The 57,671-nt window shown below is 61.3% G+C and carries 48 protein-coding genes (2 of these 48 cut by a window edge); 21 read left to right on the forward strand and 27 right to left on the reverse strand.

Annotation, left to right across the window (positions count from 1 at the left end):
• Both ACIQTS_RS07795 and ACIQTS_RS07800 read left to right on the forward strand, forming a co-directional pair.
• Positions 1-249, forward strand: partial view of a glucosamine-6-phosphate deaminase gene (locus tag ACIQTS_RS07795; protein WP_105657148.1) — the final stretch only. 558 nt of this gene lie to the left of the window's left edge; only the last 249 of its 807 coding nucleotides appear in the window; its start codon lies off the left edge, out of view; the stop codon is at positions 247-249.
• Between the two features lie 28 nt (positions 250-277).
• Complete coding sequence (locus ACIQTS_RS07800) at positions 278-727, forward strand: SRPBCC family protein (RefSeq protein WP_133833022.1); 450 nt, start codon at positions 278-280, stop codon at positions 725-727.
• Between the two features lie 9 nt (positions 728-736).
• Here ACIQTS_RS07800 and ACIQTS_RS07805 read toward each other — a convergent pair whose 3' ends face one another.
• Complete coding sequence (locus ACIQTS_RS07805) at positions 737-1,009, reverse strand: hypothetical protein (RefSeq protein ID WP_332594781.1); 273 nt, start codon at positions 1,007-1,009, stop codon at positions 737-739.
• 157 nt (positions 1,010-1,166) lie between these two features.
• On the opposite strand from ACIQTS_RS07805, the gene ACIQTS_RS07810 reads away from it, so the two are divergent.
• Complete coding sequence (locus tag ACIQTS_RS07810; protein WP_402472484.1) at positions 1,167-1,724, forward strand: hypothetical protein; 558 nt, start codon at positions 1,167-1,169, stop codon at positions 1,722-1,724.
• Here ACIQTS_RS07810 and ACIQTS_RS07815 read toward each other — a convergent pair.
• The 7 genes from ACIQTS_RS07815 to ACIQTS_RS07845 form a co-directional block, all read right to left on the reverse strand.
• Positions 1,721-2,509, reverse strand: a complete 789-nt coding sequence (locus ACIQTS_RS07815; RefSeq protein ID WP_332594782.1) for an inositol monophosphatase family protein — start codon at positions 2,507-2,509, stop codon at positions 1,721-1,723. The genes ACIQTS_RS07810 and ACIQTS_RS07815 overlap by 4 nt on opposite strands.
• A gap of 14 nt (positions 2,510-2,523) precedes the next feature.
• On the reverse strand, positions 2,524-4,800 hold the full coding sequence (ligA, locus tag ACIQTS_RS07820; RefSeq protein WP_402472487.1) for an NAD-dependent DNA ligase LigA: 2,277 nt from the start codon (positions 4,798-4,800) through the stop codon (positions 2,524-2,526).
• A gap of 47 nt (positions 4,801-4,847) precedes the next feature.
• Positions 4,848-5,804: a PP2C family serine/threonine-protein phosphatase gene (locus tag ACIQTS_RS07825; RefSeq protein ID WP_105657142.1), complete on the reverse strand. Its 957-nt coding sequence runs from the start codon at positions 5,802-5,804 to the stop codon at positions 4,848-4,850.
• Positions 5,804-7,015 carry an adenylate/guanylate cyclase domain-containing protein gene (locus ACIQTS_RS07830; protein WP_402472490.1) on the reverse strand — a complete coding sequence of 404 codons (1,212 nt, stop codon included), beginning with the start codon at positions 7,013-7,015 and terminating at the stop codon, positions 5,804-5,806. The genes ACIQTS_RS07825 and ACIQTS_RS07830 overlap by 1 nt, the downstream gene beginning before the upstream one ends.
• A complete protein-coding gene (locus ACIQTS_RS07835; RefSeq protein WP_400290211.1) occupies positions 7,012-7,560 on the reverse strand; it encodes a hypothetical protein in 549 nt (182 codons plus the stop codon). Before ACIQTS_RS07835 ends, ACIQTS_RS07830 begins: the two co-directional genes overlap by 4 nt.
• Positions 7,561-7,646: 86 nt before the next feature.
• Complete coding sequence (locus ACIQTS_RS07840; protein WP_402472493.1) at positions 7,647-8,513, reverse strand: biotin--[acetyl-CoA-carboxylase] ligase; 867 nt, start codon at positions 8,511-8,513, stop codon at positions 7,647-7,649.
• Between the two features lie 57 nt (positions 8,514-8,570).
• Positions 8,571-9,428, reverse strand: a complete 858-nt coding sequence (locus ACIQTS_RS07845) for an SDR family oxidoreductase (RefSeq protein WP_400290207.1) — start codon at positions 9,426-9,428, stop codon at positions 8,571-8,573.
• Between the two features lie 195 nt (positions 9,429-9,623).
• Here ACIQTS_RS07845 and ACIQTS_RS07850 point away from each other — a divergent pair, with 195 nt between their 5' ends.
• Positions 9,624-11,234 carry an acyl-CoA carboxylase subunit beta gene (locus ACIQTS_RS07850; RefSeq protein ID WP_402472495.1) on the forward strand — a complete coding sequence of 537 codons (1,611 nt, stop codon included), beginning with the start codon at positions 9,624-9,626 and terminating at the stop codon, positions 11,232-11,234.
• Between the two features lie 52 nt (positions 11,235-11,286).
• On the forward strand, positions 11,287-11,505 hold the full coding sequence (locus tag ACIQTS_RS07855; RefSeq protein ID WP_105657136.1) for an acyl-CoA carboxylase subunit epsilon: 219 nt from the start codon (positions 11,287-11,289) through the stop codon (positions 11,503-11,505).
• Positions 11,506-11,584: 79 nt separating this feature from the next.
• On the opposite strand, the gene ACIQTS_RS07860 is transcribed toward ACIQTS_RS07855, so the two are convergent.
• The 9 genes from ACIQTS_RS07860 to ACIQTS_RS07900 are packed head-to-tail and all read right to left on the reverse strand — an operon-like array spanning position 11,585 to position 28,478.
• Positions 11,585-12,286, reverse strand: a complete 702-nt coding sequence (locus ACIQTS_RS07860; protein ID WP_332487805.1) for a hypothetical protein — start codon at positions 12,284-12,286, stop codon at positions 11,585-11,587.
• 9 nt (positions 12,287-12,295) lie between these two features.
• Complete coding sequence (locus tag ACIQTS_RS07865; RefSeq protein WP_402472499.1) at positions 12,296-13,855, reverse strand: serine/threonine-protein kinase; 1,560 nt, start codon at positions 13,853-13,855, stop codon at positions 12,296-12,298.
• Positions 13,852-15,660: an FHA domain-containing protein gene (locus tag ACIQTS_RS07870; RefSeq protein ID WP_402472501.1), complete on the reverse strand. Its 1,809-nt coding sequence runs from the start codon at positions 15,658-15,660 to the stop codon at positions 13,852-13,854. The genes ACIQTS_RS07865 and ACIQTS_RS07870 overlap by 4 nt, the downstream gene beginning before the upstream one ends.
• A complete protein-coding gene (locus ACIQTS_RS07875) occupies positions 15,657-16,481 on the reverse strand; it encodes a PP2C family protein-serine/threonine phosphatase (RefSeq protein WP_400290202.1) in 825 nt (274 codons plus the stop codon). Before ACIQTS_RS07875 ends, ACIQTS_RS07870 begins: the two co-directional genes overlap by 4 nt.
• Complete coding sequence (locus ACIQTS_RS07880) at positions 16,478-17,563, reverse strand: RDD family protein (protein ID WP_402472503.1); 1,086 nt, start codon at positions 17,561-17,563, stop codon at positions 16,478-16,480. The genes ACIQTS_RS07875 and ACIQTS_RS07880 overlap by 4 nt, the downstream gene beginning before the upstream one ends.
• Positions 17,554-19,908, reverse strand: a complete 2,355-nt coding sequence (locus ACIQTS_RS07885; RefSeq protein WP_402472505.1) for a DUF4129 domain-containing transglutaminase family protein — start codon at positions 19,906-19,908, stop codon at positions 17,554-17,556. Before ACIQTS_RS07885 ends, ACIQTS_RS07880 begins: the two co-directional genes overlap by 10 nt.
• The gene (locus ACIQTS_RS07890; RefSeq protein ID WP_400290196.1) at positions 19,905-21,224 is read right to left on the reverse strand and encodes a DUF58 domain-containing protein; all 1,320 of its coding nucleotides are present in this window, start codon (positions 21,222-21,224) and stop codon (positions 19,905-19,907) included. Before ACIQTS_RS07890 ends, ACIQTS_RS07885 begins: the two co-directional genes overlap by 4 nt.
• A complete protein-coding gene (locus tag ACIQTS_RS07895) occupies positions 21,224-22,234 on the reverse strand; it encodes a MoxR family ATPase (RefSeq protein ID WP_332487818.1) in 1,011 nt (336 codons plus the stop codon). The genes ACIQTS_RS07890 and ACIQTS_RS07895 overlap by 1 nt, the downstream gene beginning before the upstream one ends.
• Positions 22,235-22,283: 49 nt before the next feature.
• Complete coding sequence (locus ACIQTS_RS07900; RefSeq protein ID WP_402472510.1) at positions 22,284-28,478, reverse strand: Ig-like domain-containing protein; 6,195 nt, start codon at positions 28,476-28,478, stop codon at positions 22,284-22,286.
• Between the two features lie 351 nt (positions 28,479-28,829).
• Between ACIQTS_RS07900 and ACIQTS_RS07905 the strand changes: the two genes are divergently transcribed.
• Positions 28,830-30,497 (forward strand): DUF885 domain-containing protein, encoded by a 1,668-nt coding sequence (locus ACIQTS_RS07905; protein ID WP_402472513.1) that lies wholly within the window; start codon positions 28,830-28,832, stop codon positions 30,495-30,497.
• Between the two features lie 53 nt (positions 30,498-30,550).
• Here ACIQTS_RS07905 and ACIQTS_RS07910 read toward each other — a convergent pair whose 3' ends face one another.
• Positions 30,551-30,940, reverse strand: a complete 390-nt coding sequence (locus ACIQTS_RS07910; RefSeq protein WP_332498381.1) for a VOC family protein — start codon at positions 30,938-30,940, stop codon at positions 30,551-30,553.
• A gap of 189 nt (positions 30,941-31,129) precedes the next feature.
• Here ACIQTS_RS07910 and ACIQTS_RS07915 point away from each other — a divergent pair, with 189 nt between their 5' ends.
• The 5 genes from ACIQTS_RS07915 to ACIQTS_RS07935 all read left to right on the forward strand — a co-directional run bounded on the left by ACIQTS_RS07915 (position 31,130) and on the right by ACIQTS_RS07935 (position 38,146).
• The gene (locus ACIQTS_RS07915; RefSeq protein WP_402472516.1) at positions 31,130-31,594 is read left to right on the forward strand and encodes a DUF2975 domain-containing protein; all 465 of its coding nucleotides are present in this window, start codon (positions 31,130-31,132) and stop codon (positions 31,592-31,594) included.
• Between the two features lie 246 nt (positions 31,595-31,840).
• Positions 31,841-33,217, forward strand: a complete 1,377-nt coding sequence (locus tag ACIQTS_RS07920; RefSeq protein WP_332727265.1) for a dicarboxylate/amino acid:cation symporter — start codon at positions 31,841-31,843, stop codon at positions 33,215-33,217.
• Positions 33,218-33,220: 3 nt separating this feature from the next.
• Complete coding sequence (locus ACIQTS_RS07925; protein ID WP_332727264.1) at positions 33,221-34,003, forward strand: TetR family transcriptional regulator; 783 nt, start codon at positions 33,221-33,223, stop codon at positions 34,001-34,003.
• A 4-nt stretch (positions 34,004-34,007) separates the two neighbouring features.
• Positions 34,008-37,508: an MMPL family transporter gene (locus ACIQTS_RS07930; protein ID WP_402472520.1), complete on the forward strand. Its 3,501-nt coding sequence runs from the start codon at positions 34,008-34,010 to the stop codon at positions 37,506-37,508.
• Entirely contained in the window at positions 37,505-38,146 is a 642-nt protein-coding gene (locus tag ACIQTS_RS07935; RefSeq protein WP_332728186.1) for a nucleoside triphosphate pyrophosphatase, read from the forward strand. The genes ACIQTS_RS07930 and ACIQTS_RS07935 overlap by 4 nt, the downstream gene beginning before the upstream one ends.
• 54 nt (positions 38,147-38,200) lie before the next feature.
• Here the strand turns inward: ACIQTS_RS07935 and ACIQTS_RS07940 are convergent, their stop codons facing one another.
• Positions 38,201-38,404, reverse strand: coding sequence for a hypothetical protein (locus ACIQTS_RS07940; RefSeq protein ID WP_332487832.1), 204 nt, complete (start codon positions 38,402-38,404; stop codon positions 38,201-38,203).
• Positions 38,405-38,429: 25 nt separating this feature from the next.
• On the opposite strand from ACIQTS_RS07940, the gene ACIQTS_RS07945 reads away from it, so the two are divergent.
• On the forward strand, positions 38,430-38,948 hold the full coding sequence (locus ACIQTS_RS07945) for a CGNR zinc finger domain-containing protein (protein ID WP_332498375.1): 519 nt from the start codon (positions 38,430-38,432) through the stop codon (positions 38,946-38,948).
• An 85-nt stretch (positions 38,949-39,033) separates the two neighbouring features.
• Entirely contained in the window at positions 39,034-39,600 is a 567-nt protein-coding gene (locus tag ACIQTS_RS07950; protein ID WP_332503066.1) for a GNAT family N-acetyltransferase, read from the forward strand.
• 54 nt (positions 39,601-39,654) lie between these two features.
• On the opposite strand, the gene ACIQTS_RS07955 is transcribed toward ACIQTS_RS07950, so the two are convergent.
• Positions 39,655-40,098, reverse strand: a complete 444-nt coding sequence (locus ACIQTS_RS07955) for a hypothetical protein (RefSeq protein WP_402472524.1) — start codon at positions 40,096-40,098, stop codon at positions 39,655-39,657.
• Between the two features lie 281 nt (positions 40,099-40,379).
• On the opposite strand from ACIQTS_RS07955, the gene ACIQTS_RS07960 reads away from it, so the two are divergent.
• Positions 40,380-42,161, forward strand: coding sequence for a biotin carboxylase N-terminal domain-containing protein (locus ACIQTS_RS07960; protein WP_332487860.1), 1,782 nt, complete (start codon positions 40,380-40,382; stop codon positions 42,159-42,161).
• A 71-nt stretch (positions 42,162-42,232) separates the two neighbouring features.
• On the opposite strand, the gene ACIQTS_RS07965 is transcribed toward ACIQTS_RS07960, so the two are convergent.
• From ACIQTS_RS07965 to ACIQTS_RS07980, 4 genes are all read right to left on the reverse strand, one after another.
• On the reverse strand, positions 42,233-42,688 hold the full coding sequence (locus ACIQTS_RS07965; protein ID WP_402472526.1) for a DUF6176 family protein: 456 nt from the start codon (positions 42,686-42,688) through the stop codon (positions 42,233-42,235).
• 214 nt (positions 42,689-42,902) lie between these two features.
• Positions 42,903-43,532 (reverse strand): NAD-dependent epimerase/dehydratase family protein, encoded by a 630-nt coding sequence (locus ACIQTS_RS07970; RefSeq protein WP_332487840.1) that lies wholly within the window; start codon positions 43,530-43,532, stop codon positions 42,903-42,905.
• A gap of 183 nt (positions 43,533-43,715) precedes the next feature.
• Positions 43,716-45,104 (reverse strand): MFS transporter, encoded by a 1,389-nt coding sequence (locus ACIQTS_RS07975; protein WP_332487842.1) that lies wholly within the window; start codon positions 45,102-45,104, stop codon positions 43,716-43,718.
• A gap of 335 nt (positions 45,105-45,439) precedes the next feature.
• Positions 45,440-46,849 carry an NAD(P)H-quinone dehydrogenase gene (locus ACIQTS_RS07980; protein WP_332487844.1) on the reverse strand — a complete coding sequence of 470 codons (1,410 nt, stop codon included), beginning with the start codon at positions 46,847-46,849 and terminating at the stop codon, positions 45,440-45,442.
• A 126-nt stretch (positions 46,850-46,975) separates the two neighbouring features.
• On the opposite strand from ACIQTS_RS07980, the gene ACIQTS_RS07985 reads away from it, so the two are divergent.
• From ACIQTS_RS07985 to ACIQTS_RS08005, 5 genes are all read left to right on the forward strand, one after another.
• A complete protein-coding gene (locus ACIQTS_RS07985; protein ID WP_402472747.1) occupies positions 46,976-47,776 on the forward strand; it encodes a purine-nucleoside phosphorylase in 801 nt (266 codons plus the stop codon).
• A 52-nt stretch (positions 47,777-47,828) separates the two neighbouring features.
• Positions 47,829-49,559: a phospho-sugar mutase gene (locus ACIQTS_RS07990; RefSeq protein WP_402472530.1), complete on the forward strand. Its 1,731-nt coding sequence runs from the start codon at positions 47,829-47,831 to the stop codon at positions 49,557-49,559.
• 59 nt (positions 49,560-49,618) lie between these two features.
• Positions 49,619-50,305, forward strand: a complete 687-nt coding sequence (gene deoC, locus ACIQTS_RS07995; protein ID WP_400290567.1) for a deoxyribose-phosphate aldolase — start codon at positions 49,619-49,621, stop codon at positions 50,303-50,305.
• Positions 50,306-50,340: 35 nt separating this feature from the next.
• The gene (locus tag ACIQTS_RS08000; RefSeq protein WP_105657110.1) at positions 50,341-50,598 is read left to right on the forward strand and encodes a hypothetical protein; all 258 of its coding nucleotides are present in this window, start codon (positions 50,341-50,343) and stop codon (positions 50,596-50,598) included.
• Between the two features lie 84 nt (positions 50,599-50,682).
• Positions 50,683-51,177: a tetratricopeptide repeat protein gene (locus tag ACIQTS_RS08005; RefSeq protein ID WP_332487848.1), complete on the forward strand. Its 495-nt coding sequence runs from the start codon at positions 50,683-50,685 to the stop codon at positions 51,175-51,177.
• Between the two features lie 60 nt (positions 51,178-51,237).
• Here the strand turns inward: ACIQTS_RS08005 and mfd are convergent, their stop codons facing one another.
• Positions 51,238-54,852, reverse strand: a complete 3,615-nt coding sequence (gene mfd / locus ACIQTS_RS08010) for a transcription-repair coupling factor (protein WP_402472534.1) — start codon at positions 54,850-54,852, stop codon at positions 51,238-51,240.
• A gap of 240 nt (positions 54,853-55,092) precedes the next feature.
• On the opposite strand from mfd, the gene ACIQTS_RS08015 reads away from it, so the two are divergent.
• A complete protein-coding gene (locus tag ACIQTS_RS08015) occupies positions 55,093-55,587 on the forward strand; it encodes a DUF2505 domain-containing protein (protein WP_105657107.1) in 495 nt (164 codons plus the stop codon).
• A gap of 170 nt (positions 55,588-55,757) precedes the next feature.
• Entirely contained in the window at positions 55,758-57,107 is a 1,350-nt protein-coding gene (nhaA, locus tag ACIQTS_RS08020; protein ID WP_332487852.1) for a Na+/H+ antiporter NhaA, read from the forward strand.
• Positions 57,108-57,187: 80 nt separating this feature from the next.
• On the opposite strand, the gene sufU is transcribed toward nhaA, so the two are convergent.
• Both sufU and ACIQTS_RS08030 read right to left on the reverse strand, forming a co-directional pair.
• Positions 57,188-57,640: a Fe-S cluster assembly sulfur transfer protein SufU gene (sufU, locus tag ACIQTS_RS08025; RefSeq protein ID WP_105657105.1), complete on the reverse strand. Its 453-nt coding sequence runs from the start codon at positions 57,638-57,640 to the stop codon at positions 57,188-57,190.
• Positions 57,641-57,671, reverse strand: the 3' end of a protein-coding gene (locus ACIQTS_RS08030; RefSeq protein WP_332504545.1) for a SufS family cysteine desulfurase. Its footprint extends 1,262 nt past the window's final position; the window shows 31 of its 1,293 coding nt (coding positions 1,263-1,293); its start codon lies beyond the right edge, outside the window — the gene reads right to left on this strand; it ends in the stop codon at positions 57,641-57,643.

Raw genomic sequence — 57,671 nt, forward strand, 5'->3', positions numbered from 1 at the left:
ACCCAGGGACTAGGTACTATTCTTGACGCCGGCCGCTTGGTCCTGGTGGCTGTAGGCGCGGGCAAGGCCCAAGCCATTGCCGCTGCCGTAGAAGGGCCGCTGTCAGCTTCCTGCCCGGCATCCGTCCTGCAGCTGCACCAGGATGCCGTGGTAGTAGTTGATGAAGCGGCAGCCAAGGGGCTGAAACTGCGTGAATACTACGATGACGCGGCTGAGGAACTGACCGTCGTAGACCTCGTGGTCAGCTAAACCGCCCAGCCAATGGCATACTGAAGCCATGGCCGTCTACTTTGAATGCGTTACGCTTTGCGGTGCTTCACGTGCCGACCTCTTCGAGAAATCGCTCAGCATCGACGCGCACGCCGGTTCAATGGCCGATTCGCAGGAAAAGGCCGTGGCGGGGGTTACCAGCGGCACTATCGGATTAGGCGAGCAGGTCACCTGGCGTGCCAAGCATTTCGGCATCCCCTTCCGGATGACCTCGAGGATTTCCGACCTGGATGCCCCGCACACGTTCACCGACCAGCAGGAGCGAGGGCCTTTCAAGTCCTTCCACCACGTCCATGAATTCTACGAGTCGGACCAGGGGACGTTGATGGTGGACAAGATCCGCTTCAGCGCTCCATTGGGTCCCTTGGGCTGGCTAGCCGAGCGGCTCGTGCTTGGCTGGTACCTGCCCAAGCTCATCCGGATCCGCAACGACTACCTGGTCAACGCGCAAGGCTAATCCTGCTCGCTAGCGGTCCTGTGGCTCGATGACCACAGCCCACTGGCGCACCGCGCAGGAGTCGGATTCCCCGCATTCTCCGGTCTGCGGCTGCGCCTGGACTATGACGGCCATCGGGCTGGGCAATTCATTGGGAACCACCGGAAGCACATGGCTGAACGAACCGTCGGTGTTAACCGGGATCTTCAGATCCGGGCCTTGATCCGATATGGCTTCGCCCCGCTCCAAGATGACGGAGTACACGGTTGCAGTGCGGATTGGAAGTTGGATCCGAGGGCTCATCGCCGTCGGCCTGCGAGGGGAATTATTGACGGCTCCACGTGTACAGTGGATTAGTCGCCACGACGGCAGTAAACCGCTACCCCTATCAAGGCCGATGACCCCGATGCAGCAGACCTCGACAGCCAGCTCACCTCTTTCGGTGCGAAAAATCGCCTTAGTGGTTTCGCACGTGCTCTCCCCCATTATCCTGGCTACCGTGTTGCTGCTGGCAACGCCATGGCGGGATTCCTCAGTGCGCTGGACCGAGTCGATTGTTGCAGCCCTGTTCACCACGATTATTCCGTGGCTGATCCTGGCCGGGGCGAAACTGCGCGGCAAGGTCACCGATATGCACGTGACCGTACGGCGTCAGCGGCATGGGATCTATGCCTATACCGCAGGATTGATCCTGTGCGGCCTGCTCGTGCTGCGGGTCATGGATGCCGCTTCCGGGATCTTCCTCGAAGTGCTCAGCATCCTGATTGGATTGGCGCTTGTTGCCGTGATCAATTTGTGGTGGAAGGTCTCGGTGCACCTGGCTGTGGGCACCTACGTTGTTTTGCAGGTGGCGGGACAGCAGGCCGAGCTGATGCCGCTAGTGGTGTTCTTCCTTGCGGTGCTTTCCTGGGCCCGGATCCGCAGCTACCAGCACACCGCCGCACAGGTGTGCGGCGGTGTAGCTGTGGGCATCGCCATCCATTACGCGCATCAGTGGATAGCAGCTTTGCTTCCCTAGGCGCTAGGCTCCGCGAGCTTGGCTGGATCCACCAATCCGGCGTACTGCCAGCCCGGGTTGCTGCTGGGCCGGCCTACCTGGCATCCGGCTTCCTCTGCAATCAGCGCGCCGGCAGCCCAGTCATACTCCTGGGTGCCATATTCGGCGTAGGCGTCCAAAGACCCCTCGGCTACCAGGCACAGGTCCAGCGCGGCCGAGCCGAGTCGGCGCACATTGACGTAGTCCTGGAGCATCTGCCCGAGCACTTGGGCTTGGAACTGGCGGCGCTGGGAATCATAGCCGAAGCCAGTTGCCAGGATCCTGGTCTCGGATTCGGCCGGCCCGGTGAGCTGTGTGAGCTTCCCGGATCGCAGATCAAGCTTCCATGCACCCAATCCCTTTCCGGCGAAGTATTCCACCTGCAATGCAGGGGCGACGATGGCCGCGGCTACCCAGGTCTCGCTGCCATCCTCATTGCGTTGGCAGACGCCCACCGAGGAGCAGTAATAGGCGATGTTGCGCACGAAGTTCGTGGTGCCATCCAGCGGATCAATGCTCCAGCGCAAGCCGCTCGGGTTCGCAGGCTTGGCACTTGGATATTCCTCGCCGGTCAGTTCGTCGTTGGGCCGGGAGGTCAGGATGGCCGCGCGAATTGCTTCCTCGGCGGCACGGTCGAAGTCGGTCACCCAGTCCCCGGCCGCCGATTTGTCGGTGAGGTTGAACTGCGATTCATCGCGGCGGTTGAGTACTTCGGCGCCGGCGGCGGCGGCCCGGCGGGCAACCATTACCAGCGGATCATGAGTCACTGCGCGGTCCATTTCTAGCCTTCCGTTGGTGCGGCGAGGGCTACCTCGCGCGCTGCGTCTGGGCCCTGTTCAAGCAGGACGCCGAATCCGGTTTCGTCCAGTACCGGAACACCCAGGGACTGGGCTTTGTCCAGCTTTGACCCTGCGGCTTCGCCGGCCACCAGGAAGTCAGTCTTCTTCGAAACGCTGCCGGTGGCCTTGCCGCCACGGACAATGATCGCTTCCTTGGCGGTATCGCGGGAATAGTGTTCCAAGGTACCGGTCACCACAATGGCCAAGCCTTCGAGGTTCTTGGTGATGTTCGCATCTTGCTCGTCTTCCATCTTCACCCCAGCGGCCTGCCAGGAGGAGACAATTTCACGGTGCCAATCCACCTTGAACCAGTCCACCAGCGCTTCGGCAATGATTGATCCGACGGAATCGATTTCGCTCAGTTCAGCCTCGGCGTTGCCCGAGTCAAGGACGTCGAGCAGGGCATCCATGGAACCGTAGCGGGTGGCAATGGCCCGCGAAGCGTTAGGGCCAACGTGGCGGATGGACAGTGCCACCAGCACGCGCCACAGCGGGTTGCCCTTGGCCTTTTCCAGCTCTTCGAGCAGCTTCATGGTGCTCTTGGTTGGCTCTGACGGCTTCTTGGCGGTGGCCTTGGAGTAGAAGTACGGGACGAGCTCGAAAATGCCGGTGCCTTCCCCCTTGGAACGCTTTTCCCGCCATACCTTCACCTCGCCAAGCTCGTCGAGCATGTCCTTGAGGTTGAACAGTTCGGCTTCGTTTTTCAGCGGGCCGGGGCCAGCAGGCAGAATGATGCCGCCCTGGGTGGCAGGGTCCTCGCCCGGACCGCTGGTCAGGGCCGCCGCTGCTTCGTAGCCCAGTGCCTCGATATCAAGGGCGCTGCGTCCGCCGAGGTAGGCCACGCGTTCGGTGAGCTGGGCCGGGCAGGATTCAGCGTTGAGGCAACGAATGTCCACATCGCCTTCCTTGGCCGGCGCCAGTGGCTGCCCGCAGGATGGGCATTCGACAGGCATGACGAAATCACGCAGGTCTTCGTTGCCCTCACGCAGTGGCAGCACCGGGCCAACAATTTCAGGGATGACGTCTCCCGCCTTGCGCAGGATAATGGTGTCGCCAATCTTGACGTTCTTCGCCTTGACGACTTCCTGGTTGTGCAGGGTCGCGCGGGCAACGGTGGAGCCAGCGACGAGGACCGGTTCCATCACGCCGAAAGGCGTCACGCGGCCGGTGCGCCCCACCTGGACCTGGATGTCCAGCAGCTTGGTGTGCACTTCTTCTGGCGGGTACTTGTAGGCGACAGCCCAGCGTGGAACACGCGAGGTGTAGCCCAGCTGTTCCTGGGTGGCCAGGTCATCGACCTTGATGACGATGCCATCGATGTCATGGATCAAGTCGTGGCGCTTCTCGCCGTGCTCGGCAATGTAGTCCTTGGCTTCCTGGCGGCTGCCGACAACGCGGCCGTAGGGCGAAACCGGAAGACCCCAGTTGCGCATCAGCTCGTAAGCCTGGGACTGTTCAGCAAGGTTGAAATCGCGGCTGCGGCCCAGTCCGTGCACGAACATGCGCAGCGGACGCTTGGCAGTCTGTTCCGGGTCCTTCTGGCGCAAGGACCCGGCGGCCGCGTTGCGCGGGTTGGCCAGGGGCGCCTTGCCCTGGGCAATCAACGCTTCATTGAACTTGTTGAAGTCATCGGTGGCAATGAAGACTTCGCCGCGGACTTCGAATTCTTCGGGCCAGCCGGTGCCGGACAACTCCTGCGGGATGTCGCCGATGGTCAGCGCATTGTGGGTAACGTCTTCACCGGTGGTGCCGTCGCCGCGGGTAGCTGCACGCACCAGCTTGCCCTGGCGGTAGGTCAGGTTCAGTGCCAGGCCATCGATTTTGACTTCGCACAGCCACTTGACCGGGGTTTGCGGGTGCAGGCGTTCGGCATTGATCTGGGCACGTTCGAGCCACGCTTCGAGTTCATCAAGTGAGAAAACGTCTTCCAGCGAGTACATGCGGCTTGCGTGGGTGACCGATGCGAAGGCGGCGGAAACTTCGCCGCCGACTTCCTGCGTGGGCGAATCCTGTCCAGCCAGGATGGGATAGGTTGCCTCGAGCAGCTGGAGCTCATGGAACAACGCATCGTATTGCGCGTCGGAGACCAGAGGAGCATCGTTTTGGTAGTACGCCTCGCGGTGGGCACGGATCTGCTCGACCAGCTGTTCATAGCGGGACTTGTCAGCTTCTGGCGGAACGTTGGTGGCCTCAACTGGTGTTACGTCTTTTTCACTCACGTATTCAATTGTGCCCCACCGGCGGACAGTTTAGCTGGCTTGGAGCCCTAGTTCCCAGGTGCGTCAATTTGCGCGGACTCGGCTGCCAGCACATCAAGGACAATCACCGCGATGTTGTCCCGGCCGCCAGCTTCCAGTGCGGCCCCGGTGAGAATCCGGGCCGCTTCGGTGCGGTCCTTGTAGTTCACCAGCAAGGTCTGCAAGATGTCTTCGGTCAGTTCGCCCGAGAGCCCGTCGCTGCACAGCATGTAGCGGTCGCCGATGCGCGGCTGCAAGACGGTGAGATCCGGCTGGCTTTCGGCGCCGGCGCCAAGCGCACGGGTAATCAGATTCCGGTGCGGATGATTGCGGGCTTCCAACTCGGTGATCTGCCCGGCATCCACCATTTCCTGCACGGCCGAGTGGTCACGGGTCAGCTGCTGCAGGGCGCCATCACGCAGCCGGTATCCGCGCGAGTCCCCCACATTGACCAGCAGCAGGCTCGGGATTTCATCGGCGACCACCGGGATCGGCTCGGTAGCTGGAGCCAAACTGGCGCGGTGGTTCTCCAGCATTTGCGGAGTGATCTTGGAGATGACATCAGTGTTCTGCGTCATCGCGAAACTTGAGGTCCAGGGCGGCACCGCGGCCAGTGGAGCGGTCACATTGTCCCGGCCTTTGCCCGGGGTCTTGATCTGCACCAATGCGCACAAGGTAGTGCCGCCACGTGATTCAAGCGCTTCGCGAATGCGGTCATCAGCCAGCTGCACCTGGCGCTGGACATCCGGCACGGATGGCAGTTTCCGAACCGACGTCTTATTGGCGAAGGTGCAGATTTCCTGCATCGTTTCCACCGCAAGCTGGCTGGCCACCTCGCCAGCTTCGTGACCGCCCATGCCGTCGGCTACCGCATACACGATGTCGTGCATCAGGATGCGGTCCTGGTTTTGCGTTCGTTTCCGGCCCACGTCCGTCAGCCCTGCCGCGGCGAGGATGAACGGTACCGGTGCTGGTTCTTTAGCCATTAGTCGATCACCAGTCCTACTCCCTCGCCTGCGGAGAGCTCATAGGGTTGAATGTCTCCAAAGCCGCGCACCGCGGTGATTTCCTGGGCGGTGAGCACAAAGCGTGCGTCATTGCGCAGGGTGTTTGCGGTAATCGCGTCGGTCAGCACGGTGCCCGGTTCCGCCAGCGAGGTCAGCCGAGCCGCCATGTTCACCGTAGGACCATAGATATCGCCCAGGCGTGAGAGCAGCCGGCCCCAGACCACCGCGCCGCGGGTTTGCGGGAAGAGCTCGTCCTTGGCCAGCTCGCGCGACAGGGACAGCGCAATCTCGGCGCCGGCCTGCGGGGTTTCGGCCACGTAGAGCACTTCATCGCCAATGGTCTTGACCAGGCGGCCACCGCCCACGGAAATGACTTCGGCGCATTTGGCTTCGAAGCGCTGCACCAGCTGGGCCAGGGTGCGCTCGTTCATGCGGCGCGACAGCGAAGTGTAGGAGACCAGGTCGGCAAAGCCCACCGCACGGGCCAGTGGCAGCGGGGTGCCGCCATCTTCGTCGCCACGGTCTTGGTTGTAGGCAGCCACTCCGGTTTCCACCCGCAATGCCATGCGGTGCACGGCAGAGTTCAGCTGGCGGCGCCATGAGTAGAGCAGCAGGTCTTCAATCGCTGGAATGATTTCGGGCAGCAGGCCGAAAAGCTGGCGGCGCGCCTGGCGGTCCGACATGTTCTGGTTGGCGATCATGTCCTCAACCAGTGCTTCGATCTGCCACACCACCATGCGGTCAGTCATCTGGCCAACCGAACGCATCAGGGAAATGGCTGTTTCTTCGGTCAGCTTGCCTTCGCGGACCATGCCCACCATGGTGCCCAGGGCTTCCTTGTCGGCCTGGGTGAAGAACACTTCATCATCGCTGAGTTCAGGGAAGCCGATGGCGCGCCAGAGCTTGCGCGCGGAGTGCAGGGAAACACCGGCCTCGGAAGCGACCTCGCGTCGGCGGAATTCGCGTTGGCCGCCGATGAGCCGCCTTTCCAGCGAAGCGACGGTGTCGCGGACAGCGTCGGGGGTGTGGGCCGGAATGCGCAAGGGGCCTTCCATGGCCTGCGCAAGTTCGAATATTGGATCCGACTCGGCCGGTGTGGCCACAGGGGGGTGCTGGCGGGCGCCGCGGACAGCCTCGGCGGCGGACTGCGGAGAGTCTGCTCGGGGTGTGTTGGTGTGCTCGGTGCTCATGCCCCCATGCCCTCACTGTTCGTCGTTTCGGTGTGTGCCGCATTCTGGTTGCTGCGCAGGTTCGCCATCGCCTCCATTGCCAGGGAACGGAAATACGGTACCGAGGGGACATGTGAGAGTCTCACGTATCCCTGGTTCAGCACGATATCCAAGGTTCCCGCACGCGTCATGGTGTTTTTCGCCTTGCTGTGCGCGACGAGGTCGCGAACTGTAAATAATCCTACAGATTGCAGCTTGCCATCGTTGTATGTGGGCCGGAACATGATCCGCTCGGTGGTCAAGACGATTTGGCTGCGTAGCCACCGTGCCCAGGGAATCACGCTCCAGATCAGCACCAGTGCGGCCCAGAGAACCACCGAAACGACCATCCACACATTCGCGTTGCCAGCTAGCCAGTCCGAGAGATCGTCCCGGGAGAGATAGCCCAACGAGAAGGTGCACAGGGCAGTCAATACGAGGAAGGCTCCCACGGGCTGGCGCAGCACTCGGGAATGTTCACGAGTTTTGATAATCACTCGTTCCCTTTCATGCAGCGGCAACTTCATCGTGTTGTTCCTCGCCCCTCCTGTTCTCGACTCCGTGTTTCGGTCATCATCTCCAATAATAGTCCCGGGCCAAGACCCAAGTCTGGTTAGGCATACTTTCCGTCGGCGCGCCGTACGTGGTGCATGTCCCCTGCCATCACGTGCTTTCGCTGCCCGGTTCCATATTCCAGGACCAACGAGCCGTCTGCGCCCAACTCGACCGCGTTGCCAACCAGCGTGGATCCATCGGGGAATTCCACACGCACTTCATGTCCCAGTGTGGCCAGCTTGCCGCTGACGAGCTGGCGCAAAGATTTTCCATTATTTCCCGGCAACGGCATCTGCGCAAAGCCGCCGACCCGGCGGAAACCCTGATCCAGTGCTGCGAATTGCTTCAGGTACTCAGCCAGAAGTTCGGTGCGGTCCAAGTTCTGGGCGCCAGCCAAACGCAGGGACGTCGCGGTGGGCACCGGAAGCTCGTCCCGGTTCTGGTTCACATTGATTCCGGTGCCAACCACTACCCCGTAGCCGTTGCCAGTTGGAACCATTTGCGCCAGTATGCCGCAGACTTTCTGCTCTCCGGCCAACAAATCGTTGGGCCATTTGATGCCCAAGGGGACGCCGCCGATATTCTCGGCGGCCCGGCTCCAAGCCAAGGCCGCAAGCATGGTGTACCAAGACAGGGATTCGGCAGGGAAGCTGGGACCGGGCACTGCCAAGACACTGACGGTGAGGGAGGATCCTGCCGGAGTTACCCATTCACGGCCCAAACGCCCTTTGCCTGCCTGCTGGTGCTCCGTGAAGTACACGCTGAGGTGACCGGCCTCGCCATTGCCAGCCAGTTGCGCCAACTCGGTATTGGTTGAACCGGAGGTTGGCTTGATATTAACCAGCCCCAATCCCAGCTGGGCGGTGAGCTCGGTGAAGAGCCGGGAATCGAGAACTGCGCGGTCGGTGCCATGCGGGTTTTCCATACCTCCAACCCTATGGCACCGGCCGATGATTATGCTTAGTCCTGCCTCGTCATCTGCCTAGAGGAAGATGTCTTCAACCAGCGGGACTTCGGGGTTCAACGTGTACTTCTCCAGGTCCGTCTCGCCAGCCAGCGTCAGCACCTGGCCATCCGTGAAGAAGTTTCCGCTGACTCCGGCCGGCGGGCTGGCAAGAATGGCCATGGCGGCATCTGCCACGACCGAAGCATCGCGCGCTCCCTGAACCATTTCCTGTCCACCCGGCAGGTTCCGGATGGCTGCGGTATCGATCAGGGTTTCCGGCCAAAGCGAGTTCACGCCGACGCCATCGTCCTTCAGTTCTTCGGCTAGGCCAAGGGTGGTCAGCGACATGCCGTATTTGGCCATGGTGTAGGCCAAATGCCGTCCAGCCCACTTCGGTTCCAGGTTCAATGGCGGGGAGAGGGTGAGTATATGGGCATGCTCGGAGGCGCGCAGGTACGGGAGCGCGGACTTGGAGAGCAGGAAGGTGCCGCGGACGTTGATGTCCTGCATCAGGTCGTAGCGCTTCATATCAAGCTGATCGGTCTTGGCCAGGTTGATGGCCGAGGCGTTGTTGACCACAATGTCGATGCCGCCGAACTTTGCCACGGCCTCTTCCACCGCGCGCTGCACATCGGCGTCCACGCGGACATCGCCAACTACGGCCAGGCCCTTGCCACCTGCTTCTTCGATCTGCGCAACGGCGGTGTGGATAGTCCCTTCCAGTGCCGGATGCGGCGTATCGGTCTTGGACAGCAGGACCACATTGGCCCCATGCTTGGCTGCGGCCAGGGCGATAGCCAGGCCGATGCCGCGGCTACCGCCGCTCATCAGGATGGTGCGGTTTTCCAGGTTCCCGGGAACAGGTGCGATAAGAGTGCGCGATTCACTAGTCATGTGATATAGATTACGCGATGATCCCCCACTAAGCTACTGTTCAGTAACTTATTCTGGCGTGCCACGCACCAGATATCGGGCCATTTTGTAAGATTCCTACAAACAAATGAGCTGTTTGCCCAGCTAGACTGGCTTAGTTGGCATTTTTCTTGTGCCATTCCTACACATTGAAGACAACTCGAGGGAGTCGAAGGCATGACGCAGGGCAGAACCGAGGCAGCCGAGTCAATCGACCTGTCCACCACCGCCGGAAAGCTTGCTGAGTTCCGCCGCCGCCAGAAGCTCTCTAAAGCGCCAAGTGGCGAAGCAGCGATTGAAAAGCAGCACTCCCGCGGCAAGCACACTGCCCGCGAACGCATTGAAATGCTCATGGACGAGGATTCCTTCGTTGAGTTCGACGCCCTCGCAGTCCACCGCTCCACCGCCTTCGGCATGGAGAAGAAGAAGCCATTAGGCGATGGCCTGGTCTCCGGCTACGGCACCGTCGATGGCCGCCTGGTGGCTGTCTACTCCCAGGACTTCACCGTCTACGGCGGCTCCCTGTCCCAGGTCAATGGCGAGAAAATCGTCAAGGTCCAGGAATTTGCGCTGCGCAACGGCTGCCCAGTTGTCGGCATCCTGGATGGCGGAGGTGCCCGCATCCAAGAAGGCGTCGCTTCCCTGGCCATGTTCGCCGACATCTTCCGCAACAATGTCCATGCCTCGGGCGTTGTCCCGCAGATCTCGCTGATCATGGGCCCATCGGCCGGTGGTGCAGCGTACTCCCCTGCACTGACCGACTACGTGATCATGGTCGACAAGACCAGCCACATGTTCATCACCGGTCCGGACGTCATCAAGACGGTTACCGGCGAGGAGATCGACATGGAAACCCTGGGCGGCGCCCGCCAGCACAACGCCAATACCGGTACCGCCACCTATCTTGCGTCCGATGAAGAAGACGCCGTGGAGTTCTGCAAGGAACTGCTCGATTTCCTCCCGTCGTCCAACCTCTCGGATCCGCTGATTGCCGAATTCGATGAAGAACTGGATATCACTGCCGAGGACCTGGAGCTCGATACGCTCATCCCGGACTCCGCCAACCAGCCTTATGACATGCGCACTGTCATCGAGTCGGTTGTCGACGACGAGCATCTCTTTGAAATGCAGTCGCTGTACGCACCGAACGTGATGATTGGCTACGCCCGCATCGAAGGACGCACCGTGGGCATCGTCGCCAACCAGCCAATGCAGTTCGCTGGCACCTTGGATATCGCTGCCTCGGAAAAAGCTGCCCGCTTCGTGCGCAACTGCGACGCCTTCAACATCCCGATCCTCACCTTCGTGGACGTGCCAGGCTTCCTGCCGGGCAAGGACCAGGAATTCCAGGGCATCATCCGCCGCGGTGCGAAGCTGCTCTACGCCTACGCCGAGGCCACGGTGCCGAAGCTGACCGTGATCACCCGCAAGGCCTACGGCGGAGCGTACATCGTGATGGGTTCGAAGAAGCTGGGCGCGGACCTGAACCTGGCTTGGCCTACCGCGCAAATCGGCGTGATGGGTGCCCAGGGCGCAGTGAACATCCTCTACCGCCGCGATCTGGCCGCAGTGGAAGCCGAAGGCGGAGACGTCGAGGCACGCCGCAAGCAGATTATCGACGACTACGAGGCCGAACTGCTCAACCCCTACCAGGCGGCGGAGCTGGGTTACGTGGATGCGGTCATCGCCCCGAGCGAGACCCGCTTCCAGCTGGTTCGCGGCCTGCGCGCGCTGCGCGAGAAGCACGCTACCCTGCCTCCGAAGAAGCACGGCAACATCCCGCTGTAAGCAGCAGTGCCTGCCCGCCTAGTACCAGCTAAAACCAATAAGGAGCACTCCCATGGAACAGAACGCTGCGTTGCCTGTTGCCCCGCAGATCCGCGTCACCAAGGGAAACCCCAGTGACGAGGAAGTGGCGGTAGTTACCGCGCTGCTCGCTGCCATGGGCAATACTCCGGCTCCTGCACCAGAAGCCGCCGAGCCCAAAAAGCGTGTAGCCCGGATCCGCAGGCGCCGGGCGCTGGCCCCGCGTTTGGGCTGGACTATTGGCCGGCGCTAAGGCCTGCTGAAAGCGATGGCCCGGAACGTTCCCTAGCGGAATTTTCCGGGCCATTGCTCTGTGCAGCGCCGCTGGCATCCTAGTCTTCGTCGGGAACTTCGAAGTCCAAGATGGCTAGGTCTGCACGAGTCACCAGATGCGAACTCACAGCATGTTCCACCAGTCGCGCCCTGCGGTTGGTGGCCAATTTTCCAGGTCCCCCGCGCAGCCCGGCCACGCCGGCCTTGTCCAATTTGTCGCAGACGTTATCGAGTTTGCGATTGAACTTCGTAATTCCCCACCCCAGCCGGGCGGCGGCAGCGGCACTCGTGGGAATTGAACTCAAGCCAGTGCCTTCACGGCGCAGCATCGGCTCAGCCAGGACAACGACCAAGGCCCGCTGGGCACTGGTCAGCACCACCGGGCCAATGGTGGTCTCGCCCGAAGCGTCGTAGTCCATGTAGGCCTGCCGGAATGCGGGCTGCGCAACATGAATCGATAGCTCGTAGGTGGTGGGACCGGCGGTGAAAACCACGCCCACCCGGTTCAGCACCAGGGGCAGGCTCGATTCCGGCGAGAGCCAGGCCTGCAGTCCGCCGGTACGGTCAGCAATCGTCGCGGTCAGCCGGCTACCGACGTTATTAAGCCACCACAGCCCGCTTTGCTTGGTAATCGTCAAGAAGTGCCGGTGCAAGTAGGGATTGTCGTCGATGGCCAGATCGCCTTCTCGGCCGATGGTGAAGGGCTTGGCGTCTTGGACAGGATAGTACTGTCCGCAGTACTCGATAGTTACTTCACTCATCTCTCTTGCCTACTTTCCTGAACCTGCGGCGGTGCAGAACCGTGCTCCATCCGAGATACGTCCATCATCGCGCACGAGCTTGACCTCGATACAGGTTTGTCCGCCTTTCCCGATCTCGGTAGTGGCGCTTGGGGACATCGTCTGCTTGTATTCTCCCGTTTCCGTGGCGGTAATTGGAGCCCACCGGTAATGGTCTGCCTTATTCGGTTCTGGGTTGGACCAACGGAAAGTTACAGTTTCTCCGACCGTGGAGTACGCAAAATTATCCACCTTCGGCACAGCGCCGCCAACCAATGCATCCTTGGGCCCGTCCGTCGCTGTAATAGGCGGGCCAGAACGCTGTGCAGCATTTTGGTCCGGCAAGTACATGTTGGCAATGACAGCGCCGCCAACCAGGAGAAATAGCACAAGGCCCACTGCGATGAAGACCTTCGGCAGGCCCTGGCGCGGCTTCGGTTCTGCCGGCGCGTCCACCGGCGTTCCTGATTCGCCTGGAGCTGCGCTCTGCTGGCCCGGAGCCGAAATGGAATCCTTCGGCATTTCCAGCCGCGGTATTGGAACTGACGGTCCTGCCTGCCGCAGCCGTTGCCCGGGAACGGAGGAAATCATCGGTGGGGCAGGCAGCGGACGCTGCGCATCGCTAATCGAAGTAACATTGCGAACGCGAGTGCTCTCGCCGTGATCTTCGTCAACCGCTTCTGCAGGTTCTTCAAGTACTTCAAAGGGCGTGACCGAGAAGCCCAGCTCGATCTGGATTCGTTGCATCGAGCGGGCCAGTTCGGCAGCCGAGCCGAATCGCGACGCCGGGTTCTTCGCCATGGCTACCGCCAGCGCCTGGCTCAATGATTCAGGAACATCAAGCCGTTCCAACGGCACCAACGGCGTATTGCAAATCCGCTCAATGAGTACTGCCTGCGAATTATCCTGTCCAGGACGGACGAATGGCGAATGCCCGGCCAAGATCGTATAGATCGTGGCACCGAGCGAGTACACATCCATGCGCACACCCGGAGGCATGCCATCGCCGAAGGCTTCCGGCGCGGACCATGGCACCGAAAGCCCAGCGGTGTGTGAACCGATAGTTCCCGAGATGCCGAAGTCGGTCAGCGCCGGCCTGTTGTAGTCGGTGGTCAGCACGTTTCCCGGCTTGATATCGCGATGCACAATGCCAGCAAGATGCGCAGTATGCACCGCTGAACACAACTGGATCGCCAGGGACAGCGTTTCATCAATGCTCAGGACGCCACGACGGTATCGGACGTCCAAAGAAGGCCGGGAACAATACTCCATGGCCAAATAGGAACGTCCGTCTTCGGTGATCTCCGCTTGGTAGATCGTGACAATATACGGATGAGTGGACAGCTGGGCCATCAAGTTGGCTTCCGCCTCGAATCGCTGGCGAGCTTCCTCATCGCTGACATCCGCCAGCAGCACCTTCACCGCCACCTTGCGGTTGGGCCGGTGCTGCTCGTACAGATAGACATCGGAAAATCCGCCCGTGCCCAGCGGCTTGACGTAGGTGAATCCCGGGATCTGCGGCGCCGGAGCTGGCGCGCGCCGCAGGCTCACGGCAGATCCTCGAAACGTATGCTCACGCCATCGCCCAGATCAGCGACATCGCCCTTGATCAGCATGATCTCCTGGTGCCGGGACAGGCGCCGTGGCCGCTGCCCTTCGCGCAGGAGCACGGTGCCATTGGTCGCGCCCAGGTCAACCAGCTGCACATGCCATCCTTCCACTCGCACATGCAGGTGCGAGCGGGAGATGTCACCGCTTGGGCTTTCCACCTTCAGCAGGCGGGGTTCGGTGTCGGATTTGATGGCTGCTGCGCTTGGCTGGCGCCCCAGGATCACCGAGCGGTTCAGTTCATGGGCGTATTCGCGGGCGCCACCGTGATCGCTGACAATCATGCGCCCCATGGCCGGTTTGCGAACTTGCTGCGCTTGGCCGGTGAGGCGCTCGCTGCATTCCCGGCAGGTCGAGGCAGTTGGAGGGTTGGGATGCCGCTTGGAGCAAGAGCGGGCCAAGATGAATTCATTCAGCGACACCGAATTTTCGGTGCCGTCCTTGGCGTCCAAACCTGAAGCGGCGCTGGATTTCGGAACACTGGAGCCGCGGATGATCGTGTGCTCGTCGTCGGCTGGTTCAACCGGCCGCGCCGAAGATGCAGGACTTCCCGGGCGCGGTTTGATTATCGTGTCCAGATCATCGCCCTGGCCGGTATCGTAGACGGTCTCTGCTGCACCTCTGGCGCCCAGCAGCTGTCCGCCCAGCGATAGTTCCTCCGAGTAGGCTTCCTGCTCGTATTGTGCTGGATCCTGAGTTTCTTCCGAGACTTCGGTCGGCGGCAGCGCATAACTCGTTGCCGTGCCATCTGTCTGCTCATCCCCGGCACCCTGTGCAGATACCTTGGCCGCGTCGGCTGCCTTGGCTGCTCGTGCCAGCACAGCTGCGGGGCCCTTGGGATCTCCTGCTTCTTTGGACGGCGCGGCGGCGCCCGGGTCGGATGCCGGCTTGGCGGCAGTTGGCGCTGGTTCTTTCGCTGCCGCTGGGGCCTTTGCCGGCGCGGGCGCAGCAGCAGGCTTGGCCGCGGTTGCTGCGGGGGTCTTTGCCTGCGCGGGCGTCGCCGCAGGCTTAGCCGCAGCTGGCACTGGCTCTTTCGCTGCCGCTGGAGCTTTTGCCGGAGCAGCCGCCGGCTTGGCAACAGCGGGGGCCGCCGCAGGCTTAGCCGCCGTTGCTGCGGGGGCCTTTGCCTGCGCGGGCGCAGCAGCAGGCTTAGCCGCAGTTGGCGCTGGCGCCTTTGCCGGAGCCGCAACAGGCTTGGCCGCAGCGGCGGCAGGCGCCATCACGCTTGGAGCTGCTTTGGCCGGAGCAGAAGGGGTGGCAGGTGATTTGGATGCGGCACCGGCGGGCGCACCAGCAGCCGCATCCCCTTCGGTGCCCCACTCAAGGCTTGATACTCGAACAATGCCTTCGCTAATTGGCAGCGCGAACGCAGCTTCAGGATTCGCCGAACCGGTGCTCAAAGTCCATGAGTTCGACTCGCCAAGTTTGCGTTCGGCCCAGGTCGCGATGCCGGTACCGCTAACTTTTTCGTCACCGGCAGCTGTCCGGGCGGTAAATTCTGGGGCGCCACGCAAGACCAGATGTGGTGCGCTGTCACGGGATACCAGAGCGAAGTTCGGCAGCTCGGCAATGTTCATCCGGTAAAGCGGCAACAGCTCTGAGAGCAGTGCTTCCACCGTCGTCTTACCAGCGACGCTGGCCCACAAGCCGTTGACCTGCTCGGCGCTGGCGCTTGCAGGAAGGAGGACGATGTGCTGGTCATTTACCAGGGCGTACCAGTCTCCGGGAATGTAACGCAGGCTGTTCATGATTTCTCCTCTTGGTGGCTCGTGGTCGATATGCGTGGGATTGTAATGCCAACATCGTCGGGGTGCCCATACTGCACGTCGGCGACGATCACGCTGATATTATCTCGTCCCCCGGCGTCCAGGGCCGCTCGGACTAGTTCCTCGGAAGCCTGCTGCGGGTCCGGGAAACGCGTGAGGATCTCCTGGATTGCGGCATCGCCGACTTCGCTGCTGAGCCCATCTGAACAGACCAGAATGCGTTCGTTCCCTGCCAGCGGCACCAACCAGTAATCGGGATGGCTGTTGGCGTTGATCCCCAATGCGCGGGTGATGACGTGTCGGCGTGGATGGGTGGCTGCTTGCGCGGCGTCCAGCTGGCCGATATCCATCAGCTCCTGCACCTCGGAGTGATCGACGCTGACCTGTTGCAGCAAGCCCTGGGCCCAAAGGTAGGTGCGCGAGTCGCCCACATTGAACACCAGCAGTTCGGGTTGTTCTTCCTGCGCGCTGGAGGTCCTTGGATCAATCAGCACGGCCCCGGTGAGTGTGGTTCCGGCTCGACCGGAGCCTGCCTCCACGATGCTGCGATCAGCTTCGGTCAACAGCACGTCCAGGGTTTCCGGGTCGAGCTTGGCGCCTGCGTCTTGGAATCCTTCACCCAGGATCTTGAGGCACAGGGCGCTAGCTATTTCACCGGCCTCATGCCCGCCCATGCCATCGGCAATGGCCAGCAACCGTTCCGAGGCCAGCAGGCTGTCCTCGTTCAGGGCGCGGCGCAGTCCACGGTCAGTTGCCTGGCCGTGGCTGAATCTGAGGCTGACTCCGGGGGTAAGATCTGTCACGGACGTTCCACCTGGAAGTAGCGGTCACCGAAGTACACCGTATGGCCAATCATTGCCTGCTCCGGCTTGCCCGGGACAAGTTCGCGCACGTTTCCGTCTTCATCAACAATGGAAGAGCCATTGCCAGAATCCCGGTCCGTAACCCAGACACTGCCTACCCCGGGCTGGATCAGCAGATGCGTTTTGGAGACCGTGCGTTCCGGATCATCCACCGCAACCAGGTGAACACCTACATCGCCATCTGCGTAGGAAGGGTTGCGTCCGATCAAAATGCTGCCGGCAAGGTCGAGGCACCGGCTATCGTCAAAGAGCAGATGCAAGGCATCAGGTGATTGCGAACGAATCTGTGTATGCCCATGATCTGCATCCGGATCCGCATCGGCCTTGGACGACCGGACCTCAACGATCTTCGCCTCCGGCTTAGGCTGCGCCGCAGGACGGGGACGCGCCTCAGGCGCATTGTTGCGCACGGCACCTGGCACCGAATCAATGACTCCCGACGGCTTGCCGGGCACTTCTTCTGGCTCGCCCACGAAGCGACGGCCCGGAGCATACTGCTGCTGAGGCGCGAAAGACCCTGGTCCCCCGGTACCTCCGGTAGTCAGCGGATCCCGTCCAGCTTTGATATCGAGTACCAGCGTACCGGCCGCTTTGTCGTGCCATCCCTGCTTCTTGCCATTCGCGTCGAATTGATTGGAGATCACCATCAGCACCGATCCTAGGATCGGAACGATACCTGCGACGGCTATCAGCAAGCGGCGAATAATGGTCTTGCCCCAGCCCGGGCGCTCACCTGAAACAGTAGTGGTGCGCAACCCAAGGAGCACATTGCCAAGACTCTTGCCTGCAGCAGCTTCCCACCACCACAAGAAAACCGTGCAGGCCAGAGTGAGGACGCTGTACAGGATGTACGTTCCGGCGATCTCGCCCATGATCTGCGGAGCATTCAGCGAGTTCACCATCCTGGATGCGATCATCGGCAGGAAAATAACCGAGAGGACCAGTACTGGCAGGAAGTCGACGAGCCACGAGAGCAGTCGCTGCGTAGTTCTGGCATCTACCAGGTCCATCTTTACCGCCATGGCTTGCTCCCGTTTTTCCGTTGCAATGTTCGTGCCGTCTTGACTGTTTTAGCTGCCAATTCGTGTATAAGAGAGCGTGGAGAGTATTTCACGCGCATCTTGCCGAAGAAGCCTAGCGGTTCCTGCATTTTCTGGGTCTGCGCAACGACATCCTCCCAGTACTTCCGCACTTGTTCTTCGGTCGGTTCTTCATGCGAGAAGTTCGCCGCATCCGCACGCTGCGCCAGGGACTGCACCGGGCTGGACAGCGCTGGGAATCCTTTAGCCAGCACGGTAGCACTTTCTCGCCGGGTCGCACCGCTGGCAGTCGCGATTCGGTGGTCAGTGGCATGGCTGAGCAATTCCTGCCAGCCACCGCTCACGCGGTCACCGGCGCTGCCGGTTTGAGAACGCTTCTGCCTGCGGCGCAGCTTCAGCAAGGCAACCAGCAGCAGCGGCGAGAGCACAAGCAGCACCGAACCCAGCGAAATGCCGGCGACAATGATGACCTGGCCCCAGCGTTCCCAGAAGGTTTTCGGTTCCTCTTCGACTTCCTGCGGCTCCGGTGCAGTTTGCGGAGGCAAATCCGCTTCTTCCTGCGCCGGTGGTGGCGGTTGCAGCACCTGCGGCTGCGGCACAGCCTTGGGTTCCTGTTCCGGAGGAGTGGGCTGCTCGTCTTCATTCGGCGTCGGGTTGAAAGCAACCCAGCCTATTTCCTCGAAAGCGATCTCCACCCAGGCATGAACATCGGACCCCTTGATTTCAACGGCCTTCCCCGGCGCGTATTCCTCCGGGTAGAAACCCATGACTACGCGCGCAGGGATCCCTTGCTCGCGGGCCATCAGCGCCATCGCGACAGCATACTGCTCGTCATCGCCGATCATCTGCTCGGCATCGAGCAGGCTGGTGATACGTCCCGCTCCGTGCCCAGAGAGCGAGGGAACCTGGCCCTCGGTGCCGTTGGAGAAGAATCCGGTTCCGGAAAGCATGGCTTCAATGCTCCGCACGCGCTGCAGGTCGCCGCGTGCCGTACCGGTGAATTCGGCGGCCTTGGCTCCCGCCGTGGCTGGCACATTGGCCAGCTCTGGCATGCGGAACTGCGCCAAATCCAGTTCATTGAGCTGGTCATCGCTCGGCTTGGCGGGGAAGAGCACCTTAGCCGTGTAGGCATCGCCCTTCTCCAGGCCAATGGAGCTCAGCGCGCTTTCAGAGGTATCGCTGTAGAACAGGGAACGGGCCAGTTCATCTTCACGACCGCCGGCCAGATCCAAGCCCATGAGCTTGCCTCCGGAAGGAACCCACACCCCTTCATAGTCCTGGATCGAGATTTCAAGTTCAGCCGCTTCGCGGCCTTCCAGCGTCTGGGCAGAACGAATATCGCTGGCATCACCCACGGGGGCAAAACTGCCACCAGCGGAAGGATCCACGTTGATGACCATGCCGTTGTAGGAATCCAATGCGGCCAAGCGGATGCGCTCGTCCTTTGGCAAGCCCTTGACGGTCAGCAGGGTGTCGTCAGCCATTGTCTTCACATACTTGCGGAAACTCGTCAGCGGGCTTGGATAATCGTAGAGATCCACAGGTGGTTCCAACGCATCGCGCCACACCTGGCGCGGGGTTTCGGGGGCCAGCAGCGGAGTGGCCGCGGCGGTCGCTACGCCGGCTCCGGCCAGCACCAGGGCTCCGGCAATGATGCGGCGCAGCAACATCTGCTGGCCGCCATGGGAGTCAAGCTGCTCGTGGTTCAGCGAGCTGAATCCGCCGGAAATGCGCGTGTCCATGAAGCGCCGCCAGGCAAGCCAACCGACCAATACAGCAATCAAGGCGACGCCTCGGGCGATCGGCATCGGCACGTCGCGGGTGCCGAAAACAATACCCAGCACGAACATCGCCAGCAGCGGCAGCAAAGTCCAATACGGCGAGCGCAAATGCCAGGCCGCCAAGCCGGCCAGCAGCGCGGTGAGCAGCGCGGAAAGGAAGGCCACGATCAATACGCCGCCGTAGGAGCCTACCGGTGGCGCCACGGTGAGCATGTCTTTCCAGCTGAAGACCAGGCCGGTCAGCAAGGTGCGCAGGGATTGCCCGGTGGGCAAGATTCCGAAGGCAGCCTCGCGTGGAGTGGCCAACGGCGTGCCCAGCACGAGGTACAGCAGTGCGAACAGGGCCATGGTCCGCCACGTGCCCAGCTTGAAGTGCACATTGGCCCAGGCCAAAGCAAGACCGGCAACAATTCCGCCCACGGCAGCCAGGATGAAGTTCAAGCTCGCGCCGTAGGCGTCCAGGAGACCCAGGGCACCAAGGACCAGGGCCAATCCCAGGCAGGCCGCGTCAACGCCGAAGCGCCAGAGGGGCAAAGTCTGTTTCATGCCACGGCCTTTCGCAGCATCAAGCCGAGTTCTTCCAGCTTGCCCAGGCTCAGTACCGTCAGCTCGCCAATGTTCGAACGCGTCGGCTCCATGCCGGTCTCGCACCTGATAGCGATGGCGCGCACTCCGGCAGGCACATGCATCCAGGCTTCACGCAGCGACTTTGCACTGGTCCTGGTGCCGGTGAGGAAGAAAAGCACCGACGCTCCGGGCACGATATCGGCGGTGTGGCGAACCACCTGCACCAGGTTCTCGCGCTGGCCAGCGGCTGCTTCGATGCGGGTCAGCGAGTCCATCATCATGCGGCCGCTGTCGGTGCGCACCGGACCTTGCTGGGTCACGATGGCCAGCTTGCGCTGTTCCGCCACTGCCTGCTGCCCGATGGAGGCAGCGACCGAAATAGCCAGTTCGAAATCTTCCTCTGCGTGCGCCTCGCAGTACTCGTCCAGATTGGTGCTCAGGCTCAGTGCCAGGTGCGAACGCCGGGTCTCTTCGAACTGGCGGACCATCAATTCACCGGTACGCGCCGTTGACTTCCAGTGGATATGGCGGCGGTCGTCTCCTGCCTGGTATTCGCGCAGGGCGTGGAAAGACACATCGGAGTTCGAGAGGTCGGAAGTGGGCATGCCTTCGAGGTCGCGGATGAAACCAGCAGAGGAACCATCCAGCGCGGTGGTGCGCGGATGGATGAACAGCTCGTAGCGGTCGGTCCATTTCACCTGCCGGCGCAGAATGGCGAAGGGATCCTGGCGGACCGAGCGGACCGGCCCCACGTCCAGCACCTGGCGGCGCTGGGTTGGGATGGTGAACAGGTCTTCGTGCGTTCCTTGCGGCTCCAGGCGCGGGATCCGGAACTGGGCGGCACCATGGCCTACCGGAAGTTCCATCATCACCGGCGCTGCGCTGCGCGAGGCCTGGTTGGCCACCTGCAGGGCGCCAACGGCGCGGTCCCCCACAGCCACTCGGGTGCGGTGCAGGTCCAGGTCCACGCTGAAATCATTGCGGCCCAGGATGAATCCCACGGAAGCCAGCAGCAGCAAGGTGGCCATGAAGGCACCCAGCAGGGCCTCCTGCCAGCCGAAATTGGTACCAAGAATCCACAGGAGAATCGCCGTACCCAGCAGCACGAAGCCCAGCGGGGAGATGACCGAGGTGACCGGTGCAAGGAAACGGGCGCTGAATTCCTTGACCCGCGCTGTTGCAGGGCGCAGGTATTCGCGCAGCACCTGCATTGCTTCGCTGGCCATGGTCAGCGACTTTTCGGCCCTGCGATTCAACTTGGTGCTCCGCGCAGAACGCTTAGCTCGTCGGCTCATTAATGCTCGTCCTGGTCCTTGCCGGCGACCGGGGCGGAGTCGTCGTTGCCACGGCGGGTTGGGGCCGGGACCTTGCGCAGCACCGAGGTGATGACCTGGGCGGAGGTGGTGCCGGTGAATTCCGCTTCCGGGTCCAGCACCAGGCGATGGGTGAAGATATAGGGCGCCAATTCCTTGATGTCATCCGGCAGCACGTAGTTCCGTCCCTGGCTGGCAGCCCACACCTTGGCCGCGCGCACCATCGCCAGGGCTCCGCGGACCGAAACTCCCAAACGGGTTTCCGGAACTTCGCGGGTCGCTTCGCACAGCGCCGCGACGTACTCCAGCACGGCGGTGTCCACATGCACGGTGGTTGCCAGCTCGGCCATTTCCACCACTGCTTCGGTAGTGATGATGGCGCTCAGCGCGGTCGAGCGGTCACGCTGGGTGCTGCCCGAAAGCAGCGCCACGGTGGCTTCCCGGTCCGGATACCCGATGGAGGTCTTGATCAGGAAACGGTCCAGCTGGGCTTCGGGCAGCCGGTAGGTACCGGCCTGCTCGATCGGGTTCTGGGTGGCAATCACCATGAACGGGCGAGCCTGCGGGTAGGTGGTGCCATCGACGGTGACCCGCCCTTCTTCCATGACTTCCAGCAACGCCGACTGGGTCTTTGGAGACGCGCGGTTGATCTCATCGGCCAGCACGAGGTTGGCGAAGATCGGTCCATGGTGGAAGTCGAACTGCCCGCTGCGCTGGTCGTATATGGTGATGCCGGTGACGTCCGAGGGCAACAGGTCCGGGGTGAATTGGATGCGCGAGTTGCTGCCCCGCACCGTGGCGGCCAGCGAGCGGGCCAGCATGGTCTTGCCGGTGCCCGGTGCGTCTTCGAGCAGCACGTGCCCTTCGGTGAGCATGGCAGTTAGCACCAGCTTGATGGCCTGGTCCTTGCCCAGCACGGACAGTCCGACATTGGACACCAATTTGGCGAAGGTATCGCAGAACCAGTTGGCCTGCTCGGTGCTCATGGTCATGGCAGTGTTTGTTCTTTCTGTACGTCTTGATGCTCGGCCGATGCCGCGCTTATCTGAAATTAACCCGGTCGGATTCCGTGCCGTCGATTTTCGCGAAGTACGGCTGGGCATATCCCGATTCGATCACGCATGGCAAGTCCTTGGAGGCCCGGCCATTGCCGTCGACGTTGAAGGTCACGTAATTATCCGAGAACATTCCCTTGGAGTGGTAGCACTGCGCCAGGTAGGTGTGGGTGCCCGGGTCGAAGTCGTAGAGCTCCACGTGGTACTTGTAGCAGTTCGGCGGGCAGGTGGAGTTCGCGTAGCCGTTGTACAACGGTCCTTCGGACAGCTTCACCGAACGGGCCGGCTTAGGATTGGTCTGATCCGTTTTGGACCAGGACTTGCTCTGGCCTTCGGTATCCGTTGCCACGATCTTAAGGGTGCGGCTGGTGGAGTAGCCCAGGTTGCTGACCTTCTCCGTACCGTCGTTAGCCGTGTTAGACCCGCCAATGGCTACCGTCTGGGTGACCTTGCGTCCGTTGGATTCGCCGGCGGCTGTATTCCAGCTGAAGGAAATCCAGTTATCGCCATGCGACGAGGAAATCTTCGCGTTATCGCGCAGCGGACCGTAGGCGCTGGTCTGGTTGCTGGCCGGGCTGGGATCTCCCGGGCCGGCAGCATTCAAGGCACGCACGCGCCAGGTATGCGCGGTGCCGTTGGAACCGGTGTCGATCACCGAGCCGGGGCCGCCGAAGGACTGCCACCCTCCGCCATCGGCGGAGTACTGGTATCCGGTGATCTTCGAGCCGTTGGCCGCAGGAGCCTGGAAGCCCAGTTGCACCATGCGATTGGCGCCGGTGGCCTTGGCGCTCACGCTGGACACGGCCTTTGGACGCCCGTACGGGGTCACCGCCACCGAATTCGAGCTCTGTTCCGAGCTGCCCTTGCGGTTGGTTGCCGCGATGGTGAAGGTGTAGGAACCCGAGGTGCTCAGGCCGGTGACCGACTGGCTGGTCTGGTTGGCCGCAATGGAGCCAATGGTCTTCTCCAGGGTTCCGGACTTGTAGACGCGCAGGGCATAGCCGGTGATCGGTGCGCCATTGGTGCCCGGTGCGTTCCAGGCGACGTTGACCACGCCGCCATCCACCGCGGATTCCTTGCGGGCCGCGGTGGGGGCGGACGGCTTGAACGGCTTGCCAGCCGGGGTCACGGCTGCCGAGTAGGCGCTGAAGGCCGATGGCTTGGACGCCTTGTTCACCGCACGCACGCGGACCTGGTAATCGGTGCCGTTCTTCAGGCCCTTCCAGGTATAGGAAGTGCCGGTAATGCCGGTGACCTGGGTGACGCCGTTGGCCGGTGCCGGGGAGATCTCCAAGGTGTAGCTCTGGATGGCCGAACCCCGGCTGGCGGGGGCAGTCCACTTGAAGGCCGCCTGCTGGTCGCCGTCGGTGCCGGTCGGGGCGGCAGGCTGTTCGGGTTCCACGTCCGGTCGGGCATCGGCTGACGGCGCCGAGGCCGGGGACTGGCCGATCTCGTTGGCGGCGGTCACCGTGAAGTTGTATACGGTGTCGTTGGCCAGCGGGGTGATGGTGCAGGTGGTGGTGGCGCACCGCTGGGTGTGCCCGCCGCCGGTCACGGTGTAGTGGGTGATCTGCGAGCCGTTGTTGGCCGGTGGATCCCACTGCAGCACAGCCTTCTCATCCCCGGTGGACTGGACGCGTGGCAGGCCCGGGGCTTCCGGGGCGCCCTTGACGTTCAGCGTCACGGTACCGATGACGTTGCGTGCCACGTCTTCGGTGACATCGCCAATGGTGTATTCCACCCGCATGGTGCCCACGAAGTTGTCCTTCGGGGTGATGGATACCTTGTCGCCGCTCGTTTCCACTTCCCCGGTGTCTTCCAGGGCGCGGGCGTTGATCAGGCGCAGCGGGCCTTCATCCGCGTACGGGTTGTGGTCGTTGGCCAGCACATCGACCACTTCGGTCTTGCCCTGGGCCGCATCGGCCACGTTATCGGCCACAGCTACCGGCAGCTCGCGGACCGAGCCGGTCACGGTGATGTTCATGGCGGCCGGAACCGGCGGGTTCACACCGTCGCTGACCGTGACGGTGACGGTACCGGTGGTGCCCTTCGGGGTCGAAGCTCCGGCGCTGACCTTCAGGTTATGCTCTTCGACCAGTTCGGCCTGGACACCTTGGATATCCACCGAAGAGATGGCGAACTTCAACTTCGGAACGTCGTCTTCATTGGCATCGTTGGCGGCCATGCGCAGGTCCAGGAAGGCTGGCTCCTCGCCCTGGCCCACGGCCAAGGCATTGGCCTGCAGGGTCGGAGCGAAGTTCTCCTCCTGCGGTTGCTCTTCTTCCTCTTCCTCTGGCTCTTCTTCCTCCGGTTGGCCTTCCTCGTTCTGGTTCTGGCGTTCCTCGGAATCGTTCTGGCGCGGAGCCGGGGTGACATTGATTGGCAGGGTCAGCTTGGACTTCAGGCCCATTTCATCGTCGGGGCCGGTGCCGTCGGTGACTTCGAAGCTGACGGTAGCCGAGCCGTCGAAATCGACCGGTGCACGGAAGGAAAGCTCGGTGGCGGACTTGACCAGCTCGCCGTCGTTTTGCGGCATCGAGGCCACCGACTCTTCGGTGGTCAAGCGCGGGGTGCGTCCCTCACGGACGAGGACCAGGTCATCCAGGTTCAGTGGCAGGACCTGTCCCGCCTCGACCTGCAGATTCAGCCCGCTGCGCAGGATTGGCCGTGCTCCGGCGGTGCCTGGCACATGGACGAAGGCAGTAGAAGCCAGTTCGTCGGGGTCGGTCAGGGTGTAGGCAATGATCTGCGCGTCCTCGGTGGCGGTGACGACCAAGCCATCTTCGGTGACTTGGGCAGTAGACGGGTTATCCGGCAAGCTGATCTCCAATTCGCTGGAGCTGCCATCCGGGTCCTCGTCATTGCGCAAGATATCTACGGTCACTTGTTCATCGCCGATGACTTCTTCCAAGGAAACCCGGTCATCGCGGGCAATGGGCGCCAGCAGCTGGGCCTCTGGATCGGACTTGATGCTCAGCGTGCCCGCCGCGGTGCCGCCGCGGCCGTCGGAAATCATGTAGCGCACCGAAACGTTGCCGTCTTCCGGGGGCGAGGTCAGGGTGACGCGGCCGTCAATGACTTCCACCTCCATGCTGGCTTCGGTGGAGACTTCGCTCATCAAGGCGATCGGGTCGCCATCCGGGTCGGTGTCGTTGTCCATCACGTCCACCGCCACCGGGCGGTTGGGGCGCACGGTCAAGAAGTCGTTGACGGCAACCGGGGAATTATTCGATTCGGCAAGCGGTGCCACGCCGATCTTGATCGTGCCGGTGGCGCGGGCACCCAAACGGTCTTCCACCACGTAGCTGAATTCATCGGTGCCCGAGGCATCGGGGTTAGCCGTGTAGTCGATGGAGGCCCCGCGGATCTTCGCGGTGCCCATGCGCGGGGAATCGCCGAATTGCACGAGGGAGACCGAGTCGCCATCGGGGTCGATAGCGTCAATCGGGATCAGCACGTTGGTGCTGGAGCCGGCGAAGACGCGCCCGGTGACTGGTTCCGGGTTCGGCGGGGTGTTCTTTTCCAGGTCATTGGCTTCTGCCTCGGGCAGGACGTTGAAGGTGACGCTGGCGCTGGTTTCCTGGCCATCAGGTCCTGCCACGGTGTAGACCGCGGAAACCTGCTTGGCCTTGCCGCCAAAGTCGCCGGCGCGGAATCGAATCGTTTCGTCGGCAACCGAGATCAGGGACCCTTCTCCCAGATCATCAGCTTCTTCCAGCTCGGGACGCAAGAGCAGCTCTCCGCCGTTCGGGTGGATGTCGTTTTCCAGAACCTTGACGGTGGCCACGTCGTTCTCGCGGACGGTGACGGTGTCCGGGTTGGCCTGCGGCGGATCCATGCGTGGTGGTGCCGGAATCGGAATCACGCGGATGGAACCGGTCGCTTCACGAGAGCCATTGGACACGGTGTAGCTAATGGTGGTCGGGTCGGTGAGGCCGCGCACGTCGGTGATGCGGACAAAGGTATTGCGTTCTACGGAGGTGGAGAACGGCTTGTCGCTGGCGGTCTGCACGCCGGTTACCACCAGTACGCCACCGGCCGGGTCGGTGTCGTTGCCCAGCACGTTGACCAATACATCCTGGCCGGCAGGCAGCAAGGCGACATCGCGTACCGCGATCGGATCCTCGGCATTTTCTTCCGGCTTCTTGATATCGATGCGGGCCAGGCCCGGGGCGCTGGCCGGGCCGTTGGTGGCCATGTATTCAACGTAGTAGGTTCCGGCACGTTCGGCACGTGCGGTCACGGTTCCGGTCTGTGCGTTGGTTTTGATTTCCAACCCGGGAACATCATCCACGCCGGCCAGCCGCAGACCGTCCCCGCTGGGATCAGTGTCATTTTCCAGCGGGGAGAAACTGGCGGATTCATTGATATTGGCCACCACATGATCGGTCGCGGTCACCGGTTTCACGGTGGCGTCGGCCAAGACCTCGATCAGTACCCGGCCCTTGGTGCCCTCCTGCCCGTCGGAAACCTGGATGGCCAATTCCTTTTGCCCCAGCTTCTTTCCGTCATCCTGGAAGGTCAAGGTGCCATCGGGTTGGACGCGGATCACGTCATCGCCATCGGAGGTTCCACCGAGCAAGCGGAGGTCATCGCCTTCCGCGTCGGTCCAGTCAGCGAGCACGTTGTGGCTGACTGACTCGCCCTGCTGCACGCGCAGCACGGTGGTGCGCTTTTGTTCCGGAGCCTTGTTGGTTTCATCGTCCACCACGTTCAGCTTGACGGTCGCGGTGTCCTGTCCCCCGCGGCCGTCTTTGGTGGTGTAGGAAAAACTCGCGCCGCCCCTGGCATCTTCGGGGACCACAATCTGGAATCCGGTGCCGTCATGGACCGGCTGCACGGCACCTACCGAGGGCGCAGCGCCTTCCAGGTTCGCGGTCAGCAAATCGCCGTCCGGATCCACGTCGTTATAGAGCACCGGCAGCAAGGTGGTGCGGCCAGGGCGTACCGAATAGCTGTCGTCCTCGGCGATCGGCTTCTTGTTTTCCTCGGTGCGGTTGGGCAGCTCGATGGCGTCGGTGATTTCCTTGGTTTCTTCTTCCTTGGCTTCGCCCTTGCCAGCAGGCGGTTCCAGATCACTCCAGTTGCTGACGATTTCCATGCCTTCATTGGCCAACCAGACTTGCCCCGAATGCACGTCGTTGAGCACGACCACGTCCCGGTTGACGCGGAACGCCAGTTCAGCGCCTTCTGGCATTTCCGGAATTGCGGTGCTCTGGTTATGTGCCGGGTCATCGCAGAAGCGCAGATACTCGCCACTGGTCTGCCAGGCCGCGTAGGTGCACGTTCCCACGCGCACCGGCTGGATAGGGGTGCCAGCGGTTTCCAGCTGCTCATAGTTGGTGGCTTTGCCGGACAGGCTCACCGTTGCCAGCGACTGGTCCAGGGCCACAGCAATGTTCTCGGCTGCCGGGCCCGGAGACTGGATCCGGGCGTTGGCAGGATTCTCGAGAATTGCGGAGTTGCCCTCCGAGGTGACCAGTTCGCCGGTGGCTTCATCGAAGACCACGCCGATCTTGCCGACGGCCGAAAGCTGCGGCTCCTTCATCTCGGCCAGTTCCGGAATTTCGAATTCCTGGGCGAGTTCGGCTTTCCCGTCGTCGTCCAGGGTGAAGCTGGAAAGGGTTCCTGCGCCGAGGTCTGCGGCCCAGATGGTGTCGTCGGCGCCAACCACGGCGGCGACTTCGCCCTTGGACTCGATCAGCGGTTCGGCGCCTTCGCCCTTGAAATCGGCAATCTGTTCGAGGTTGCTGGCCTGGACAGTTCCGTGTTCCGCGTCGGTGACGGCGACAACGGACGCACCGAAGGAGAAGGATGAGTTGGCTGGCAGGTTGTTATCGCCAGCAAATTGCACCATCGCGGGGTCAATAGTGGTCAGCGAGGCCTGTTCCAGGTTGCGTACCAGCACGCTTTCTTCATGCTGCACCAGGTCATAGTTGGCCAGCGGGGTGGCAACGCCACCGTCGATGGTGCGCGACTGGTAGTTGACATGCCCGATCTTGCCTTCGGACTGATTGACTACCCAGACACCACCGTCGTTGAGTTCCACGTCAGCAGTTTCGAAGCCCGGATAGATAATGGCGCCGGTGACGGCAAGGGCCGCCACGACTGGGATCGCAGTCACCTTGAACCCGGTGCTTTTAAGCAGTCCAGTCCATCCGGTCGAAGCGGCTTTAGCCATCTAGAGGTCAGTCCTTGGTTTGCTGGTACGAGTGTGCGCCAGAATCCGGCCTTATTCCCCAAAGCCAGACTCAACGCCCTCCAATTCTAACGAACTGACAAAACCTCCGCCATGGAGAGTTCTCCCCATGGGCACTGACTGGGCGATTCATCAACGCAATACAATTCGCGTGCTTCATCTTCATCAGCGGGAACCGCCTATGCGACCGCAGATGCCCTTTGATTCCTTTTCGGCAGGTCCAGCGGCATAACCCGCGCCTGGAAGCACCTGCTAGACGACCGCGGAAGCAGTTCAGAACGAACCTGCGCAAAAGTCTTCAACAAATCTTTCATATCAACTACTGTTAGTTACATGACATCCTCTGCACCGCACCGCGAGCCTTCGGCCATCGACCAGATCGCCGAAGCCTTCTTCGCCAAGTCCCTTGAACTGACCCCGGAATGGGGAGTTTCCCTTGGCCTGCCAGGCTACGAGACCACCTATGGCGACTACTCCCCTGCTGGCACCACCCAGCAGATCAGCTTACTGCGGGAGACTCTGGGCGCATTGGCCAACGCCACTGCGGTCGACGCAATTGACGAAGTCTCGCTTGACGCGATGACCGAGCGATTGAGCCTCGAACTGGAAATCCTGTTCACCGGGCGCACCGAGCTGAACAATATCGCCAGCGCGGCACAGGAAATCCGCTCAATCATCGATTTGATGCCGCAGGAGTCCTCCGAGGACTACGCTTTCATCGCCCAGCGAATGTCCAACATTCCGGCTGCGATTGACGGCTACATCGCATCTTTGCGTGATTCCGCTTCAAATGATCTGGTTGCGGCGCAGCGCCAAGTGTCCATAGTGATCACGCAAACCACCGATTACGCCAAGGATGGCGGATTCTTCGACCAGTTGGCCACCTCCGGCACCGCAGTGGATACCGCTTTGCAAGCACAGCTGGAAGCCGGAGCCGAAGCCGCGAAGAAGGCCTACCGCAAACTCACCGCGTACTTGCAAGATGAACTCCTGGCACAGGCACCGGCCGAAGACGCGGTGGGCCGAGAGTACTACTCGCTGATGTCCCGCCGCTTCCTGGGCGCCGCAGTGGATTTGGAAGAGACCTATGCCTGGGGCGTCGGCGAACTCGATTCCATCATCGCCGAGCAGCGGCGCGTCGCCCAGCAGATCAAGCCGGGCTCCACGATCGAGGAAGCCAAGAAGATCCTCAACGAGGATCCGGCGCGCAAGCTCTCAGGCACCGACGCCTTGCGGGAGTGGATGCAGGGCAAGGCTGACCAGGCCATGGCGGACTTGTCGGGCAAGCACTTTGACATCCCGGCGCCAATGGACCGCATCGAATGCATGATCGCTCCGACCCAGGATGGCGGCGTGTACTACACCGGCCCGTCAGAAGACTTCAGCCGCCCGGGACGGATGTGGTGGTCGGTTCCGCCTGGAGAAGATGAATTCACCACGTGGGCCGAGCTCACCACCGTCTATCACGAGGGCGTTCCCGGCCATCACCTGCAGATCGGTACAGCCCAAATGCAGGCCTCCACGCTCAACAGCTGGCGCCGATTGATGTGCTGGGTTTCCGGACAGGGCGAAGGCTGGGCGCTGTACTCCGAACGCCTCATGCACCAGCTGGGCTACCTCGATGACCCGGGCGATTACATGGGCATGCTCGATGCGCAACGCATTCGAGCCGCGCGAGTGGTCTTTGATATAGGAGTTCACCTGGGCTTGGAAGTTCCTGCACAGTGGGGCACCGGCACCTGGAACGCCGAAAACGGCTATGAGTTCCTGGAGAAGAATCTGGACATGTCCACGGGTCAGCTGGACTTCGAGTACAACCGCTATTTGGGATGGCCAGGCCAGGCTCCGTCCTACAAGATCGGCCAACGGCTCTGGGAGCAGATCCGCGACGATCTCGCGGCCGCCGAGGGCGAGGACTTCTCGCTCAAGGAATTCCATACCGCGGCATTGAAGCTCGGTTCAGTTGGCCTGGATACCTTGAAGCGCGCCCTGGTGAAGTAGCCTCCAGGAAATCGGCTTGGCGGTTCTGCTTATTGGCAGGACCGCCATTCGTTTTATCCCTTGTAGCTGGAAATCTGGATCAGATTGCCACACGTGTCATCAAAGGTCGCAACCACGACGGGTCCGGCATCCGTCGGTTCTTGCGTGAACTTCACGCCCAGTGAGCTAAGACGCTCGAATTCCACCTGGACATCATCAACGGCAAAGGAAGTTGCCGGGATGCCGTCTGCTTTCAGTGCTGAACGGTACGGCCCAACGGCAGGGTGTGCTGAAGGCTCCAGAAGCACTTCAGGACCTTGCTCCTGGTCCGCTGCAACAAGGGTCAGCCAGCTGTATTCGCCCACAGGTACATCGTGCTTGACCTTGAAGCCCAGCACCTCGGTATAGAACGCTTTAGCTTTCGCCTGATCATCCACGCACACACTAGTGATATAAACCCGCATTATTTCCTTCTTTCAGTTCCGGCCCATGCAGCAACCACGGATTCCCCACGCCTTGCTGGCTTCTACCTTTCCATATGGTTCCGACAGGTCAAGATCACGGAAGCAGCACTGAAGAGCCCAGCTTCATATTCCAGGGAAAAACGATAACAAGCTATTGATTAACGATAGATAATAGTCGACAATCATTAGATGACCGGTTTCGCTATTTTACCCGCCCGAATCGCACTCATCGCAATCTTCCTCGGGGCGCTCCTTGGCCAAGTGCTGATTTTGCCGATGCTCATCGAAGAGACCACCTACATTCATCCCGAAGTGGCCCATCTGGCGACCCCGTACCGGTGCGCAGTGACGGCCGGGCTTGTTTTCCTGCAGATTGCCCTGATTTGTTTTTGGTTCCTCATATTGAAGCTTCGGCGCCGAACCTTCTGCCAGGCCAGCTCACTGCATTGGTTCAGCATTGCCATTTGCGCCGCCGCTACAGCAACCCTGCTGGTCCTGGGGCTGGGAATTCACCTCTTGGGGTTTATCGGCGCCGGCGGTCCCGGTGTCGTCCTTGCCGTTGCCGGCGGGGCGGCACTGGGAGGAACTGCCACTTGCTTGCTGGTCGCATTTCGCGGCATGCTCGCGTCCAGGATACGAAAGCAAACTGCGTGAAGTGAGCGATGCTTCTTGAAGCACAGTCGCGGCGATTAGTCCAGCAACAATGGCACAGAGTCAAAAATTCCCATGTGAAGATCTGTGTCCTCGCACCGAAGTCTTCGCACAAATCGTGCGTCATTTCGCCGGTCCAGTGACCCTAGACACCGCTTTTCAGTGCAATAAAGCACAAACGGCGAAATATCGTCATGTTGCGTAACATAAACTGCCGCCGACGAAGAAAAGCGCCCTAATCTTGAACGCATGTCTACTACCGCACCTTCATCTAAGCTTCCACGCTGGATGACCAATTTCGGCCCGCAGATCATTGCGGCGCTGATTGCTGGTCTTCTACTGGGTCTCCTAGCCAAGTACACCGGCAGCACCGCCGAGGAACCCAACGGGCTGGGTGAAGCCCTGTCGATCATTGGTTCCAGCTACGTTGCGTTGCTGCGCACTGCAGTGATCCCACTGATCTTCTTTGCGGTTGTCGCCTCAATTGCCAATTTGGCCAAGGTCACCAATGCGGCACGCCTTGCGTGGCAGACCCTGCTCTGGTTTGCCATCACTGCCTTGATCTCGGTAATCATCGGCATGGTTCTTGGCACCGTTTTCCGCCCCGGAGCGAATACCGGCCAGGGCATGCCAGATGAATACGATGGCAAGACCGGCGACTGGCTCGGCTTCCTCACTGGCCTGGTCCCAGCCAACTTCCTGGGTCTGGGCGCGAGCACCAAGCTGGTTGATGAAGCAACCGCTTCCACCTCGATCAGCTTCAACGTCCTGCAGATACTGGTCATTGCCATCGCCGTGGGCGTCGCTGCCCTCAAGGTTGGCAAGGCGGCCGAACCATTCCTCGCGTTCTCGGCCTCTATCCTGGCGGTCATCCAGAAGGTCCTCTGGTGGATCATCCGCATCGCGCCGATCGGCACGGTTGGCCTGATCGGCAACGCTGTTGCCACCTATGGCTGGGACACTATTGGCGCACTGGGCAAGTTCACCGTTGCGATCTACGTCGGCTTGGCACTGGTGCTATTCGCGCTCTACCCGGTACTGGTCCGCGCACATGGCCTGTCAATCAAGCAGTACTTCTCGGGTGTATGGCCTGCAGTGCAGCTGGCCTTCGTTTCACGCTCTTCGATTGGCACCTTGCCATTGACCCAGCGCGTGACCGAACGCAACCTCGGGGTGCCTTCGGGCTACGCTTCCTTCGCAGTGCCGCTGGGCGCGACTACCAAGATGGACGGCTGCGCTGCCATCTATCCGGCGATCGCAGCAATCTTCGTTGCCCAGTTCTTCGGTATCGAGCTGTCCCTCACCGATTACTTCTTGATTGCGCTGGTTTCCGTATTGGGCTCGGCAGCAACCGCAGGCACTACCGGCGCCATCGTCATGCTGACGCTGACCCTTTCCACCCTGGGCCTGCCGCTGGCAGGCGTTGGCCTGCTGATGGCCGTTGACCCGATCATTGATATGGGCCGCACCGCGGTAAATGTCGCCGGCCAAGCACTGATTCCAACCATTGTCGCCAAGCGCGAGGGCATCTTGGACATTGACATGTACAACGCACCACGCAATGGCAACCCCTTCGCTGATGAAAGCATCTCAGCGGCAGATGCTGAGGCAGCTGCAACCAAGTAGGCATTGCTGAAGGAAATCGGCGCACGAGCACTATTGCTCGTGCGCCGCTTTCCGGTTAAAGGTCACACGGATTTACTTTGCACAGGGTGCAACTTTGCACGTAGTGTAAGTTATGTGACTTCCCCGAGTACCGGCACCCGCCGCGAACTAAACAAACGAGCAACGAAACAGGCCATCGTTGAAGCCGTCGCGGACCTGCTTCGCAACGGCTCTGCCACGGCGCTTACCGCTACGCAGATCGCTGAAGCGGCCGGTGTTTCGCGCCGTACACTCTTCAACTACTTTCCATCAGTAGATGCGGTCTTCTCCTATCCCCTGCACCAGGTTCTGGGAACCATGGTGGATTCCATTAGCGACCTGACCGACTCCATGCCTCTGGTCGAAGCGATCATCGAATCGCTCAAGTCTGATGACGTGTCGCAGATGCTCGGGCAAGTGGCCCAGTTTGGTGCATTCTTGCGAACGGAAGAAGCCAACTGCGGCTTCCCCTCCACGATGAACGAATGGCGGACAGCCACCACGGAAGTCATCGAAAAAGTCGCCCGCCGTTATCCGCAGGCCGACAGTTTTTCCATCAGAGTCTTTACCCATGCTCTGCTCGGCGCAGGCCAAGCAGCATTTGATGAGTGGATCGAGCGTCTGCCAGCTACCGAAACTCACGGTCTGGATATTTCCCCCGAGCTCATCTCCGTCTTCCATTCCTTGATTACCCAGGCCATGAAAACCCTTGACCAGGGTTTTACCGCCTTGCCGCTGACCAGCACTAGCACCTTGAAGGACATCTAAGCTCATGGCTTCCCTCCTCTACCGCCTCGCTCGATGGGCACACCTGCACCGCTACCGCGTCATTTCAATGTGGCTGGCGGCCTTCATCTTCATCGGCCTGTGCGCCAGCTTGTTCATGGGCCAGCTATCGAATACCTTCACCCTGCCCGGAACTGAAACCCAGCGCACCCTCGACCGAATGAAGGAAGAGCTCCCGGATCTCGCCGGCGGCTCTGGCTCGATTGTGTTCCGTGAAAGCTCGAACCGGCCGCTGAACGAAACCCAGAAGCAGGCCGTCGCCGAGTCCCTGGAACAGCTGGCCATGCAGTCCCAGGTAGTCGAAGCCATGAGCCCCTTCGAACTGCAGGAACAGCTCGATAAGGCGCAGCCAGAGCTGGAGAAAGCGCAGCAGGAACTCGTTGACGGCCAGGAAAAGCTTGACGATGCCAAGGTGCAGATTGCCGATGGCAAGGTGCAGCTCAAGGAAGGCCGCGAAGAACTCACCGATGGCTGGGCACAGTACTTTGACGGCCAGAAGGAAATCCAGGCTGCCGAGCCGCAAATTGCCGCCGCTGAAAAGCAGCTCGCCGATAGCCGCGCGCAGCTGGAAGCCGGCCAGCGCGAGCTGACTTCGGGTCGTGCCCAGCTGGAAGCCGGCGAAGCGAAGTACAACGCCGGATTAGCCCAGTACAAGGACGGAACGGCCGAATACAACGCTGGCCGCGCTAAGTTCGACGCTGGCGAGCAGAAGCTCGATGCCGCTGACGCCAAGCTCGCCGCGGGCGAGAAGGAGTACCAGGCTGGCATGGACCAGCTGCTGGGCGACTCTTCCCGCGAAGAATTCGACGCAACTCTGTCGGCCGGCAAGGAAGAAGCCACCACGGGTCTGAAGTCAGCTGAAGATGGCCTGGCCGCCGCACAGGCAGGACTGGCCGAGGCTGAAAAGGGCATCGAGGAACTACCGGCCCAGATCGAGAGTACCAAGCAGCTCTTGGCGGAGGCAGAGGCGGCCGGAAACCAAGACGACATTGATGCGTACACTAAGCAACTAGCGGACAGCGAAGGCGCCTTGGCTGCGGCGAAAGCCGCGAAACCCGAAGCCGAGAAAGCTATCGCCCAAGCGACCGCCGGCAAGCAGCAGGCCACCGAGGCACTGGAGCAGATCGCCAAGGCCGAAGCCGGCTTGCAGCAGCTTGACGCTGCCCGCAAGGAACTCGACGCTGGACAGGCCCAGGCCAAGGCCGGCCATCAGGAACTGGACGCGAACCGCAGCCAGCTTAGCGCCGCCAAAACCCAGCTGGACGACGCCAAGGCGCAGCTGGATGCAGCGAAAAATGAGATCGCCAGCAACAAGGTGAAGCTGAGCGAAGGCCAGGCCGAGCTCGATGCCGGCAGGGCCAAGCTGGAGGCCGGGCAACGTGAATTCGATGCCAAGAAGGCCCAGTTCCTTGCAGGCAAGGCCGAGCTGGCAGAAGCCAAGAACCAGCTTGAAGACGGCGAAAAAACTATCAAGGAAAAGACCGCCGAGCTTGAGCAGGGCGAGAAGGACATAGAGCAAGGCCTGAAGGATCTGGAATCCGGCCGCGCTGAACTGGAATTCGCTTCGCGCCAGGTGGGCGCAAGCTCCGATATGCGTTTCGTTTCCGAAGACGGCAGTACTGCAGTTTCGCAGGTGACCTTCAAGGTCCAGACCGACGCTTTGACTCCCGATGACCGCGAGCAGATCAAGGCTATCGCTGCAGGTCCACAGGCTAACGGCGTGGAGGTGCTGTTCTCCAAGGAGATCATGCAGGACATGTCCCAGGTCTTCGGAGCCTCGGAAATCATTGGTGTGGTCATCGCTGCCATTGTCCTGATTGCCATGCTCGGCACCTTGGTCGCCGCCGGCCTGCCGCTGTTGCTGGCGATCCTCGGTGTGGGCGCTGGCGTGGGCACTACGATGGCGTTCTCCTCGCTGATTGACATGGCCTCGATTACCCCTGCCCTGGCTCTCATGCTGGGCCTTGCGGTGGGCATCGACTATGCGCTGTTCATCATCCACCGCCACCGTTCGCAGCTGCTGTCCGGCATGGAGGTCGGAGAGTCGATTGCACGCGCCGTCGGAACCAGCGGCAACGCTGTAGTCTTCGCTGGTCTAACCGTGATCATCGCACTGGCCGCACTGGCTGTTCCAGGACTTCCGTTCCTGACCGTCTTGGGCCTGTCGGCAGCGTTCACCGTGTTCTGCTCGGTGCTGCTGAACATCACTTTGCTGCCAGCACTGCTGTCCCTGGCCGGCACCAAACTGGTTTCCAAGCGGGCCCGCAAGAAGGCAGCCGCGGATGCCGAGAATCCCCAGATCAAGGAATCATTCTCCATTCGCTGGGTGCGCATGGTCACCAAGATCGCTGTTCCCGTGACCCTGCTGGTGATAGTCGTCCTGGGTGCCATCGCCCTGCCGGCCACGCAGATGCGAACCGCTTTGCCTGATGGCAGTGCAGAACCTGCCGATTCGCAGGCCTTCCAGGCCTACGAGCAAACCAGCGACAAGTTCGGTTCCGGCTACAACGGCCCGCTGCTGGTCTTAGCTGATCTGCCTGCAGGGCTCAGCGAGCGCGAAGCTGAGGAAACTAGCCTCGATGTGGCCGAGAAACTGCGCGAATACAACGGCGTGGTGGCCGCAATTCCAGTCACCATGACCGAAGACCGTACCTTGGCAGCCATTCAGGTGATCCCTACCGATGGCCCTTCCTCGGAAGCCACCGAAGCGCTGGTGCACCAGCTACGTGCGGACTACTCGGAGTTCTCCGAGGCCACGGGTGCTGACATTGCCGTGACCGGCCAGGTTGCCGCGCAGATTGACGTCTCCGAAAAGGTCACCGCCGCCCTGGTACCGTACCTGAGCATCGTGGTTGGCCTGTCGCTGATCCTGCTGCTGCTGGTCTTCCGTTCGGTCGTGGTTCCATTGCTGGCCACCGGCGGCTTCCTGCTCTCGCTGGCCGCGGCCTTCGGCGCCAGCGTCATGGTTTACCAGTTCGGCTGGTTCTCCGGTCTCTTCGATGTCAACGTTCCCGGTCCGCTGCTCAGCTTCCTGCCGATCCTGCTCACCGGCATCCTGTTCGGGCTGGCCATGGACTACCAGGTCTTCCTGGTCTCGGCGATGCGTGAACGCTACGCTCACGGCGAGCCGGCCAAGGACGCGGTCCGTTCCGGATTCTCGATGGCAGCACCGGTCGTCACCGCCGCTGCGCTGATCATGATCTCGGTCTTCGCCGGCTTCGTGTTCTCGCACCTGGCAATGATCCGCCCGCTCGGTTTCGCGCTGGCTTTCGGTGTGCTCTTCGATGCGTTCATCATCCGCATGACCTTCATTCCGGCAGTGATGCACCTGCTGGGCGACAAGGCCTGGTACCTGCCTAAATGGCTTGACAAGATCCTGCCGGATGTTGATGTCGAAGGATCGAAACTCAACGATATGCTGGATTCCGGGGAAAGCACTTCCGCTGATAATTCCAGCCAGGAGGCCAAGGAGAACGCCGCCGTATGAGCGAACAGATGAAGACAGGACCCCGGTTGCTGCTGGCTTCGGCTTCGTGGGGACGCAAGAAGGTCCTGGCCGATGCGGGCATCAAATTCACCACCCAGGTTTCCGAGGTGGATGAAGATGCGGTGCTGGCAGCTGCCGTGGCCCGCAACGGCGAGCAGAGTCCAGCGCAGACCGCATTGCTGCTGGCTCGTGCCAAGGCCGAGAACGTGGCCCAGGCAGATCATCCGGCAGGCACCGTGGTGCTGGGCTGCGATTCGGTCTTCGAACTTGATGGCGTGGCCTACGGCAAGCCGCACACCAAAGAGGTAGCCCGCGAACGATGGCTGCAGCTGAGCGGTTCTACCGGAATCCTGCACTCAGGCCATTGGCTGATTGATCCCGCCAATCCGGAACAGGCTCGCGGCCAGGTATCTTCCACCGTGGTGCATTTCTCCACCGTGGATGATGCCGAGATCGAGGCCTACGTCGCCAGCGGGGAACCGCTGCCCTGCGCCGGGGGGTTCACCATTGACGGGCTGGCTGCAGCCTTCATCGAGTCCATCGAAGGCAACTTCCAGAACGTCGTCGGATTGGATGTCTTCGTGCTGCGCGGCCTGCTGGCCCAAGCCGGGATCAGCATCGTGGATCTCTGGAAATAATCCGGTTCCGTCCGGCAAATGGTGCCTTCCGCCCCACAGCGGAAGGCACCATTTTCATGCCTGCAGTTCCCTGCTCAGCAGCATCTGTTCGTGCCCGAACCCGCGCTGGAGCATGATGTGGCGCCGGCAGCGGCGGCAATGGAAGTATTCAACAATCCCGGCGGAAGTCCGATGGCTGGATCCGATCTCCCAGCAGTGCTCATGGACAACGGTTTCCTGCCGGGAATCAACGGCTTGGCTGTGCTGTGCAATAGTCATGGCTCCAGCATGATGTAATGCTCTTATGCAACTCAACCCTTACGGAGAATATGCAGTGCTCCTCGCTGCGTCGCTGGCCAATGACTGGCCATCGGACCGCGACGGCATCGAACAACGCACCCGTCAGAGCGGCATGACCATGCCCTTTCCGCAGCTCGCCTCTGACTATGCGCAAACGCGCGCGGTGGTGGATGACTGGCTGGACATCGTTGACGCGCCGTCCGATCCCGAGCGGGCGCTGCTGCTGAATTTGCAGGCGGCTCGCGCTTCGGCCTATCCGCGCCTGGTGGACCACGATGGGGAGGGTTGGCACCTGCACTATCGCGATGACGGCCAGAGCATGCCCCAGGTGCTGCGCTCGGTCTTCTGCGTGGGCACGGCATTGCACCTGACCACCAGGGGCATGCACCGGCTGCGGCGCTGCGAGGCCGCGCCGTGCGGACATGTGGTCGTGGACGTGACACGCAACGGGCGCCAGCGTTTCTGCTCGGTGCGTTGCGCCAATCGCGCGGCGGTCAGGCGGCACCGCGAACGGCAGGCGTAGCTGCCGGGGCTGATTCATGCCAGGCCGGAACCATGGCGTGGCGGCGCACGGCGGGAGGCCGGGCTGGCTTGGCTAGGATATGGATGTGACTTCAGCTATCCGTTCCGCGCGCCGCGCGGATATTCCCAGTGCGTCCTCTACTTTGGCCGAGGCGTTTGCGTTCTACCCCTGGACACGGTGGAGCATTCCAGCCGATCGCTACCTGGAGCGCTTGGAACGCCTTCAAGCCGTCTACCTTTCCCACGCTCTGGAGCATGGAGTCGTCCTGGTCAGCGAGGACCTCGACGGTGTCGCTGCGCTCCTGCCACCAAGTTGTCCAGAGCCTGGCTTGGGCATGCAGGAAGAGATTTCGCAGCTGATGGGCGATCGCTTGGAGATCGCCTACGGAGCCGACCTGCCACAGCGGCCTGAGAACGCGTGGGACTTTGCCACGCTTGGGGTTGCTGGATCCATCGTTGGACGGGGTCTTGGTTCGGCACTCATCAGCCGGTGCCTGAACCATATTGCCGCGTCGGACTATCCCGAGGTGTCGCTGGAAACATCCAACGAGAGAAACGTCCGCCTATACGAGCGGCACGGTTTCGAGGTATTGCATCGCACCGCGATAGCAGAGGGACCTGTGGTGTACACCATGGGCGCCAACCTTGGATAACCCAATCCTGCAGGCGTCAAGCGGCCCTTCAGGAATCCCTTGGCTCCCGGCCAGCTAGAACACCAGAATGTTCTCGTGGATCCTGGTCCAGCCCACCTCTTCCAAGTCCGAGAAGTCGCTTCCGGCCCGGACCAGCATCATCCTCGTTCCAGGGGCGCTCACCTCGACGATGGCATCCGCGTCCCCGGCCCCGCCGCATCCGCCAGCTGCGGAGACCTCTCCCTGGGCGAATTTGAACAGGCAAGCCGTTTGCTTATCTGCCGATGCGGTGGCGAAGTAGTCGGCGTTGCCGTGCGTGACCAGAAAACGCACGGATTGCATCCGAAGGTCCTCCAACTGGCTCCTATCCCCCGGCCACTGGTCGGTTCCAGCCGGATCGCGGTCAAGCGCCGGGATGCCGGTTGCGCTGGAACAACCGGCCAAGGCGAGCATTCCAGCAGCCAGCAGCGCACAGAGCGCTTTGCCTCGATTTCCCACGGCAGCCTCCTTGTTTTCCATCTTGTCGATAGCCTAGTTCGCCGGGTGCGCGAAGACTAGGGCAGAGGCCAGCGCTGCCAGCGCACCAGCTGAGAGCAGCGCCCCTTTCAGGCCTCGCCGGCGACAGGGTCCGCAGGCCTCGCGGGGCAGGTTCCACGTTGAGCCAGCGCCAAGGTCCTTTGTAGGATTCCTCCAAAAAATTCACCCTAACACCCTCGTTCTAGGCGATAACTACATATAGTTCCCACAAAAACGATAGGCTCATAGCTGAGAAACCCTATTTTTAAAAGACAAGGTTCATGATGAATCCATTGACGAAGGTGCTTATCGCCAACCGCGGCGAGATTGCAGTGCGTATTATCCGTGCCGCACGCGATGAAGGAATCGAGTCCGTTGCGGTCTATGCCGACTCGGATCGCGATGCCCTGCATGTGCGTCTGGCTGATGAAGCCTACGCGCTGGGCGGGACCACCGCCGCTGAATCGTACCTTCGCATTGAGAAGATCCTGGACGCAGCTGAACGCTCCGGCGCCGACGCGATCCACCCGGGCTACGGCTTCCTCTCGGAGAACGCCGAGTTCGCCCAGGCTGTTATTGACGCGGGCTTGACCTGGATTGGCCCATCGCCAGAGTCCATCGACCAGCTCGGCGACAAGGTCAAGGCCCGCCACATTGCTGAAAAGGTGGGCGCTCCGCTGGTTCCCGGCACCAAGGATCCGGTGGCCTCGGCCGACGAGGTATACGCCTTCGCCGACGAGCACGGACTTCCACTGGCCATCAAGGCTGCCTACGGTGGCGGCGGACGCGGCATCAAGGTGGTCCGCAACCGCGAAGAAATCGGCGAGATGTACGACTCGGCAGTGCGTGAAGCTGTCGCGGCTTTCGGCCGCGGCGAATGCTTCATCGAACGCTTCCTGGATGCACCGCGCCACGTGGAGACCCAGTGCTTGGCCGATATCCACGGCAACGTGGTTGTCGTCTCCACCCGCGACTGCTCGCTGCAGCGCCGCAACCAGAAGCTGGTTGAAGAAGCGCCGGCCCCGTTCTTGAGCGAAGAGCAGACCACCCGGCTGTACGAAGCATCCAAGGCCATCTTGCGCGAAGCGAAGTACAACGGCGCAGGCACCTGCGAATTCCTGGTAGGCCAGGATGGCGTCATTTCCTTCCTCGAGGTCAATACCCGCCTGCAGGTTGAGCACCCGGTCTCCGAGGAAGTCACCGGCCTGGACTTGGTTCGCGAGCAGTTCCGCATCGCCCGCGGCGAAGAACTGGGCTACACCGACCCGGAGATCCGCGGCCACTCCTTCGAGTTCCGCATCAACGGCGAAGATGCCGGCCGCAACTTCATGCCGACCCCGGGCACCATCTCCAAGATGAACCTGCCATCGGGGCCCGGCGTTCGCGTTGACTCGGGCATCGAGCAGGGCGAAAGCGTTTCGGGGAACTTCGACTCGATGATCTCCAAACTGATCGTCACCGGCAGCACCCGTGAAGTGGCTGCGGCTCGTGCCCGCCGTGCGCTGGAAGAATTCCAGATCGAGGGCATGGCTACCGTATTGCCATTCCACCGCGCAGTGATGAGCGACCCTTCGTTCGTTCCGGCCCAGGGGCCATTCAAGGTCCACACCCGCTGGATCGAAACCGAATTCGATACCGCCATCGAGCCCCACCCAATGCCAATGGGCGGCGAGGACGCAGCCGAAGACGAGCGCACCAGCGTGACCGTTGAAGTTGGCGGCAAGCGCCTGGAAGTCACCCTTCCTTCGTCGCTGGGATCGGTATCCTCCAACGGTGCCGAGAAGGCCGCAGGCAAGAAGAAGCGCAAGCCGGGCCGCAAGGCAGCCAGCTCCGCTGGCGCGAACAGCGCAGAACTGCGTTCGCCGATGCAGGGCACCATCGTGAAGGTTGCCGTTGAGAATGGCGAGGCCGTGGCCCAGGGCGATCTGATTGTCGTGCTGGAAGCGATGAAGATGGAGCAGCCAATTACTGCGCACCGTGATGGCGTGGTCAGCGGCTTGGAAGTTGCCCCGGGCGAGACCCTGTCATCGGGCGCCGTCATCGCTTCGATCGAAGAAGCCAAGTAGCACTCGTTGGCAACGACGCAGGGCCTGGACAGATTTGTCCAGGCCCTGCGTCGTTCTGCAACTGGAATCTTCTACTCTGGCACCTGTCCATGTTCTGCCCAGTGCGCCATGGATGCCTTCAGATGATCGGGCATGAGCAGGAACTTCGGTTCAAGCTCTTCCCAGCCAGGCATTTTCGCTTGGCGGCTAGCTGATTCGTGCGCCGCATCGATCTCCTGCTGCGTATCGAGCCCGCCGCCGTTCTCGCCTACCAGGCTCAGGTGGTAGATCCATGTTGAACCATCGGCTTCCACATGCCTGAATGTTGCTTCTAGCGCTGCCCGTTGTGCCGATAAGGATGCTTCGCATTCCTCGTAGCGCGCATTGAGCATGTCCATCCAGGCGCCAAAGTTCTCATCCTGCCCATCCTTGATCCTTGAACGGCTCAGCTCCAGCCGCATGCCTTGCGGCACTGAAGCGGGCATCGCAAAGCCGGGAAATCCCCGAGGCGTGGGATTGTAGGGAACATGCGGTTCTTTTTCGTCCATGACGTGATGCTTCCAGAATCCACTTGTTTTGTCACTGCTATTCGGATGCTAGAAGTTCCAGCTCGCCAGCCAGTGGATACTGAATAAGGAGGCTGGTTCGGGCTACTGCCGCGCTAGCCAGGCGTCGAAGGTTTCGTGGCCCAGCCGGGCGGAACCGCCTGCCAGCAGTCCCCCATCACGCATGGCCTTGCCCATGGGGCCAGGAACAGGCACTTCAACCATCTTTGGAGACCTGCCTTGGGCCTGCAGGTACTTGGGCAAACAGGTCGGGAGCGTATTCTTCTTGCGGCCCAGCAAGGTCTTGCACCACGCCCTGCGCCGGCCCCTCAGCAAGATCCACTAGTGCTGCGGCCACTTCGATGCCCGCGATGGGCTGCATCCGCATTTTCGGCGCCATCTGCACCGGGCCCGCGCCCAGACGCTTGATATTCTGGCCAATGAATTCGTGGAATTGGGTCGTGCGCAGCAGGGTGTAGCCACCGGGAAGCATGTGCAGCATCCGCTCTTGCACGGCTTTGCCCGCGTAATAGCTGGAATCCACTTCGGCCGCTCCGATGATCGAGAGCGCCACGTGGTTCTGCACCCCGGACTCGCGCCCCACGCTGACGAGGTTGGCCGTCGAGTGGGTGAAATACCGCATGGATGCAGCAGAGCTGGTGGTGGAAACTCCGGAAACATCGATGACCGATTGGCAGTCAACCAGCCACTGCTTTACCGCGTTGCGGTTCGCCAGGTCGCATCCCATGGACCGTGCGAGCACCACTGGTTCGTGGCCAGCACTCTTGAGTTTTTCGACCACCAGCGTGCCGATAGCGCCGGTGCCTCCCGCAACTGCAATACGCATGAGCGTTCCCCTTCGGTATTGGATATTCCGCGTCCCATGCTTCCATCCCGCGCATCAAGTTGTCAGGGGTTGATGGCCACTTTCAGCTCGTAGTCATCCAGGCAGCACGGAAACGGGAAACGGCCCGGCGAATCATCATGGCTTGATGATTCGCCGAGCCGTTCCCTCAGCAAGACTGTCGAACTACTCGACCCACTCTTCCATGTCCATGTCAGAGGTATCGCGCGTCATGAACAGCGCGACCAAGGTCAGTACCGCGCCAAGTGCCAAGTACAGGCCAACACCGGTGGTGTTGCCCGCACCGGCCTTCCACAGGGCTACAGCCACGAAGGACGCAGGAGCCGCGCCGATCACCGAGGACATGTTGTAGGCAACAGCCGAGCCGGTGTAGCGGACATTGGACGGGAACAGTTCAGGCAAATACGCAGCCATCGGACCGAAAGTCAGACCCATCAGGGTGAACCCGATGATCAGCCCGGCCATGGCAGCGCCCTGGCCTGGACCGAAGAACAAGGTCCAGGACAGTCCGAAGACGAAGATGCCCGCGGTAACCCAGATCAGGAACTTGCGGCGGCCGAACTTCTCAGCCAACGGGCCCGAAACCACGGTGAAGATGCCGAAGAAGACGACACCGATGATCAGCATGGTCAAGAAGGTCGGGCGTTCAATGCCCAAGCCCGGAACGAAGCCTGCGGCGTCAAAGGCCTTGCCCTTGGCTTCAGCTGCAGCAGTCGCCTGCTCGACGGTAGACGGCTGGGTGCCGTAGGTCAGGGTGAAGGAGGTCATCAGGTAGAACAGCACATAGGTTGCCAGCATGATGAAGGTACCGGCCAGGGTTGGACGCCAGTGCTTCTTCATGGTCACCGCGAACGGCGACTTCACTACCTTCTTCTGATCCAGGACCTTCTTAAAGGACGCGGATTCAACGAGCTTCAGGCGTACCCACAGGCCGATGATCACCATGACTGCCGAGAAGTAGAACGGAACGCGCCAGCCCCATGCCATGAACTGCTCTGCAGTGCAGAAGGTCTGCAGGGCCACGAACATCAGGTTCGCGATGATGAAGCCGATGGGTGCGCCCAGCTGGGGGAACGTGCCGTAGATGGCGCGCTTGTTCTTCGGCGCATTCTCGGTGGCCAGCAGCGCAGCGCCGGACCATTCGCCGCCCAGCGCCAGGCCCTGGGCGAAGCGCAGCAGCACCAGTGCGGTCGGAGCCAAAACGGTCCAGTTGCCCGCGGCCGGCGGCAGGAAGCCGATCAGGAAGGTGGCAATGCCCATCAGTAGCAGTGACGCCACCAGGGTGCCCTTGCGGCCGAGCTTATCGCCGTAGTGGCCGAAGATGATCGAACCCAGTGGACGAGCCACGAAAGCCACGCCGAAGATCGCGAACGATGAAAGGATCGCGTTGATGGTGGAGGCGTTAGGGAAGAACAACGCCGGGAAAACGAGAACCGACGCGGTGGCGTAGGCGTAGAAGTCGAAGAATTCGACAGTGGTGCCAATCATGCTGGCAAACAGCACGCGACCGCGGGTGTTTTCCTTCGGCGCCACTGCTTGGTTAGCCTGCGACATGGAGGCTGCTCCTTAGAGTGAAAGTACGAGTCAGATGTTCATTTACGTTGCCATAATCGTAAACCTCGGTGACCAGTATTCGGATATTGATGTCCAGCATTTGGACATAAGATGAAATGAAACTGAACTGCAAACAGCAATTCACGGGCCTACTAGCAGGAATATGCGCTTCCACATATTGAGACGTGACCTGAGAAAACAGTTTTTACACTTATATCAGAGTCGGTCGCCAAAGTGAATGGCGTCACAAGAGCTTGTGTTACGGCATTAATGGCAAAAGGACGGCATCTCCCTGAATGCAAGGGAAATGCCGCCCTGGAAGAGTTCTTCAGAACCTACCGATGACGGTGCAGGCGACGTGCCGCTTCAGCCAGCGAACCGGACAATGACGGGTAAACGGTGAAGGTTTCAGCCACGTCATCAACATGCAGGCTGTTCTGGACCGCCAGTGCCAGCGAGAAGATCAATTCACTGGCACGCGGAGCGACCACAACACCGCCGATGACGGTGCCCGAGCCCTTGCGGGAAACGATCTTCACGAAGCCCTGGTCCACGTTCATCATCTTGGCGCGAGCGTTGGTGTTCAGATCAACCTTGATGATGTTGGCCTGGTACTTGCCCTCGGCAACCGCTCGCTGGGTCACACCCACGGTAGCGATTTCCGGGGAGGTGAAGACGTTGGATGCCACTAGATCCAGGTTCAATGGCTTTACCGAGTCGCCGAGCAGGTGGGCCACGGCGATGCGGCCCTGCATGGCTGCTACCGAAGCCAGGGCGAAGACGCCCGTGCAGTCGCCGGTAGCGTAGATGTTGGTTGCGGTAGTGCGCGAAACGCCATCGACCTTGATGTGGCCCGAGTCGGTCAGCTGCACGCCGGCTTCTTCCAGACCCATGTTGGCGGTATTGGGGATGCCGCCCACTGCAACCAGGCAGTGGCTGCCTTCGAGCACGCGACCGTCCGCCAAGGTGACCAGCACCCTGTCGCCCTGGCGCTCCACGCCCTCGGCGCGAGCCTGGGAAACAACGTTGACGCCGTTGTCCTTGAAAGCATCTTCCAGCACGCCAGCTGCGTCTGCATCCTCGCCGGGCAGCACGCGGTCGCGCGAGGAAACCAGCGTGACCTTGGCACCGAGCAAGTTGTACGCCGAAGCGAATTCTGCACCGGTAACGCCGGAGCCTACAACGATCAGGTGCTCAGGCACCTCGTTCATGTTGTAGATCTGGGTCCAGTTGAAGATTCGCTCGCCATCAGGCCTGGCGGTAGGCAGTTCGCGCGGGTGGGCTCCCACGGCAATCAGCATGGCGTCCGCTTCGATTTCCTGCTCGGAACCATCCGGGTGCGATACGGCAACCGTGTGGTCGTCCAGCAAGCGGCCCTCGCCGATCACGATGCGCACGCCAGCGCGTTCGAGGGTGGTGCGGATATCCGAGGACTGCTCCTTGGCAAGGTCCAGCAGGCGGTGGTTCACTACCGAGAAGTCGGTGACGGCCGAGTCGAGGCCGTCAACGTGGACTCCAAAGGTCTCTGCGTGCTTCACCCGGCGCACTGCGTCCGCCGTAGCGATCAGGGTCTTGGAGGGCACGACGTCGGTCAGCACCGCTGAACCGCCCATGCCTGCACGCTCCACGACGGTGACATTGGCGCCCAGCTGGGCCGCACCCATGGCAGCTTCGTAGCCGCCAGGTCCTCCGCCGAGAATAACTAAACGGGTTGCTTCATTCCTACGATCTGCGCTCACATTCACTATTGTTCACCATGCACGGTGATTGCGCACATCGAAGCACGATCCCGGAACGTGATTTTGAATCTGAAGCACTAGTTTCACCTGACAAAGCGCCCCGCTACCGGTAGCGTATTTCCCGTGACTGATATGCAAAATGACCCACAGGTCCTGGCGGCACAAGCTGCCCAGGCAATCGCCGAACAGACCGGCGTCGAAAAACACGACATCGCGGTGGTCCTGGGCTCCGGTTGGGGCCAGGCCGCCGAACTCATCGGCGAAACCACCCACACCCTGGATGCCGCCTCCATTCCAGGCTTCCATGCCCCGGCCGTACCCGGGCACAAGGGCAGCATCTCCTCGATCCTGACGTCCACTGGAAAGCGGGTCCTGGTTCTGGGTGCCCGCACCCATTACTACGAAGGGCGCGGCGTGCGCGCTGTCGTCCACCCCATCCGCACCGCGGCAGCTGCCGGCTGCGAGCAGCTGGTGCTCACCAACGGTTGCGGCGGCCTGAATCCGAACTGGCCCCCAGGCACCCCGGTAATGATCTCGGACCACATCAACTTGACTGCCGCCTCCCCTTTGGAGGGCGCGACCTTCGTTGATCTGACCGACCTGTACTCCTCGCGCCTGCGCGAGATTGCCCTCGCAGTTGATCCGACCCTGGATCAGGGCGTGTATGCGCAGTTCACCGGACCGCACTACGAAACCCCGGCCGAAGTCCAGTACGCCAAGGTGATCGGTGCTGATTTGGTCGGCATGTCCACCGCATTGGAAGCAATAGCCGCCCGCCATGCAGGCATGGAGATCTTCGGTATTTCCCTGGTGACCAACCTGGCCGCCGGCATCAGCCCGGTGCCGCTGAGCCACGAGGAAGTCATCGAGGCCGGCCAGGCCGCCGGTCCGCGCATCTCCAAGTTGCTGGCACAGATCATCGCGAAGCTCTAAGCCTCGCATTATCGGCGCAAAGAAGCAGTCAGTGTCCTTCGAAGGGAAATCAGTGAATCACACGCAGAAAATCCAGTTGCTCGATGCGGCGGGCCAATGGGCAGCCCAGGATCCCGATCCGCAAACGCAGGAAGAACTGCAATTACTGATCCAGCGCGTCACCGACGGCGACGCGCTGGCCTTCGAGGACATCGCCGACCGCTTCAGCGGCGTCCTGGAATTCGGCACCGCAGGCCTGCGTGCCGAATTGGGCGCCGGCCCGATGCGCATGAACCGTGTGGTGGTCCTGCGCACCGCTGCGGGCATCGCGCGTTTTCTGGGCGAAAAGGCCAACGGCGGATATGTCCCGAAGGTCGTCATCGGATTCGATGCCCGTTTCAACTCGGATGCCTTCGCCAAGGATTCAGCCGCCGTCTTCGCCGCTGCCGGTTTCGAGGTGCTGCTGATGCCCTCGGCCTTGCCGACCCCGGTGCTGGCTTGGGCCGTTCGTGAATTCAGCGCGGAAGCCGGCGTCATGGTGACCGCCAGCCACAACCCTCCGCGGGACAACGGCTACAAGGTATACGTGGGCGGCAGGATCACCGATGCGTCGGGCCGCGGGGCCCAGATCGTCTCCCCCATCGATGCGCAGATAGCTTCCTTGATTGACCATGACCAGCCAGTGCCGCAGATCCCGCTGGCACAGTCCGGTTGGGAAGTGCTCCCGGCCCCAGGCGAAGAAGGCGATATCGAGGCAGCCTATCTCGCTTCCATCCACCCGATCATCGAAGCTAACCAGCCGCAGGGCCTGGTACGCAAGAATCTGCGAATTGTGGTTTCGGCAATGCACGGCGTGGGTGGCCACACCATGCGCCAAGCCCTGCTGAACGCTGGTTTCGACGACGTGCACATGGTCGTTGAGCAGGAACACCCCGATCCGCTCTTCCCTACCGTGAAGTTCCCTAACCCCGAGGAGCCAGGGGCCATCGACCTGTCGCTGGAACTGGCCCGCACGGTCGGTGCTGATCTGGTCATTGCCAATGACCCCGATGCCGACCGTTGCGCGGCAGCCATCCTCGACGGCGGCAGCTGGCGGATGCTGCGCGGCGATGAGGTAGGTTGGCTGCTGGGAGACCAGGTCTCCAAGACCTTGCCAGAGGGCAAGAAATTGGCCAATTCCATCGTGTCTTCGCGCATGCTGGCAGCCATCGCCAAGGACGCCGGACGCGAGCACGAAGAAACCTTGACCGGATTCAAGTGGATCTCACGCGTTGAGGACCTGGGCTACGGCTACGAAGAAGCCTTGGGCTATTGCGTAGCCCCGGAACTGGTGCGCGACAAAGACGGGATTTCTGCCGGGATCGTCCTGGCCGATCTGGCTGCGCAGTTGAAGGCCTCGGGCAGCTCCATCCCGGACCGCCTGGATGAACTGGCCGCCAAGCATGGCGTGCACGTCACCGACCAGCTGTCCCTGCGCTTCACCGACTTGGCGCAGATCCCGGTGCTCATGGAAAAGATCCGCAAGAACGCTCCGGCCTCGCTGGGCGGCTCCGAGGTTTCCGAGGTGACCGACCTGTCCAGGGGCACCGAGACGCTCCCTGCGACCAACGCCATGGTCTTGCATACATTTTCCGGTGCCCGCGTGATCGTTCGGCCCTCGGGAACGGAACCGAAACTCAAGTGCTACTTGGAAACTATTGAGCCGGTCGATGATCTGGCCGAGGTCCCTGAAGCCCGCAAACGCGCTACCGCGCAGGTCTTGGCAATCAAGGATGAATTGGCAGCTTACCTGAATGCCAACTAGGCTTACCCCTTCGAGACCTTCATTTGAAATGATTGAAATCTTTATTGTTAGAGGAAATGATGACTGAACTAAGCGCCCGCGAGATCGCAAGCTACATCGATCACACCCTGTTGGCTCAGAATGCTTCCCGCGAACAAGTTGTGCAGATCTGCGACGAAGCCAAGAAGTACGGCTTCAAGTCGGTCTGCGTCAACCCGTTGTGGGTTTCCACCGTTTCGCGCGAGCTGGAAGGCTCGGACGTACTGACCTGTTCGGTCATCGGTTTCCCGCTGGGTGCCTCGGCCACCGATACCAAGGTATTCGAAACCAAGCACGCAGTTGCAGACGGTGCCAACGAAATCGACATGGTGATCGACGTTGCCGCCGCCCTGCGTGGCGATCGGGATGCCTTGGTCAACGAGATCTTCGCCATTGCGCAGGCCGCGCATGAAGGTGGAGCCATCTTGAAGGTCATCATCGAAACCTGCTTGCTCACCGAGGAAGCCAAGGTCCTGGCCTGCGAGGCCGCAAAGGCCGCTGGCGCTGATTTCGTCAAGACTTCCACCGGTTTCTCCACCGGCGGCGCGACCGTCGAAGACGTCGAGCTGATGCGCAAGACCGTCGGCCCGGAAATGGGTGTCAAGGCCTCGGGCGGCGTTCGCAGTGTTGAAACCGCGCGGGCCATGATTGCGGCCGGTGCGACCCGGCTAGGTTCTAGCTCAGGAGTTGCTATCCTAGAGGGAGAGCAAAGCGGTTCCAGCTACTAGGAAATCGCACCAATCCGTTTTCCCAAGGAGAAAAAGTGTACTCGAACGGCAAGAACACTGCCCATTCCGGTGAAGGCCGCCTTGTCGGCAATATCGTCAACCTCGTGATCTTCTTCGTGATGTTCTCGGCTGGCGTCTACACCTTGGGCTACTGGACCCTTGAGGTTGCTTGGTGGCCGACCCTGGTCAGCTTCGCTCTGATGTTCTTGGCTTTCGCTATCCCGATGCACCTGATGGGTCGCGCGGAAAAGGCTGAGGATCTGGTTGCGGCAGCTAATGCCCACCAGAATTAATTAGAACTTTTCAAGAGAGGGAAACCCGTGTCCGGGTTTCCCTCTCTTGCGTTTAAGCTTCCTTGCCTCGCTTAGACTGGCCCCATGGAATCATGGGATCAGCGCATCGAAGAGTTCTGGAACTCAGCCAATGGCAAACGCCCTGAACAGTTGCGCACCGAACTGGCACTCCTGGTGCAGGGCAAGGATCCGCAGGATCCGCGGGTGCTCTTCGAGGTCGCGTCCCTGCACGACTACCTAGGGGAAGAAGAACAAGCGGTCGACCCCTACCGGGCGGCACTGGAAGCTGGGCTGGAAGCGCCAAGGCACGATGAAGCGCTGCTCCAGCTAGCCAGCACGCTGCGCAATCTCGGGCAGTACACCCAGTCCATCGAACTGTTGCAGCAGATCACTGCCGATTCACCGATCTTTACCGACGCCCAGGCCTTCCTGGTTCTGGCCTTGCACGATGCCGGGCAATCCACCGAAGCGGTCCAGCTGGCGGTCAGCGCATTAGCGCGCCATGCCTCGCTCTACGCCCGGGCGATCAAGGGCTACGCCGGAGAACTGGCCTCGCCTGCGGCCTCGGGCCAGCGGTAGCAAACGCCGGCCAGCAGCCTGCCGGAAAAGGCATGCTACTGGCCCGCGAGTTCAACCGAATCAGTCCTTTGCTGCCGGTGCGGGTGTTGGCTCGAAAATAGCGTAGAGCAGCTTCTCCGCCCACTCCAGGATCTCCCCGTCGGCCAAGTCCCGTCCGCCAATGGGCGAGGTCTTGGGCTTCGGGATGAAGATCGAATTCAGCGCCGGCTTGTTCGCAGCCCCCGGGTACAGGCGTTCCAAGCGCACCTGGCGCGAAGCTGGCAGGTCTTCAATTCTGGCCGGAGCCAGCTTGATGTGGTTGCCGACCTGCTGGATATCACGCAGCCCCGCAGCACGCGCGCGAATACGCAGGGCCGCCACGCGCATGAGGTTCTCCACCGGAGTTGGAAGCTTGCCATAGCGATCCACCAGCTCATCGCGGACTTCACCCAGCGCCTCGTCGGTCTCGGCCTGGGCAATGTTGCGATAGGCTTCCAAACGCAGTCGTTCACCAGGTACATAGTCGTGTGGCAGGTGGGCATTGACCGGCAGGTCAATCTTCATCTCGGCGGCTTCTTCCTCGCCTTCGCCCTTGTAATCGGCCACGGCCTCGCCTACCAGGCGCAGGTACAAGTCGAAGCCCACACCGGCGATATGCCCGGACTGCTCGCCACCCAGCAGATTACCGGCTCCACGCAGTTCCAGGTCCTTCATGGCCAGCTGGTAGCCGGAGCCAAGCTCGTTGTGCGCGGCAACGGCTTTCAGGCGCTCCAGGGCGACCTCCCCCAGCGGTTTCTCTACATCCCACAGGAAGTAGGCGTAGGCACGCTCACGGCCGCGCCCTACGCGCCCGCGCAGCTGGTGCAGCTGGGACAGGCCGTAGTTGTTCGCGCGGTCCACAATCAGCGTGTTCGCATTGGAAATATCCAGGCCGGTTTCGATGATGGTGGTGGAGACCAGCACGTCGAATTTCTTCTCCCAGAAGTCCTGGATGATCCGCTCCAGCCGGGATTCGCTCATCTTGCCGTGCGCTACCTCCACGCGCGCTTCGGGGGCCAGTTCGCGCAATTCGGCAGCTACCCGCTCAATGGAGCTGACCCGGTTGTGCACGAAGAACACCTGGCCATCGCGCATCAGCTCACGCTTGATGGCCGCGGAAATCTGCTTGTCGCTGCGTGGACCCACGTAGGTCAGCACCGGATGGCGTTCTTCGGGCGGGGTCGCCAAGGTGGAGGTTTCGCGGATGCCGGTCAGCGACATCTCCAAGGTACGCGGGATCGGGGTGGCGCTCATCGCCAGCACATCCACGTTGGTGCGCATCTTCTTGAGCTCTTCCTTGTGCTCCACTCCGAAGCGCTGTTCCTCGTCAATGATGACCAGGCCCAGATTCTTGAACTCCACGTTCTTGGAGAGCAGGCGGTGGGTGCCGATGACAATGTCCACGCTGCCGTCCTTGAGGCCGGCCAGGATTTCCTTCGATTCCTTGGCGCTCTGGAAACGCGAGAGGGTCTTCACGCGGACTGGGAAGCCCGAATAGCGTTCGGTGAAGGTCTGGTGGTGCTGGGAAGCCAGCAGGGTGGTAGGAACCAGCACGGCAACCTGCTTGGAGTCCTGGACGGCCTTGAAGGCGGCGCGAACCGCGATTTCGGTTTTGCCAAAGCCCACGTCACCGGAAATCAACCGGTCCATCGGGATTTCCTTCTCCATATCGGATTTCACCTCGTTGATGGCGGTGAGCTGATCCGGAGTCTCGATGAACGCGAAGGCTTCCTCCAGCTCGTTCTGCCACGGGGTGTCTGATGCGAAGGCGTGGCCACGGCTGGCCATGCGAGCCGAGTAGAGCTTAATCAGGTCGCCAGCAATTTCCTTGACGGCCTTGCGCGCCTTGGACTTGGTGCTGGCCCAGTCCGAACCGCCCATTTTGGACAAGGTCGGAGCTTCGCCGCCGACATACCGGGTGACCATATGCAGCTGGTCCATCGGGACGAACAGACGGTCCCCCGGGGCTCCGCGCTTGGAAGAGGCGTACTCCGCCACCAGGTACTCGCGCTTGGCGTCCTTGCCCGAGCCATTGACCTTGCGGGCCATCAGCTCGACGAACTTGCCGATGCCGTGCTGTTCGTGGACGATGTAGTCCCCGGCTTGCAGGCTCAGCGGATCAACGGCATTGCGCTTGCGCTTGACCGTCAGCTTGCGGCCCTTGCGGTTCGGGTACGCGCTGGAGCGGCCCAGCAAATCTGCTTCGGTGAGCAGGCCCAGCTTCAGTTCCTCGAAGACAAACCCGCGGCCGGCGGTGGCCTGGGTGATCTCGATCAGTCCAGCGGTGGGTTCCGCGGACAGGTCATCCACCCTGTGTGCCGGGATCTTGAACTCGGCGAAAAGCTCCGAAAGGCGGGCTGCCGGGCCGGGCCCCTCGGTAGCCACGACGAAACGCCATTGGTCCTTGACTCGTCCTGCGATGAATTCCATCATCGCCTCGATGTCGCCCTGGTAGCCGTGCGGTTCACGGGCCGGGACACGGATGGTGGCCGCGCCCAAATCCAGCTCGTCATCGGCACCCAGGGAGGTAATAGCCCACCAGGAAACCTTGGCGGCCTGTGCGTGTTCTACGGTTTCTGCCAGCGAGGCAAAATCACCGGTAGCCAGCTTTCGCTCGGAATCCGCGGTGGTCAGATCCAACGGAGCGCTGGCTCCATCCGAAGCCGAAGCCCACGCGGCAGCCAGGAATTCGGCATTGGTGGCGTTCAGGTCATGCGCGCGGGCGCGCACGCGCTCTGGCTCCATCACCAGCGCAATGGACGATTCCGGCAACAAGGACAGCAGCGGAACCATCTTGTCCACCAGCAGCGGAGCCAAGGATTCCATGCCTTCAACAGCGATGCCGCCGGCAATCTTGGTGAGCATTTCCTGGGCCGCCGGGAAATGGTTCTTCAGATTCGCTGCCCGGCTCATCACCTGCGGGGTGATGAGCATTTCACGGCAGGGCGTGGCAATGATCCGGGTGGGACCGGGATCATCAGTGGACCGCTGATCTGCGATGGCGAAGAATCGCATCGAGTCGATCTGGTCCCCGAAGAAATCAATGCGGACCGGATGGTCCAATGTCGGCGGGAAAACATCGATGATGCCACCACGCACCGCAAACTCGCCGCGGTGCGTCACCATGTCCACTCGGGCATAAGCCGCAGCAGCCAGGTCCTTGATGACTTTATCGAAGCCCGGCTCGGCATCCAGTTCCAGGATGACCGGGCGCAATTCGCCAAGGCCGGCGACCAACGGCTGCAGCACGGCACGAATTGGAGCAATGATGATGTTTAGGCTCTCATCCCGGTCGTGCAGGCGGCGCAGCACTTCCAGGCGGCGTCCCACGGTATCGCTTCGTGGCGACAAGCGTTCATGGGGCAAGGTTTCCCAGGAAGGGAACTCGGCGATCTGGCCTGCCGGGAGGTAGGCACCCAGTGAGCTGGAGATTTCTTCTGCTTCACGGCCGGTCGCGGTGACGATGAGCGTCACCCCCGAATGCTTGCTGTCACGCAGCGCCTGGCTGATATGCGCCGAGAGGATCGGCCGCATGCCCTGCGGGGCCGCGATTTCCAGCTCTTCGCTGCGCGTCGGGTAGTCATGAGCTGCGCTTTGCCCAATGCGCCTGAAGGAAGGTTCCTCGCGCAGGAAATCATGAAGTCCGCTTAGGCTCATGGGGGTTCGGGTCCTCTCATGCAGACGCTTGGCCGGGTGCATTCATACTGTATTACGTCGAAACGACACCACGAACGCCGACCGTAAATGTTTTTCCACGGCCGGAAACGTCAATATGCTGTTTTGGGTGCAGTCCTAGCCTACCCAATGCGGCTTTGCAGATAGTGTTAATACTGTCCGTTGCCGGGCCTGCGATTTCGTTGCCCGGCCACTTAGATTTCCAGATTGGGATTAGCTTTCATGGCATTGAACGCAAGCACTCAGATCGCCCACCCTGCAGACCAGGTCATCGCTACGCTTAGCGATCGTGGCTTTGCCGAGCACCTGACCAAGGTCGCCAACGGTTCCTTGACCGATTTCTCCGTGAACGGCGATACCGCAGGCGCCTTCACCGTGACCACCGTTCGTTCGGTCCCCACCGATCGCGTTCCGGATATCGCCCGCAAGTTCGTTGGCGCGACCATCGAGATCACCCAGGTAGACCAGTGGACGGCCCCAGATGCTGCCGGCAACCGCTCGGCTACGGTAAAGATCTCCGTTGCCGGTGTTCCGGTGACCGTCAGCGGCACCGAACAGCTCAAGGCCCAGGGCGAAACTTCCGAGTTCTCCATTGACGCCAAGGTTTCCTCGTCGATTCCATTCATCGGCGGCAAGTTGGCTTCGGCTGCGGAGCCTTACCTGGGCAAGGCACTGAATTTGCAGGCTGCTCAGGTCAATGCCTGGCTTTCGAAATAAGCCACTCCGAATAGTTACGTTTCACATTCAATCCCCGGACGTGCGATTTCTCGCAAAGCGTCCGGGGATTTGTGCTCTGAAGCACTGTTGGCGCTAGGGTTAAAGACAGGTGTGCCGGGAAGTCTGGTCGGCGAGAAGTATCCATTTAACGAAGTAAGCGAGTTACACGTATGACCCAAACTCCGTCTTCGGGTTCCAGCAAGAACCTGTTTTCGCGCCCCAGCTATAAAGAATCTATCCGTATCGGCGACATCCTGCGCAAGGAAACCGTCGGCGGCATGGTTCTCATCGCCGGCGCTTTGCTGGCGTTGGTTTGGGCTAACACCCCGTTGCGCGAGTCCTACTTCGCTCTGCGTGATTTCCACTTCGGACCGACCCTTTTCGGTGTGGATCTGAACCTGTCCATCGGCCACTGGGCTGCCGATGCACTGCTGGCAGTGTTCTTCTTCTTGACCGGCTTGGAGCTGAAAAAAGAATTCGTCATTGGCGACCTGCGCAATGCGAAAACGGCAGCCGTACCGGTAGCGGCCGCTTTTGGCGGCGTGCTGGTGCCGGCATTGATCTTTGTCGCTATCGCTTCCATGTCCGGTGGCGGTGAGTTGTTGCGTGGCTGGGCCATTCCAACCGCAACAGACATTGCGTTCGCCGTGGCTGTGCTCGCGGTGATTGGTTCGGCGCTTCCCGCAGCGCTGCGCATCTTCCTGCTGACTCTGGCTGTAGTCGATGACCTGATCGCTATTGTCATTATCGCCGTCGTATTCACCGATGACCTGAAGCTGTCCTACCTGGGCCTGTCGCTGATCCCCATCATTCTCTTCACGGTCCTTGCCCGTTTCCTTGGCAAGTTCTTCGCCAAGCGCGCTTGGGCCGCGTGGGCAATCCTGCTGCCGCTGGGTGTCATTACCTGGATCTTCGTCTTCGGCTCCGGCATCCACGCCACCATCGCCGGTGTGGTCTTGGGCTTCTGTGTCCCGGTCAAGCGCACCGATGGCCGTGAAGGCATCGGCCTGGCTGAACGATTCGAGCACCGTTTCCGCCCGCTGTCCTCCGGCTTCTGCATTCCCATTTTCGCCTTCTTCGCCGCTGGCGTGACCGTGTTTTCCCCTGAAAAAGGCAGCGGCGGCCTGCTCACCGATCCAGTGTTCTGGGGCATCGTTCTGGGTCTGGTGCTCGGCAAGCCGATCGGCATCATGGGCTCGACCTGGCTGCTGACCCGGTTCACCAAGGCCTCGCTGGACAAGGACGCCCGCTGGGGCGACATCCTGGGCGTCACGTTGCTGGCAGGTATCGGTTTCACCGTATCCCTGCTGGTTTCCGAACTGTCCTTCGGCTTGGAGTCGGCGCACTATGAGCATGCCAAGGTAGCAATCCTGGCTGGTTCATTCATTGCAGCGATCCTCGGTGCCCTGTGGCTGATTCCCCGTAACCGCCGATACAAGGTCCTGCACGAGCGAGAGACCCGCGATGCCGATAAGGATGGCATCCCTGATGTGTACCAGCAGGACGACGAAGGAAGGTAGCCTTCTGGAATCCTGAAGAAATAGCTCGGGCGCCGGCTTTCACATGTGGAAGCCGGCGCCCGAGCTGTTTGGTTTTGCTATTACTTGCGGGCCTCGTGCATCGCGACCTCAGCGGCCACCCAAGCGAGCATTGCGCACTTGACGCGTGCGGGGAACTTGGAGACGCCGACGAAGGCAGCGGCGTCTTCCAGCACCTCTTCATCCGGCTGGAAGTTTCCCTTGGAGCGCATCATCTCGCGGAAATAGTCCCGCTTTCCAAGAAATTCTTCCTTGGTCAGTTCAGGCAGCATCTCGGCCAGCACCGAAGCAGAGGCCATGGAGATGGAGCAGCCATCGCCTTCCCAGCTCATCGAAGTGAAATGCTCCTGGTCATCGAGCTCTACGCGGACACGGATCTGGTCGCCGCAGATCGGGTTGTGCTGGTGGGACTCGCCGTGCAGCAATCCTTCGGTGGTCTCGACCAGCGGCGAACCGATGCGGCGCTTCGAGTGGTCCAAGATGACCTGTTGGTATAGCTGATCCAATTCGTTCATTTAAACTCCAAAGTATTCGCGCACGGAGCTC

Origin of the sequence: Glutamicibacter sp. NPDC090743, assembly GCF_044769125.1 — a bacterium.
Taxonomy (GTDB): Bacteria; Actinomycetota; Actinomycetes; order Actinomycetales; family Micrococcaceae; genus Glutamicibacter.

Excerpts from the sequence above, each read along its gene's own strand:
- ACIQTS_RS07800 (WP_133833022.1), top strand. The coding sequence starts at position 278 with ATGGCCGTCTACTTTGAATGCGTTACGCTTTGCGGTGCTTCACGTGCC.
- ACIQTS_RS07805 (WP_332594781.1), bottom strand. The coding sequence starts at position 1,009 with ATGAGCCCTCGGATCCAACTTCCAATCCGCACTGCAACCGTGTACTCC.
- ACIQTS_RS07825 (WP_105657142.1), bottom strand. The coding sequence starts at position 5,804 with ATGGCTAAAGAACCAGCACCGGTACCGTTCATCCTCGCCGCGGCAGGG.
- ACIQTS_RS07830 (WP_402472490.1), bottom strand. The coding sequence starts at position 7,015 with ATGAGCACCGAGCACACCAACACACCCCGAGCAGACTCTCCGCAGTCC.
- ACIQTS_RS07835 (WP_400290211.1), bottom strand. The coding sequence starts at position 7,560 with ATGAAGTTGCCGCTGCATGAAAGGGAACGAGTGATTATCAAAACTCGT.
- ACIQTS_RS07840 (WP_402472493.1), bottom strand. The coding sequence starts at position 8,513 with ATGGAAAACCCGCATGGCACCGACCGCGCAGTTCTCGATTCCCGGCTC.
- ACIQTS_RS07845 (WP_400290207.1), bottom strand. The coding sequence starts at position 9,428 with ATGACTAGTGAATCGCGCACTCTTATCGCACCTGTTCCCGGGAACCTG.
- ACIQTS_RS07850 (WP_402472495.1), top strand. The coding sequence starts at position 9,624 with ATGACGCAGGGCAGAACCGAGGCAGCCGAGTCAATCGACCTGTCCACC.
- ACIQTS_RS07855 (WP_105657136.1), top strand. The coding sequence starts at position 11,287 with ATGGAACAGAACGCTGCGTTGCCTGTTGCCCCGCAGATCCGCGTCACC.
- ACIQTS_RS07860 (WP_332487805.1), bottom strand. The coding sequence starts at position 12,286 with ATGAGTGAAGTAACTATCGAGTACTGCGGACAGTACTATCCTGTCCAA.
- ACIQTS_RS07870 (WP_402472501.1), bottom strand. The coding sequence starts at position 15,660 with ATGAACAGCCTGCGTTACATTCCCGGAGACTGGTACGCCCTGGTAAAT.
- ACIQTS_RS07880 (WP_402472503.1), bottom strand. The coding sequence starts at position 17,563 with ATGGCGGTAAAGATGGACCTGGTAGATGCCAGAACTACGCAGCGACTG.
- ACIQTS_RS07885 (WP_402472505.1), bottom strand. The coding sequence starts at position 19,908 with ATGAAACAGACTTTGCCCCTCTGGCGCTTCGGCGTTGACGCGGCCTGC.
- ACIQTS_RS07890 (WP_400290196.1), bottom strand. The coding sequence starts at position 21,224 with ATGAGCCGACGAGCTAAGCGTTCTGCGCGGAGCACCAAGTTGAATCGC.
- ACIQTS_RS07895 (WP_332487818.1), bottom strand. The coding sequence starts at position 22,234 with ATGACCATGAGCACCGAGCAGGCCAACTGGTTCTGCGATACCTTCGCC.
- ACIQTS_RS07900 (WP_402472510.1), bottom strand. The coding sequence starts at position 28,478 with ATGGCTAAAGCCGCTTCGACCGGATGGACTGGACTGCTTAAAAGCACC.
- ACIQTS_RS07905 (WP_402472513.1), top strand. The coding sequence starts at position 28,830 with ATGACATCCTCTGCACCGCACCGCGAGCCTTCGGCCATCGACCAGATC.
- ACIQTS_RS07910 (WP_332498381.1), bottom strand. The coding sequence starts at position 30,940 with ATGCGGGTTTATATCACTAGTGTGTGCGTGGATGATCAGGCGAAAGCT.
- ACIQTS_RS07915 (WP_402472516.1), top strand. The coding sequence starts at position 31,130 with ATGACCGGTTTCGCTATTTTACCCGCCCGAATCGCACTCATCGCAATC.
- ACIQTS_RS07920 (WP_332727265.1), top strand. The coding sequence starts at position 31,841 with ATGTCTACTACCGCACCTTCATCTAAGCTTCCACGCTGGATGACCAAT.
- ACIQTS_RS07930 (WP_402472520.1), top strand. The coding sequence starts at position 34,008 with ATGGCTTCCCTCCTCTACCGCCTCGCTCGATGGGCACACCTGCACCGC.
- ACIQTS_RS07935 (WP_332728186.1), top strand. The coding sequence starts at position 37,505 with ATGAGCGAACAGATGAAGACAGGACCCCGGTTGCTGCTGGCTTCGGCT.
- ACIQTS_RS07940 (WP_332487832.1), bottom strand. The coding sequence starts at position 38,404 with ATGACTATTGCACAGCACAGCCAAGCCGTTGATTCCCGGCAGGAAACC.
- ACIQTS_RS07945 (WP_332498375.1), top strand. The coding sequence starts at position 38,430 with ATGCAACTCAACCCTTACGGAGAATATGCAGTGCTCCTCGCTGCGTCG.
- ACIQTS_RS07955 (WP_402472524.1), bottom strand. The coding sequence starts at position 40,098 with ATGGAAAACAAGGAGGCTGCCGTGGGAAATCGAGGCAAAGCGCTCTGT.
- ACIQTS_RS07960 (WP_332487860.1), top strand. The coding sequence starts at position 40,380 with ATGAATCCATTGACGAAGGTGCTTATCGCCAACCGCGGCGAGATTGCA.
- ACIQTS_RS07965 (WP_402472526.1), bottom strand. The coding sequence starts at position 42,688 with ATGGACGAAAAAGAACCGCATGTTCCCTACAATCCCACGCCTCGGGGA.
- ACIQTS_RS07970 (WP_332487840.1), bottom strand. The coding sequence starts at position 43,532 with ATGCGTATTGCAGTTGCGGGAGGCACCGGCGCTATCGGCACGCTGGTG.
- ACIQTS_RS07975 (WP_332487842.1), bottom strand. The coding sequence starts at position 45,104 with ATGTCGCAGGCTAACCAAGCAGTGGCGCCGAAGGAAAACACCCGCGGT.
- ACIQTS_RS07985 (WP_402472747.1), top strand. The coding sequence starts at position 46,976 with ATGCAAAATGACCCACAGGTCCTGGCGGCACAAGCTGCCCAGGCAATC.
- deoC (WP_400290567.1), top strand. The coding sequence starts at position 49,619 with ATGACTGAACTAAGCGCCCGCGAGATCGCAAGCTACATCGATCACACC.
- ACIQTS_RS08005 (WP_332487848.1), top strand. The coding sequence starts at position 50,683 with ATGGAATCATGGGATCAGCGCATCGAAGAGTTCTGGAACTCAGCCAAT.
- mfd (WP_402472534.1), bottom strand. The coding sequence starts at position 54,852 with ATGAGCCTAAGCGGACTTCATGATTTCCTGCGCGAGGAACCTTCCTTC.
- ACIQTS_RS08015 (WP_105657107.1), top strand. The coding sequence starts at position 55,093 with ATGGCATTGAACGCAAGCACTCAGATCGCCCACCCTGCAGACCAGGTC.
- nhaA (WP_332487852.1), top strand. The coding sequence starts at position 55,758 with ATGACCCAAACTCCGTCTTCGGGTTCCAGCAAGAACCTGTTTTCGCGC.
- sufU (WP_105657105.1), bottom strand. The coding sequence starts at position 57,640 with ATGAACGAATTGGATCAGCTATACCAACAGGTCATCTTGGACCACTCG.